General features: G+C 60.3%; 45 protein-coding genes. 17 read left to right on the top strand and 28 right to left on the bottom strand.

Annotated features, from left to right (window positions below; translation table 11 throughout):
• The first annotated feature begins 85 nt into the window (after nt 1-85).
• On the top strand, nt 86-3,235 hold the full coding sequence (gene cas3, locus O3675_RS00225) for a CRISPR-associated helicase Cas3' (protein ID WP_371570151.1): 3,150 nt from the start codon (nt 86-88) through the stop codon (nt 3,233-3,235).
• A 125-nt stretch (nt 3,236-3,360) separates the two neighbouring features.
• On the opposite strand, the gene zapE is transcribed toward cas3, so the two are convergent.
• On the bottom strand, nt 3,361-4,410 hold the full coding sequence (zapE, locus tag O3675_RS00220) for a cell division protein ZapE (protein WP_371570149.1): 1,050 nt from the start codon (nt 4,408-4,410) through the stop codon (nt 3,361-3,363).
• Nucleotides 4,411-5,106: 696 nt separating this feature from the next.
• Between zapE and O3675_RS00215 the strand changes: the two genes are divergently transcribed.
• The 9 genes from O3675_RS00215 to O3675_RS00175 all read left to right on the top strand — a co-directional run bounded on the left by O3675_RS00215 (nt 5,107) and on the right by O3675_RS00175 (nt 13,131).
• Nucleotides 5,107-5,847 (top strand): DUF6318 family protein, encoded by a 741-nt coding sequence (locus O3675_RS00215; protein ID WP_314074818.1) that lies wholly within the window; start codon nt 5,107-5,109, stop codon nt 5,845-5,847.
• Nucleotides 5,848-6,221: 374 nt separating this feature from the next.
• Nucleotides 6,222-7,019, top strand: a complete 798-nt coding sequence (locus O3675_RS00210; RefSeq protein ID WP_371570145.1) for a hypothetical protein — start codon at nt 6,222-6,224, stop codon at nt 7,017-7,019.
• A 180-nt stretch (nt 7,020-7,199) separates the two neighbouring features.
• Complete coding sequence (locus O3675_RS00205) at nt 7,200-7,943, top strand: DUF6318 family protein (protein ID WP_371570143.1); 744 nt, start codon at nt 7,200-7,202, stop codon at nt 7,941-7,943.
• A 50-nt stretch (nt 7,944-7,993) separates the two neighbouring features.
• A complete protein-coding gene (locus O3675_RS00200; RefSeq protein WP_314389611.1) occupies nt 7,994-8,470 on the top strand; it encodes a DUF6318 family protein in 477 nt (158 codons plus the stop codon).
• A 99-nt stretch (nt 8,471-8,569) separates the two neighbouring features.
• Nucleotides 8,570-9,583 carry a YeiH family protein gene (locus O3675_RS00195; RefSeq protein WP_371570141.1) on the top strand — a complete coding sequence of 338 codons (1,014 nt, stop codon included), beginning with the start codon at nt 8,570-8,572 and terminating at the stop codon, nt 9,581-9,583.
• Between the two features lie 249 nt (nt 9,584-9,832).
• Nucleotides 9,833-10,333: a Cys-tRNA(Pro) deacylase gene (gene ybaK, locus O3675_RS00190; protein ID WP_005506356.1), complete on the top strand. Its 501-nt coding sequence runs from the start codon at nt 9,833-9,835 to the stop codon at nt 10,331-10,333.
• Nucleotides 10,334-10,420: 87 nt separating this feature from the next.
• Entirely contained in the window at nt 10,421-10,897 is a 477-nt protein-coding gene (gene msrB, locus O3675_RS00185; RefSeq protein ID WP_049352947.1) for a peptide-methionine (R)-S-oxide reductase MsrB, read from the top strand.
• Between the two features lie 213 nt (nt 10,898-11,110).
• Complete coding sequence (locus O3675_RS00180) at nt 11,111-12,376, top strand: HRDC domain-containing protein (protein ID WP_371570138.1); 1,266 nt, start codon at nt 11,111-11,113, stop codon at nt 12,374-12,376.
• A gap of 203 nt (nt 12,377-12,579) precedes the next feature.
• On the top strand, nt 12,580-13,131 hold the full coding sequence (locus tag O3675_RS00175; protein ID WP_371570136.1) for a Rieske (2Fe-2S) protein: 552 nt from the start codon (nt 12,580-12,582) through the stop codon (nt 13,129-13,131).
• Between the two features lie 180 nt (nt 13,132-13,311).
• Here the strand turns inward: O3675_RS00175 and dxs are convergent, their stop codons facing one another.
• The 3 genes from dxs to O3675_RS00160 form a co-directional block, all read right to left on the bottom strand.
• Nucleotides 13,312-15,384, bottom strand: a complete 2,073-nt coding sequence (gene dxs, locus O3675_RS00170) for a 1-deoxy-D-xylulose-5-phosphate synthase (RefSeq protein ID WP_294458697.1) — start codon at nt 15,382-15,384, stop codon at nt 13,312-13,314.
• Between the two features lie 225 nt (nt 15,385-15,609).
• Nucleotides 15,610-17,274, bottom strand: coding sequence for a class I SAM-dependent RNA methyltransferase (locus tag O3675_RS00165; protein WP_371570133.1), 1,665 nt, complete (start codon nt 17,272-17,274; stop codon nt 15,610-15,612).
• 241 nt (nt 17,275-17,515) lie between these two features.
• Nucleotides 17,516-19,672 carry an APC family permease gene (locus tag O3675_RS00160; RefSeq protein ID WP_296547316.1) on the bottom strand — a complete coding sequence of 719 codons (2,157 nt, stop codon included), beginning with the start codon at nt 19,670-19,672 and terminating at the stop codon, nt 17,516-17,518.
• A 193-nt stretch (nt 19,673-19,865) separates the two neighbouring features.
• Between O3675_RS00160 and O3675_RS00155 the strand changes: the two genes are divergently transcribed.
• Nucleotides 19,866-20,732, top strand: a complete 867-nt coding sequence (locus O3675_RS00155; RefSeq protein ID WP_315285352.1) for an NAD-binding protein — start codon at nt 19,866-19,868, stop codon at nt 20,730-20,732.
• Complete coding sequence (locus tag O3675_RS00150; protein ID WP_070593496.1) at nt 20,733-21,386, top strand: TrkA family potassium uptake protein; 654 nt, start codon at nt 20,733-20,735, stop codon at nt 21,384-21,386.
• A 97-nt stretch (nt 21,387-21,483) separates the two neighbouring features.
• Here O3675_RS00150 and O3675_RS00145 read toward each other — a convergent pair whose 3' ends face one another.
• The 7 genes from O3675_RS00145 to O3675_RS00115 all read right to left on the bottom strand — a co-directional run bounded on the left by O3675_RS00145 (nt 21,484) and on the right by O3675_RS00115 (nt 26,159).
• Nucleotides 21,484-22,344, bottom strand: a complete 861-nt coding sequence (locus O3675_RS00145) for an IS3 family transposase (protein ID WP_371570130.1) — start codon at nt 22,342-22,344, stop codon at nt 21,484-21,486.
• A complete protein-coding gene (locus tag O3675_RS00140; RefSeq protein WP_371570129.1) occupies nt 22,344-22,856 on the bottom strand; it encodes a helix-turn-helix domain-containing protein in 513 nt (170 codons plus the stop codon). Before O3675_RS00140 ends, O3675_RS00145 begins: the two co-directional genes overlap by 1 nt.
• A gap of 119 nt (nt 22,857-22,975) precedes the next feature.
• A complete protein-coding gene (locus tag O3675_RS00135; RefSeq protein ID WP_070634404.1) occupies nt 22,976-23,770 on the bottom strand; it encodes a DUF3159 domain-containing protein in 795 nt (264 codons plus the stop codon).
• Nucleotides 23,760-24,299, bottom strand: coding sequence for a hypothetical protein (locus O3675_RS00130; protein WP_049340596.1), 540 nt, complete (start codon nt 24,297-24,299; stop codon nt 23,760-23,762). The genes O3675_RS00135 and O3675_RS00130 overlap by 11 nt, the downstream gene beginning before the upstream one ends.
• Nucleotides 24,299-25,090 carry a DUF3710 domain-containing protein gene (locus tag O3675_RS00125; RefSeq protein ID WP_070593494.1) on the bottom strand — a complete coding sequence of 264 codons (792 nt, stop codon included), beginning with the start codon at nt 25,088-25,090 and terminating at the stop codon, nt 24,299-24,301. Before O3675_RS00125 ends, O3675_RS00130 begins: the two co-directional genes overlap by 1 nt.
• A 78-nt stretch (nt 25,091-25,168) precedes the next feature.
• Nucleotides 25,169-25,615: a dUTP diphosphatase gene (gene dut / locus O3675_RS00120; protein WP_049354821.1), complete on the bottom strand. Its 447-nt coding sequence runs from the start codon at nt 25,613-25,615 to the stop codon at nt 25,169-25,171.
• Nucleotides 25,616-25,859: 244 nt separating this feature from the next.
• Nucleotides 25,860-26,159, bottom strand: coding sequence for a DUF4193 domain-containing protein (locus O3675_RS00115; RefSeq protein WP_005506382.1), 300 nt, complete (start codon nt 26,157-26,159; stop codon nt 25,860-25,862).
• Between the two features lie 326 nt (nt 26,160-26,485).
• On the opposite strand from O3675_RS00115, the gene sepH reads away from it, so the two are divergent.
• The gene (gene sepH / locus O3675_RS00110; RefSeq protein ID WP_294633500.1) at nt 26,486-27,709 is read left to right on the top strand and encodes a septation protein SepH; all 1,224 of its coding nucleotides are present in this window, start codon (nt 26,486-26,488) and stop codon (nt 27,707-27,709) included.
• Between the two features lie 119 nt (nt 27,710-27,828).
• On the opposite strand, the gene O3675_RS00105 is transcribed toward sepH, so the two are convergent.
• On the bottom strand, nt 27,829-29,094 hold the full coding sequence (locus O3675_RS00105; RefSeq protein ID WP_371570126.1) for an alkaline phosphatase family protein: 1,266 nt from the start codon (nt 29,092-29,094) through the stop codon (nt 27,829-27,831).
• Nucleotides 29,095-29,209: 115 nt separating this feature from the next.
• On the bottom strand, nt 29,210-29,803 hold the full coding sequence (locus tag O3675_RS00100; protein ID WP_005506389.1) for a DUF5998 family protein: 594 nt from the start codon (nt 29,801-29,803) through the stop codon (nt 29,210-29,212).
• A gap of 286 nt (nt 29,804-30,089) precedes the next feature.
• On the opposite strand from O3675_RS00100, the gene O3675_RS00095 reads away from it, so the two are divergent.
• A complete protein-coding gene (locus O3675_RS00095; protein ID WP_371570124.1) occupies nt 30,090-32,615 on the top strand; it encodes a DNA topoisomerase (ATP-hydrolyzing) subunit A in 2,526 nt (841 codons plus the stop codon).
• A 149-nt stretch (nt 32,616-32,764) separates the two neighbouring features.
• Nucleotides 32,765-33,550, top strand: a complete 786-nt coding sequence (locus tag O3675_RS00090) for a TSUP family transporter (RefSeq protein WP_049326951.1) — start codon at nt 32,765-32,767, stop codon at nt 33,548-33,550.
• 155 nt (nt 33,551-33,705) lie between these two features.
• On the opposite strand, the gene O3675_RS00085 is transcribed toward O3675_RS00090, so the two are convergent.
• The 15 genes from O3675_RS00085 to clpS form a co-directional block, all read right to left on the bottom strand.
• Nucleotides 33,706-37,701 (bottom strand): ATP-binding cassette domain-containing protein, encoded by a 3,996-nt coding sequence (locus O3675_RS00085; protein WP_371570122.1) that lies wholly within the window; start codon nt 37,699-37,701, stop codon nt 33,706-33,708.
• Between the two features lie 178 nt (nt 37,702-37,879).
• The gene (locus O3675_RS00080) at nt 37,880-40,129 is read right to left on the bottom strand and encodes an ATP-binding cassette domain-containing protein (protein WP_371570120.1); all 2,250 of its coding nucleotides are present in this window, start codon (nt 40,127-40,129) and stop codon (nt 37,880-37,882) included.
• On the bottom strand, nt 40,126-41,259 hold the full coding sequence (locus O3675_RS00075; RefSeq protein WP_371570118.1) for an efflux RND transporter periplasmic adaptor subunit: 1,134 nt from the start codon (nt 41,257-41,259) through the stop codon (nt 40,126-40,128). Before O3675_RS00075 ends, O3675_RS00080 begins: the two co-directional genes overlap by 4 nt.
• An 80-nt stretch (nt 41,260-41,339) precedes the next feature.
• The gene (locus O3675_RS00070) at nt 41,340-42,272 is read right to left on the bottom strand and encodes a multidrug transporter (RefSeq protein WP_371570116.1); all 933 of its coding nucleotides are present in this window, start codon (nt 42,270-42,272) and stop codon (nt 41,340-41,342) included.
• A 266-nt stretch (nt 42,273-42,538) separates the two neighbouring features.
• Nucleotides 42,539-43,483 carry a multidrug transporter gene (locus O3675_RS00065; protein ID WP_371570113.1) on the bottom strand — a complete coding sequence of 315 codons (945 nt, stop codon included), beginning with the start codon at nt 43,481-43,483 and terminating at the stop codon, nt 42,539-42,541.
• Nucleotides 43,484-43,748: 265 nt separating this feature from the next.
• Complete coding sequence (gene cydB / locus O3675_RS00060) at nt 43,749-44,819, bottom strand: cytochrome d ubiquinol oxidase subunit II (RefSeq protein WP_294645592.1); 1,071 nt, start codon at nt 44,817-44,819, stop codon at nt 43,749-43,751.
• A 21-nt stretch (nt 44,820-44,840) separates the two neighbouring features.
• Entirely contained in the window at nt 44,841-46,412 is a 1,572-nt protein-coding gene (locus O3675_RS00055; protein ID WP_371570110.1) for a cytochrome ubiquinol oxidase subunit I, read from the bottom strand.
• A gap of 490 nt (nt 46,413-46,902) precedes the next feature.
• A complete protein-coding gene (locus O3675_RS00050) occupies nt 46,903-49,005 on the bottom strand; it encodes a type IIA DNA topoisomerase subunit B (protein WP_371570107.1) in 2,103 nt (700 codons plus the stop codon).
• Nucleotides 49,006-49,228: 223 nt separating this feature from the next.
• Nucleotides 49,229-50,458, bottom strand: a complete 1,230-nt coding sequence (locus O3675_RS00045; protein WP_371570105.1) for a peptidase E — start codon at nt 50,456-50,458, stop codon at nt 49,229-49,231.
• A gap of 319 nt (nt 50,459-50,777) precedes the next feature.
• A complete protein-coding gene (locus O3675_RS00040; RefSeq protein ID WP_070847442.1) occupies nt 50,778-51,434 on the bottom strand; it encodes a non-canonical purine NTP pyrophosphatase in 657 nt (218 codons plus the stop codon).
• 38 nt (nt 51,435-51,472) lie between these two features.
• On the bottom strand, nt 51,473-52,204 hold the full coding sequence (gene rph, locus O3675_RS00035; protein WP_049359116.1) for a ribonuclease PH: 732 nt from the start codon (nt 52,202-52,204) through the stop codon (nt 51,473-51,475).
• Nucleotides 52,205-52,307: 103 nt separating this feature from the next.
• Nucleotides 52,308-53,201 (bottom strand): MBL fold metallo-hydrolase, encoded by an 894-nt coding sequence (locus O3675_RS00030; protein ID WP_005507828.1) that lies wholly within the window; start codon nt 53,199-53,201, stop codon nt 52,308-52,310.
• Nucleotides 53,192-54,244: a glutamate racemase gene (murI, locus tag O3675_RS00025; RefSeq protein ID WP_371570102.1), complete on the bottom strand. Its 1,053-nt coding sequence runs from the start codon at nt 54,242-54,244 to the stop codon at nt 53,192-53,194. The genes O3675_RS00030 and murI overlap by 10 nt, the downstream gene beginning before the upstream one ends.
• A gap of 154 nt (nt 54,245-54,398) precedes the next feature.
• Complete coding sequence (locus O3675_RS00020) at nt 54,399-55,031, bottom strand: DUF2017 domain-containing protein (RefSeq protein ID WP_371570100.1); 633 nt, start codon at nt 55,029-55,031, stop codon at nt 54,399-54,401.
• Nucleotides 55,031-55,351 carry an ATP-dependent Clp protease adapter ClpS gene (clpS, locus tag O3675_RS00015; RefSeq protein ID WP_005507825.1) on the bottom strand — a complete coding sequence of 107 codons (321 nt, stop codon included), beginning with the start codon at nt 55,349-55,351 and terminating at the stop codon, nt 55,031-55,033. Before clpS ends, O3675_RS00020 begins: the two co-directional genes overlap by 1 nt.
• 239 nt (nt 55,352-55,590) lie before the next feature.
• Here clpS and O3675_RS00010 point away from each other — a divergent pair, with 239 nt between their 5' ends.
• Nucleotides 55,591-56,889 (top strand): nicotinate phosphoribosyltransferase, encoded by a 1,299-nt coding sequence (locus tag O3675_RS00010; protein WP_371570098.1) that lies wholly within the window; start codon nt 55,591-55,593, stop codon nt 56,887-56,889.
• 87 nt (nt 56,890-56,976) lie between these two features.
• Nucleotides 56,977-57,603 (top strand): isochorismatase family protein, encoded by a 627-nt coding sequence (locus O3675_RS00005; protein WP_049340638.1) that lies wholly within the window; start codon nt 56,977-56,979, stop codon nt 57,601-57,603.
• Nucleotides 57,604-57,671: the final 68 nt, after the last annotated feature.

The following is a 57,671-nucleotide window of genomic DNA, read 5'->3' as shown; positions in this document are numbered from 1 at the left end:
GCATTGGCTCATCCCCGTCTGCTTCGGGGAACATACGCCTCGTACCGCAGCGAGGTACGCACTAGTCTACCGTCTAAGGAGAATCATGGCACCCGCCCCTGAGTACCTTTCAACACCTGAAACGGCATCGTTCTGGGCAAAAACAGGAGACAAGGGCTCCCCCACCCGCGGTCTCTCCCTCGTTCAGCATATGCTCGATGCCGGTTCTGTTGCCGCCCGACTCTGGGACACATGGCTCGCGCCCGGTCTACAGAAACGATTCAGTGAGCATCTCCATCTCTCCATGGAAGATACGCGCGCGCTCGTATGCTGGCTCGCCGCCACCCACGATATGGGTAAAGCAACCCCTGAGTTCTCTGGGCAGCTCGATGCACGGCGCGACGAAAACCTCGCCGTGTACCGTCAGCGTATCGAGCAGCAGGACTTTGAGTTTCCTGAAGACCTCGTAACCCCCGTTAGCGGCTTACGATGCCCCCACAGCAAATACAGCCAGAGCATCCTCATTCACCTGCTCACCAGCAACATTGAAGGCATGCCGAGTGAAGTTGCTGAAACTCTCGCAAGCATTTCCGGCGCGCACCACGGCACACCCGCAGAATATCTCGCTAATTCAGCAGACCTAAGCAACGTCATTTTGGAGCGTCTCTCCCCCAAATGGCATGCCGCCTGGCAAGAACTCTACGACATCACTCTGGAACGCTTTGGCGCATCCTCGGCATTGCATCAGTTGGCACAGCGCGGACAGACTATCCCCGTCTCCGTGCAGTTCTGCATCACCGGTTTCGTCATCATGTCAGACTGGATTGCCTCAAACCCTGATTTCTTCCCCATGGGCACCTTCGGCTCAGCCGAACAGGTACAGCGAGCGCGCGTCGGCTGGCAGGCTCTCGGGCTTGAACAGCGATGGACTGCTGCGTTGGATACTAACCCCGACACCCCTGCTGCTGATCTCTACGCATCCCGCTTTGGCTGGAACAACCCGACCCTACGCCCCATGCAGGAAGTCGTCGTCGAAGCAGCACGCTCTATGCAAAGCGGCGGCATGATGTGCATCGAAGCACCGATGGGTCAGGGTAAAACTGAAGCTGGCCTCATCGCTGCAGAGTTCCTTGCGCAGGCGACCGGTCGCACCGGAGTAGCCTTCGCAGCACCAACCCAGGCAACTTCTAATGCCCTCTTTGACCGTGTTATCGAATGGGTGAAATACCAGACAAACAATGTGGCACAAGAACAGGGCGGGCCTATTGAGCCGCACTCCATGTTCCTGGGCCACTCCAAAAACCGGTTCAACAAGTCCTACGAGGCGCTCTCCAAGGCAGATATTTTCGACGAATCCTCTACCCCCGGGCGAGAAAATAATCGAAAAACGCTGCGTCCCGGAACGTCTCTCGCCCGGCACAGCTGGCTCAGCGGTACGAAGAAGGGGCTTCTCTCCAGCTTCGTTGTGTGCACCATCGACCAGGTTCTCATGACCGCTCTGCAAGCACGGCATGTGATGCTCCGATACCTAGGGCTTGCATCTAAGGTCATCATCATTGATGAGGTTCACGCCTACGATGCGTATATGAGCCGGTATCTTTCTGCTGCGCTCTACTGGCTGGGTCAGATGAATGCGCCCGTCATTCTCATGTCGGCAACCCTGCCGTCAGCTACTCGTGATGATCTTATGGAGAGCTATGCCAAGGGTCTAAAGGTTGGAACAGAACCGAACAAGGTAACTGATTCTGTTTCTGCACCGCAGAATAATGACATTCTGGCTCGAATGATGGCGAATCTTGCAAAGGGCCAAGCGCCTTCAGCACCTGCCGTGACTGAAAATTCTTCTCTTGATTTGGATTACCCCGTCATTCACACGCTCACCACCGAAGACAACGGGAGCCCTAAGAAATGGAAGGTTGAACAGCCCGTAGACCAAACCGAAATCGAATTGAAGCTCATTGACGACAGTCCCGAAAGCGTCCTGAACGTACTCGAACCGCTCGCCAACGACCACGGATGCGCCGCAGTCATCTGCAACACCGTTGGACGAGCCCAGGAAATGCACGCATTCCTGGGTGAACGGTTCGGTGAAGAGCACGTAATCCTCACGCACTCTCGCTTTACCGCCACGCACCGCGCCGAGCAAGAGGAATTCCTTGTCTCAAAGCTCGGCAAGAAGGCGCACTACAGCAAAGCTGACGGGGAGGATTCTTCGCGCCCGCACCGCCTCATTGTGGTGGGTACGCAGGTCATCGAACAGTCGCTTGACCTGGACTTTGACGTAATGATTACCGACTTCGCGCCGGTTGACCTGGTGCTTCAGCGTATGGGACGTCTGCACCGTCACGATAGCCGCAGCAGCTCAGAACGCACCCCCGCATACCGTAAGCCGGTGTGCTACGTGCGAGGAGTTGAGACGTTCGGCTCGCACGTTGAGGCACCCGACTTCCCGCGTGGGTCCAAGGCAGTCTATGAGCCGATGATTCTGCTCAGCAGCTACGCGCAGCTACTCCCCCACTTCGACGGTGAACCTATTCGAATTCCTGCGGACATCAGTCCACTGGTGCAGAAGACCTACCAGGAAAATGCGTCTGCTGAGATTCCGGAAGCCTGGGCAGAAGTCTACGAGAGCGCCAAACAGGAGTGCGATAAGGGTAAGGAACTAGCCAAGGTCCGAGCTAAAGGCTATCTGCTCTGTGCACCTCATGGTGAACAGTACACCATGGCGGACTGCATGAATCGCCTTCTTAAGCCTGACGATTTGCGCTTCTCTGACGACCAAATCGGCGAGGCAAAGGTTCGCGACACCGACGCATCCTTGGAAGTTATCGCAATCGTTGTGGAACGGAACCATCCGGGTAACCCCAAGAGCGCGATTGTAAACTACCAACTCTTGCCTTCCATCAACAGCTCCGACGAAGCTGATTCTCTCCGCTTTGACGCTTCAGCCGATGATCCACTGACTTACTGGCAGAGCATGCAACTTGCAGCTTCATCGATTCGACTCCCCTACCAATACTCAGATGCACCCAACCACCGCATCAAGGGCAGAAAACTCCGATTCGACGCCGCACTCGACCAGCTGGAAAAGGAACGCATCGAAAACTGGCAGAAGTCATTCATGCTGGAGGGGCAGCTCATCTTGCCCTTCGAAGAGGTCGAAGCAGGCGTGTACTCGTACGAACTCTGCGATTACGAACTGGTGTACACCACCAAGCTAGGTCTGCAGAGCTTCAAGCTTGATAACGAAGACTAGCCAAGACGCACAAAGGCCTCCGCCGGATCCTCTCGTGGAGCATCCAGCGGGGGCCTTTTGCATATAAAACTTTTCGGCGCAGTTCACGCATTCACGCTGCGCGGTTTCGCAGCGTCAGGCGGCGGCTACTCAGATTCGCCGAGCATGCCCTCACGAGCCAACGCAGTCAAACGAGACACCGCACGGAAATACTTCTTCTGATAACCACCAGCCAGCATCTCCTCAGTAAACACCTTGTCAAAAGGCACACCCGAAGAAACAATCGGCAAGTCCTTGTCATACAGGCGGTCAGCCAACACCACAAAACGTAGCGCCACCGACTGCTCAGTAATCGGCTGAACATCACGCCACGCAATACCATCCAGGCCATCAATCAGCTGACGGTAACGCGACGGGTGCACCTTCGCCAAATGCTCCACCAGGTCAGCGAAGTTATCAACACCAACAGTCTGGCCGCCGAACACTTCCTCAACCTTCGCATCAAACGCGTCATCAGCAACAGGCTCCGGTGCGGCAGGCAGACCACGGTGACGGAAATCCTCACCATCCACACGGTGCACCTCAAACTGCGAAGCAAGCACCTGAATCTCACGCTTAAAATCCTCAGCCGCGAAACGGCCCTCACCCAGCGCACCAGGCAGCGTGTTCGAGGTCGCCACAAGCTTCACGCCAGCATCCGCCAGCTCACGCATCAGACGAGACATGAGCACAGTATCACCCGGATCATCCAGCTCAAACTCGTCAATACACACCAGCTTATAGCTGCTCAACGCCTCAACCGTCTTACGGAACGTCAACGCACCCACCAGGTTCGTGTACTCCACAAAAGTACCGAACGCCTTCGGGCCATCCACATAATGCCACAGCGACGCCAACAAGTGAGTCTTACCAACACCAAAACCGCCGTCAAGGTACAGGCCAGCCTTCGTCGAATCCTTCTTCTTGCCGCCAAACAGGCGACCAAAGAAACCGGCACCAGCGCCGCCACCATTAATCTTGTCGCCAAAATCCTTCAGCTTCTGCACAGCCTCAGCCTGCGACGGCTGATTCGGATCAGGAATGTAGCTATCAAAAGACACTTCACCAAAACGCTCAGAGGGGCGGAAACCCGCCAGCAACTCATCAGCAGAAACGCGAGGGATGCGGTCGGTCAAGTGTACGGTCGTGGTGGGCACAAAAACTCTTTTCTTCAGTGACGGCGATGTGACTTCCGCTTTAAGTGTAGTACTGTCTAACACCCCGCGTGAGCCGCATGAGTTGCCCGCCACATTACGGGCATGAGGAGGGAATGGGGTGGGGTGCGGGGCCGCTCTGTTTTGTTTAGGCCGCTCAGTGCCAGTGGAGGTGCTGCTCAGCACCGGTGGAGATTCGGTCATGACTTAGCAATTTCAGTCATGACTTAGCGTCTTTGGAGGTGGTTAAAACCCCAGCCTGAAGTCACTAACCTATTACCGAAAACACTAAGTCATTACCGACTCCCGCCCATATATCCGACGCAGACCCAAATTCGGTAATGGGTTACGGATTCGTGCCATAGGTTAGTGTCTTTGGTCGTAGTTAAAAACCATGGTCGAAGACGCTAAACCATGGCACAAATTCTGCAGGGGCGGCGCCTCCGCGAGTGTAGATTTATTTGATACATAAAGCATTGATATGTCCGAATAATGACGTTCAGATACTATTGCACTCAAAGCAACGCAAATAGACACAAAGATGCGGTAGGGTGGTAACTGTAGTGTTCCGCGGCGCATTGATGCGTTTGTTGGGAGCGCTACGGGGCTGTTTTCCTTCCGGTGGTCAGTTTGACCTGTAAAAAGCTACCCGACATGCACATATATCACACCGTCACCGATGATAGGAGCGTATCTTCTATGGATTCGACCATTTTTAACCGCCGTACCCTGCTGGGTAGCGGCGCACTTGTGGGCCTGGGGGCCCTGCTTGCGGCGTGTGGCCAGCAGGCTAACAATGAGGCGGTAGCCGTCGCCTCCGCAGCGCCGAGCGAGTCGGCTTCGGCGTCTGCGGCGGTATCTGAGTCGCCTTCGGCGAGCGCCACCCCTAAACCAAAGGTTACTCGCGGATACTCAGGGCAATCCAAAGCACCCGACGGCGAGTACCGTAAGGCCGACGGCTACGGCCCTGCACAGAACGTCCCCAAGCCCCGTAATGAGCCTGCTCAGTATCCTGAGACCGAAGAAGGAATGCAGAGCATGATGGAGGATTGGCTGAAGTCTCATAACTACGGAATCCAGACCGGTGATTGTAGTTATGCACGAATGTATATGGGAAAAAATACACAAGAGTATAAATTCTATGACTATCTTGAGGGGCTATACCAGCGCGGTGGATGGGTTATCGAAGGAACCGACGGCTACCAGCAGGAAGGGGCCTTTACTTTCAACTCAGATACTAAAGAGTACATGCTGATAACACGCCACCTATGGACTTACATCACATATGTTGAGACTAATGGGCAAACAACCACTAATAAAAATACAGCGGATGATGATGATATTTGTGCATTTATTCTTAATTTTAACGATGGATACTGGAAAATTGTAAACACTCTTTCTCAGAGCGATCTGGTCAATAAAGGGATTCTGAAGAAATGATTTTCAAGCTTATCAAACCTGCTAATCTCTTATTGTGTACCGCGTTGTTTTGTCTAAGCTCTTTTACTATAGCTAACGCGGCAGAGTGTCAGAACCCTGACGGGCATTGTGTACGGTTTCCTGGCGAAACTTCAACACCGGCTCCTCCTCCCAGACCTTCAGGCGAAGGCGAGAGAGATACCAGCACAAGCAATTCACAGACTGACAATGCGACTCTTGTAGCTGACACGAAAAATGCAGAAGAAGAATTTAGAGAGAGAACCGTTGAGATGCGAGATGGCAGCGGTCAAAAAATGTACTTCCCAAAAAGCGGCGCACAGGCCAATGGAGGTATTGAATGTTATACGCAAGATAAGCGTCCTGGCCACTACGTCATGGGATCTCTACCTCAGGGAGATAACGCCTACAAAATCCCCAACCATGTTGGCGGCCACTACTGCGTACCCAACGACACCAAAACGCTGACCTCGAATAACCCCGAACAACCCAAGGGCCCTTCTCCTGAAGAAATGCTCCAAGAAGTTGAGGACCAATTCGCTAAAACCGATATCCAAGCTCCTGTTTTGAAGCAGTCCTATAACCTTGGCTCTGGTCAGGGCGAAGACAACCCCAACGTCTACAAGAACCAGGCCGTCAACTTCTACGTCGACGCACCCACCGCACGATGGGAAGGCGACCTCATGATCGGCCACGTGGAAATGGAATCCTACCCCACCCAGATGACCATCCAGTACGGCAACGGTGACGAGGGCAGCTTCTACACGATGGGTAAGCCGGTTAGCAGGGCACGTGGTGAAGAGTCACGCAAGACCGCGACCAGTTATGTCTATAAGCGTTCAGGCAATTTCCATGCCTATGCGACGGTGTCTTACTCTGGTCGTTTCCGTGTGAACGGTGGCGATTGGCAGGCTCTGGATGTCGTGTTGACGAAGGAAACTGTCGATCCGCTGCTGATTCGTGTGTGGTGGGTTGATGTGGGACGCGTCGGTGGCACCTGCGATGAAGACGATACTCGTTGGGGCTGCAAGAATGACCCCACGATGGGTAAGAAGGATAACCCGAACCCGCGCCTGCGTAAGGCCGATATTCGTACCGGTCAGCGTTGGCACCTGAACGACAGCGGTGACGGGGATACGGAGTATTCGTTGCACCGTGACTGGCCCGACATGTAGAGCCCCCGCGGGTCTTACGCTGAGAAGCCACATGTTCGCCGAGAAGCCACTTCTTTCGTGGCTTTTCGAAACACATGTGGCTTCTCAGCTATCGGGGTTCTTCCCTTCAGCTGGTTAGTCTTCCGGTTTCTAACCAGCTCTCTTATTCACACTTCACGCCGATACGAGGAATACAATTCCATGACTTCCACCATTTTTACCCGACGCGCAATGCTGAGCGGCAGTGCACTACTGGGTCTTGGCACCCTGCTTGCGGCCTGCGGCCAGCAGGCAAATAGCGAGGCGGCAGCCGCCTCGGCATCATCGACCACTGCTCCGAGCGAGACCGCTTCGGCGTCTGCAGTGGCATCTGAGTCTGCATCTGCTTCGGTCTCAACCACCCCGAAGCCTGTTGTGACTCGTGGATATTCGGGCAATTCCAAAGCCCCGGATGGCGAGTATCGCAAAGCTGATGGTTACGGCCCTGCGCAGAATGTTCCTCTTCCGAAAGCCGAGCCGCAACAGTACCCTGAGACCGAACAAGGCCTCTACCGCATGATGAAGGACTGGCTTGTCTCCCATAACTACGCCATCCAGACCGGTGACTGCTCCTACGCGTTCAAGTACATCACGAAAGACGCTGAAGAATACGAGTTCTACCAGTACATCGAGAGTCTTTACCAGCGCGGCGGATGGACCGTTGACGGGCTGGACAGCTACCAACCTCAAGGCCCGCTCATCTACGATGAGGCGAAGAAAAAGTACCGCATGTTGCATCGCCGGTTCTGGAGCACCGTTATGTATGTAGAACCCGACGGTACATTGAATATGGAAGCTAACACTGACACCAGTGACGATACTTTCTACTTCCTCTTCACCTATTCTGATGGTTATTGGAAGATTGTTGGAAGTAAATCAGACGAAGAATTGCAAAACGATAAATAGCCTTTTCTTTTGATTCACATACCACGCCGATACGAGGAATGTATTTTTCCATGACTTCCGTTTTTCTTACCCGCCGTACTCTGCTGGGTAGCGGCGCACTTATGGGCCTTGGTGCCCTGCTTGCGGCGTGCGGTCAGCAAGCTAATAACGAGGCGACTGCTACCGCATCTGCAGCGCCGAGCGAAACCGCTTCGGATTCTGCGGCAGCTTCTGAATCACCCTCGGCGAGTGCTACTCCGCGAGTCACTCGCGGGTATTCAGGTAATTCTAAAGCTCCTGACGGAGAGTACCGCAAGGCCGACGAGTACGGTCCTGCGCAGAACGTCCAGGAACCCCGCAAGGAACCCGCACAGTACCCTGAGACTGAACAAGGCCTCTACCGCATGATGAAGGATTGGCTTGCCTCCCATAACTACGCCATTCAGACCGGTGACATGCAGTATGTATGGCCCTATATGCTGGATACCTACGAGAAGGATATTAAGTTCCTCAAGGATATCGAGGGCCTTTATCAGCGCGGAGGGTGAGGTGGTGCGCTCCCCGGGCTGGGTCTGTATTCCTACTTTCTAATTTACTTTTCTGACAGAAAAGATTATAATAAGAAGTATTTATTTTCGGAGGTTTTTATGTCATTTCTATCAAAAAATTGGGCAGGACTGTCAGTCTGTCTGATCATTTCTATCATCTCTTGGGTTTTAGGAGGATTTCTGCCTGTTGTGGGAGCACCTGTTTTCGCCATTTTTATCGGAATGATTCTCCATCCCTTTCTCACTTCCTATACACAACTGGATGCCGGTTTGACTTATAGCTCTAAAAAACTGCTTCAGTATGCTGTTATTTTGCTTGGGTTTGGACTCAATATCTCACAAGTTTTCGAAGTTGGAAAATCTTCCCTTCCTGTTATCCTTTCAACTATTTCAATTGCTTTGATTATAGCTTTCTTTTTCCAACGCTTTTTTAAGCTTGATACAAAGCTAGCTACCTTGATTGGAGTTGGATCTTCTATCTGTGGCGGTTCTGCCATTGCAGCGACTGCTCCTGTTATTCGCGCCAAGGAAAAAGAAGTAGCCCAAGCCATTTCTGTTATCTTTTTCTTCAATGTCTTGGCAGCTCTTATCTTTCCAACTCTAGGTTCTTGGCTCCATCTTTCCAACGAAGGTTTTGCTCTCTTTGCGGGTACTGCGGTCAACGATACTTCCTCTGTGACAGCTACTGCTAGTGCCTGGGATAGTCTTTACAATGCAAACACTCTTGAGCCTGCAACTATTGTCAAGCTGACACGTACTCTAGCTATTATCCCTATCGTTCTCTTCCTCTCCTATTATTGGCAAAGCCGTCAACAAGGCGACAACCAAGGAGTGAAGCTTAAAAAAATCTTCCCCGTTTTCATTCTCTACTTTATCCTAGCTTCTCTGCTAACTACTCTTCTCACATCTTTCGGTGTCAGCACTAGCTTCTTTTCACCTCTCAAACAACTCTCCATATTCCTCATCATCATGGCTATGAGTGCTATTGGTCTCAAAACCAACCTCATTGCTATGATCAAATCCAGTGGAAAATCCATTCTTCTTGGAGCCCTTTGCTGGATTGCTATCATCCTGACTAGTCTTGGCATGCAATTACTCATCGGTATTTACTAAGAAAAAAGGGAGCCTAAAGGCTACCTCAGAACGTAGACAAATCAGATGGATTTTGGACTGTCGTTGGCTCGCTTTCTCAAGAGCAGCTGAAGGAAAAAGGGTTACTGAAATAACCCCATAACCATTGAGAAGCCACATGTGTTTCGAAAAGCCACCAAAGAAGTGGCTTTTCGAAACACATGTGGCTTCTCGGCGCATAGGTATCAGCGCATAGGTATCGGCGTATGGCGACTTCCGTAAAATGGTTGTATGGCTAAGAAAACTAAAGGTAAGAAGAGCGGCGCAGCAACCGCCGCCGTAGCACTGCTGACCGAGACGAACACCCCCTTCCAGATGCGTGAATACGAGCACGTTGAGGGCGTCACCTCCTTCGGTGAAGAAGCCGCGAAGAACCTCGGTGCCTCCGAGGAGCAGGTGTTCAAGACCCTGCTGATCGTGCACGAGAAGGATTTCGCGGTCGCAATCGTGCCGGTCTCTGGCAAGCTGAACATTAAGGCTGCCGCGGCGGCCCTGGGTTGGAAGAGCGCCTCCATGTGCGACCCGAAGGTCGCTGAGCGCCGCACCGGCTACGTAGTGGGCGGTATTTCTCCGCTGGGCCAGAAGACCCCCTCCCCCACCCTGCTCGATGAGTCTGCGCAGCTTTTTGACACGATCATGGTCTCTGGCGGTAAGCGCGGCCTGGACGTTGAGCTCGCCCCGGACGACCTGCTGAAGCTCACCAACGGCAAGTACGCTGACATCCGCGCTTAGTCCGCGCTCAGCGGGAATAATCCGCCCGGCCGCGGCGTTACATATACCGTAAGAGCCTGGGCATGAGAGCAAACTGAAGGAGTCATGATGGGCAATTCGCTACCTGGCGTGGGTGCTATCGCCAAGAACTGGCGTGAAGTCCTCAAGCCTGAAGAGTACGCTGTTCTGCGTGAGGGCGGCACCGAGCGCGCGTTCACGGGCGAGTACTGGAACACCCACACGGAGGGTGTGTATTCTTGCCGTGCTTGCGGTACGGAGCTGTTCCGTTCCGATCAGAAGTTCGATTCGCATTGTGGTTGGCCGTCGTTTTTCGCGCCGCTGGCTGAGGACCGTGTGCGTTACCTGGAGGATACGACGTTCGGTATGCGCCGCGTGGAGGTGCGTTGCGCCGCCTGCGATTCGCACCTGGGTCACGTGTTTGAGGGTGAGGGCTACCCGACTCCCACGGATTTGCGGTATTGCATTAATTCGGTGTGTCTGACGCTGGCCCCGGCTGGTGAAGCACAGCCTGGTGATACTCCGGTTGACGAGGCGCCAGCTGACGAGGCGGAAGCCGCCGAATAAAGCCCGGCGAGAGCCCTATCGGGCACGCCGGTGAACCCCTTATTGTGAGTCTCTCTAAATTCGAGGCTTTACGCTCGGGCGGGTAGAATGGCGTAGTGCCTTCGCGGGCACGCCACCCCGCCCGGGCTCATGTTTGCTCGGGCGTGCGCCTACCCGGGCATCTGGCGCATCGTATGGGCGCGTCGAATCAGACAGAGGAAAAGGATTGAGTGCATGAGTACCGCAGCTGAACAGAATGCCGCAGGCACCCCTCAGCTGACCCTTAACGGTATCGAAGTTCCGGACGTTGTTCCTCTGGAGACCCCTTCCGCACCGATTCCGACCCTTATCAATACGGAAAGCGGGTTGCGTCGTGCCGCTGAGCGGTTGGCGGCGGCGTCCGGCCCGGTGGCTGTTGATACTGAGCGTGCCCAGGGCATCCGCTACGGTTCGCGTGCTTTTTTGGTGCAGCTCAAGCGTGAAGATCAGCTGTACCTGATTGACCCTGAGGCGTTCAAGGATCTGCGCATTATTAACGATGCTCTGGCGGATGCTGAGTGGGTTATTCACGCCGCGATTCAGGACTTCCCGAGCCTGGACATGCTCGGTATGCGCCCGAACCGTCTGTTTGATACGGAGCTTGGTGCGCGTCTTGCCGGTCTGGAGCGCGTGAACCTGGGTGCGACCGTTGAGGAGCTGCTCGGCTATAAGCTGGCGAAGAAGCACTCGAAGGAAGACTGGTCGCGCCGTCCCCTGCCGGAGTCCTGGCTGAACTATGCGCTGCTGGACGTTGACGTGCTCATTGATTTGCGTGACGCAATGGAGGATTTGCTCCGCCAGCAGGGTAAGCTGCAGTACGCTCTGGAGGAGTTCGAGTACCTGTGCAAGACCCCGGTGAAGGATCCGACGGATCAGCCGGAGCGTTGGCGTAAGACGAAGGGCCGCACGATGCTACGTTCGGTCAAGCAGCTGACGGCGCTGCGTAACCTGTGGCTTGAGCGTGACTCGCTGGCGCGTAAGAAGGACGTAGACGCGAAGCGTCTGCTGCCCGACTCTGCGATTGTGGAGGCGGCACGCACCATGCCGCGTAACGTGCCCGCTATCATGGCGATTCCCGGTTTTCAGACGCGTGGTTTGCGTCGTGAGGGCCCGCGCTGGGTGCGTGCTATTGCCGCGGCGGCACGTGGTGAGAACGCCGTACCGTTCACTTTGCCGTCAACTGCCCCGCCGCCGTTGAAGGCCTGGGAGTCTAAGCGCCCCGAGAACTTGGCGCTGTTCACCGAGGTTCGTCAGGCAATTGATGAGCTCTCGGAGGAGCTGACCATTCCGGCGCAGAACCTGATCACGACCGATTATGTTCGCCGCCTCTGCTGGGAGCCGCCGGATCGTTTTGACGAGCAGACCCTGCGGGATGCGCTCACCGAGTACGGTGCGCGTTCGTGGCAGACGGGTCTGGTTGCCCCCGTGATTGCGCCGATTTTTGCCCGCCACCTGGGGTAGATTTCTCTAACGTTGAATAGATGCGTGTGCCGGTTGGGTGTGTTGCTGATGCAACCACCCGACCGGCATTTTCTTCGCCCCCGGGAACGTTTGCTTCGGGAGTATTTACCTCGGGAGCAAGCGCGAACCAAGCTTAGCCTGCTCTCATTCGATTTTTGTCCCAAACCGGCATAGGGTGGAGAGAGTACACGAAAGGAACCACCATGCCCGCACCCAACGGATGCTGCCGCTCTCAGAAGGCATGCGCCTCCCCCGCCGCATCTGGCGCTACTGCATCTGCCGCAGTTGAGTCTAATGCCGTCGATGCCGCAGCAGCTACCGCCGAGATTGAGTCTTCTGCTCGCGTCTTCTCCCGCCGTACAACCCTCGTCACCGGTGCCGTCGCATCCGGTGCGCTGCTCGCCTCCTGCGCTGAAGGTGACTCCAACGTTACCGCCCCCGAAGGCACCGTTGAGGTGGGTTCTGCCTCCGCAGTGGGCGTGGGCAAGGCGGCACGACTGACCCACGGCTCCACGACCGTGATCGTCTCCCAGCCGTCTTCGGGTGAGTATAAGGCGTTCAGCACCGTCTGTACCCACCAGGGCTGCCAGGTGCAGGTGCAAGATTCCAACCGCATCGTGTGCCCCTGCCACGGCTCCGAGTTCGCTGTATCTGACGGCTCAGTCGTGCACGGCCCTGCAAAGGAGGCGCTGACCAGCTACCCGGTGCAGGTGAAGGGCGGCAAAATTTTCGTCAGCGGGACCGGGAATTCCTAAACCGGCGGCTCAGAACCTACGCACAGCAAAACCTCCATACAGCGAGACCTGCGCACAGCAAAGCCCCGCCCATCAGTCGTGATGGGCGGGGCTTTGTGCTGTCTTATGGTACCCGCTACTGATGCCTGCTATTGCGGCGCGCTACTAAGAGAAGCTCAGGCGGCACTCAGGTACGACCGCTTAGCGGGTGTGGCGCGGCTTCTGACCCTCTTCACGGGCGAACGGAACCTTATCGCCAGCCAGCTGCGCACGCAGATCCGCGATAATGGTTTCCGCGGTCAGGCCGACCTCCTCCAGAATCTGCTCGCGAGAAGCGTGCGGAATGAACTCCGCCGGAAGACCCAGCTCGCTCAGCGCAGTGTCCACGCCAGCCGCACGCATTTCCTGGCGGATGCGCGAACCCACACCACCGGAACGCACGCCGTCCTCAATGGTCACCACAATGCGGTGATCACGAGCCAGTTCAACGACCGAAGACGGCACCGGCATCACCCAGCGCGGGTCAACCACGGTGGACTGGATGCCCTCGGCGGCAAGCACCTTGGAGGCTTCCAGAGCCACGCGAGCCATAGCGCCCACGGCAACGAACAGCACGTCACGCTGACCGGTCTCCGGGTGGGGTTCACCGGTGCGTGCCAGCACGTCCACGCCATCGCTGCGGCGCTCCAGGGCGGGAATATCCTCGCCCACGGAGCCCTTCGGGTAGCGAATCACGGTCGGTGCGTCGTTGATAGCTACAGCCTCACGCAGCTCTTCGCGCAGGGTCGCGCCATCACGCGGAGCCGCCAGGTGCAGGCCGGGAATGAACTGCAGCATCGCCAAATCCCACATGCCGTGGTGGCTTGCACCATCCGGGCCGGTAATGCCGGAGCGGTCCAGCACCACGGTCACGCCCGCCTTGTGCAGGGCAACGTCCATGAGCAGCTGGTCAAAGCCGCGGTTCAGGAAGGTTGCGTAGAGGGCAACCACCGGGTGCATGCCGCCGTACGCCAGACCGGCGCTCATCGCCACGGCGTGCTGCTCAGCGATACCTACGTCAATAACGCGCTCGGGGTGGCGCTTCTGGAATTCGCGCAGACCCACGGGAATGAGCATCGCGCCGGTAATACCGACGACGTTCTCCTGCTCATCCGCAATATCTGCGATTTCGCTGCCAAAGACACCGGTCCACGACTCGGAGGTGCTGGTCGAAACATCCTCACCGGTCAGCGGGTCAATCTGGCCCACCGCGTGGAACTGGTCGTCCTCATTAGCGCGGGCGGGCGCGTAGCCGTGGCCCTTCTCGGTAATGGCGTGCACAATCACCGGGCCGGCATAGTTCTTCGCCGCGGTCAGTGCGTTCTCCACAGCCTGCTGGTCGTGGCCGTCAATCGGGCCCACGTACTTCATGCCCAGGTCTTCAAAAATGCCCTTGGGTACGACGACGTCCTTAATGCCCGCCTTCATACCGTGCAGGCCGCGGTACACCATCTGACCGACGGGGCCGCCACGTTGCAGACCGATGCGCACCGCATCCAGTGCGTGGTCGTAGCGGTGATCGAGGCGCACGCGATCCACCTGCTGCTGCACACCGTGCTTGAGCTCAGAGAGCTGGTTCGCGAAACCGCCAATGGTCGGCGCGTAGGAGCGGCCGTTATCGTTGACCACAATCACGACCTTGCGGGTGCGGTCGGCAGCAATATTGTTCACAGCCTCCCACGCCATGCCACCGGTCAGCGCGCCGTCACCAATGAGGACCACGGTGTAGCGGTCATCTTCACCGTTGAGCTTGTGCGCGCGAGAAATACCGTCAGCCCACGAAATCGAGCTGGAGGCGTGCGAAGACGCAATAATGTCGTGCTCAGACTCGCCACGATCCGGGTAACCCGACAGGCCACCCTTCTGACGCAGAGTCTTAAACGCGTGACGACCAGTCACCAACTTATGCACATAGGACTGGTGGCCGGTGTCGAAAAGAATATTGTCCTTGGGAGATTCAAAAACGCGGTGAATACCGAGGGTCAGCTCCACAACGCCCAGGTTCGGGCCCAGGTGACCGCCGGTCGCCGACACGTTCGTCACGATGAACTGACGGATTTCCTTAGAGAGCTCCTCCAGCTGCTCGTAGCTGAGGTTCTGCAGGTCCGCCGGGGACTGAATACCCGGGAGCAACTTGGCAGTGGCACCATTACCAATGCTGTAGTCGGCGGTGGGTGCGCCACCGGCGGCGCTATTCGGGGTCTCCTCCTGCGGCAATGCGTTTTCAGCGGACATACACCCACACTCCTCAAGGTCGGGGCACGGCTCATTCCGTGCGTTGGTTCTTCAATGATTCTACCGTTTACGGTGTCAAAAAGCAGATTTATGCGCCCGCAGAGCAAGACGCACCGGGTTGAGCGAAAACGGCCTGAAATAACCCCTAGTGGGCAGGCTGGTCAACAGCCCAACCCGCCCAACACGGCGATTATTTGCTTCTTTGTTACGGCTACTAGCTGCGCGCTACTTGGTGCGGCGGCGGCGCGGACGAGGCTTCGCCGGGGCACGCTCAAAAAGCGCCACCGACTCCACGTGATGCGTATTCGGGTACATATCGAACGCCCGAAGCTGCACCATATCCCAACCCAGCTCACGCAAAATACCGGTGTCACGGCCCAGGGATGCCGGGTCGCACGCCACGTACAGAATACGCTTGGGGTCCAGCGCATCCAGGCGTTCCAAGGTGGTTCGGTTCGCGCCCTCACGGGACGGGTCAAGGACCACCGCATCAATAGCGGGGATTTCACCAAACTCAAGGGCGGTCTTCAAGTCCACCAGGTGGCGCGCCACATCACCGCGAATCACCTCAATGCGGGTGTCCGCAGAGTTCTCGGTGCGGGAGCAACCATCCGGCGCGAAGTTCGAGCGGGCATCCTTATGGGTCACCGGGGAGCCCTCAATACTGACGACGGTACCGGTTGCGCCCACGGCGTCCGCGAGCGCGGCGGTGAACAGGCCCGCGCCGGCGTACAGGTCGAGGGCGCATTCGCCTTCCTCCGGGCGGAGCATGGTGAGCATGGTTCCAACCATGGTGGAGGGGGCGGCGCGGTGAATCTGCCAGAAGCCGCCGGCGGACACCTGGTAGCTGAATCGGCGGGAGCCGAAGGTGACTTCTTCGGTGACGGAGCGCAGGCCCGCGCCGAGTAGCTGGTCGCCTTCGGGTACGCGGCGGTAGGGGGTATGGGAGGAGCCGGGGCGGCGGCGCTTGGGCTTGCCGTTGGAGGTGGACTGCGGGGTGAAGAAGAGGGAGATTTTGCGCTTGGCGAGCAGTCCCCAGGCGTCGGCTGCCTGCTGTTCGATGTCCTTGGCGACTTCTTCGATGGAGAAGCGCGGGTCAACGATGAACTGCAGTAGGACCCTGCCGCGGGAGGAGACGGTTGCCTCGACTTCGCGTACGCCGCGCAGGTTGAGTTTCTCAAGCTCTAGGTTGCGCAGTTCGGGTGCGGCGAGGGGGAAATCTACGACCGGTACGGGCTGGGAGGCGCGGTACGGGTGCATGCCGATGCGCCAGGTGACGGCGGGGCTCTTCTTGCCGCTGTTCTTCTGGTCGCTGGGCTCGTTGCCGTCCTTATCGTTGCCGGGCTGGGTGCGGACCTTGGTCACGTTGTAGCGCACGCGGGTACGCCAGGACAGGCCCTCGTTGTTATCGCGCAGGGGAAGCTCTTCAACAATGAGGTTGGTCAGCAGGGGCGATTCGAGGGGCAGGCCACCCAGTCGGTTGATTTGGGTGCGGACAATATCGGTCTTGTAGCGTCGCTGCTCAGCCAGGCTGATGTGGCCGTATTCCATGCCGCCGAGTAGTTCGGGTACGCCGGTTGCTGCGGCGCGTTCCTCGTCGGTTGCGAGCGCATCCGCCTGGATCCAGGGGTGGGGGCGGCGTGCCAGGGAGGGTACGGGTACGGAGACAACATCTGCGAAGTAGAAGCGGCGCTTGGGGCCGATTGCGGTGATGCGCACTTCTGCCTGTTCGCCGACGATGCCGTGACGCACGAAGATGACGCCCTGTTCGGTGCGCGCTACGAAGGCGCCGCCGTGTGCGGGTGCCTCACAGGTGACGGTGAGGGTCTGCCCGACGCTGTATCCGTCTACGTTGTTGGAGGCGGCAGGCGTGGTAGCAGTGTGGGTCACAGCATTGTCTCCTAAAGAATCACTTAATGTGAACTATTTTACACCGATTTGTACCTTTACTCCGATTCCGACGCCCCGCAGGGGGCACCAAATAGGCTGCAAAGGGCAAAGTCCAGGCGCTATGCGGGGTGTTCAAGCAAAGTTACGGGGCAATTGACCGGGCTCGGCACTGGGCAATCATACTGGGCACCAGGCAAATATTTCTGGGCGCTGGGCAATCATGCTGAGCGCTGGGCGATTATTACGGCTGGCGTTTCTTCTCGCGGGCCACAGCGTCCGCCTCGTGCAGGCGACCGCGGTACACCGCGTGGCGGTTGCTCTGAATCAGCTCGCGGCCGCCACCGGCTGAACGAGTAATCTTCGGAGCGATTGCAGCCGCAGAGCCATCGATATCAGCCTCTGCGATCGGATCATTGGTAGCCGAGTCCTTACCCTGCAGACGCTGATCAAAAATCTCATCATACACCTCATCCTCGTGCATCGCCCAGGGCACGGTCGCGGTCATGACGCCAGGCTCGTGCAGAAGCGCCTGCTTGAGGCGGCGCACCGTGCGGCGGTGCAGAATACGCTGCCACCAATGCTCCACCACAAACTCCGGCAGGTACACCACCAAAATATCGCGCGGCGACTTCTTGCGGCGGCGGCGAATATACGAGACGACAGCCTCCACCGTGTCACGGTACGGCGAATCAATCACCGACAGCGGCACCGGAATACCCAGGGCGTACCAGCGTTTCTTCACAACGTCCAGGGCGGCGCGGTCGTTGTTGACCGTCAGCGCCTCAATCGTGGAGGGGCGGCCGGCACGCGCATACGAGAGGGCACGAACCGCCGGGCGGCGCACACGCTCCACGTACACGATGGCGTGCACACGCGAAGGCAGGGCCGCCACATCCGCGACGGATTCGGCGTTCAGGGGGATGTCCAGGGCGGCATCCACCGCATCGTAGTGGCGGCGAGTCACAACCATACCTCCAACCATCAGGGCAATCATTCCAAGGGAGAGCCACGCACCGGCGGCGAACTTCGTCACCACGATGGTGACCAGCACCGCGGTGGTCACGACTACACCCACCGTAGAGACCGCAATATCGCGTAGCAGGGCACGGCGCGGCATCTGCGCCAGGGTAATACGCAGCAGGCGCATGCGGTAGCGCACCACCGCCAGCTGCACCAGCATCATGGACAGGCACATGCCCACAATGTACAGCTGAATCAGCGAGTACACGTCCGAACCGAAAATGCAGGTGAGGAAAATTGAGAATGCCGACAGCGCCAGCACGCCGTTCGCGTACAGGCCGCGTGAATCCACGCTGCGGAAGAACACCGGCAGGTACTGGTAATCAGCCAGCGACGAGGCAATCACCGGGAAGCCCGTAAACGCCGTCAGCGAGGCAATAATCAGCACGCCCACCGTCGCAAACACCAGCAGCTGCGCGAAGAACGGCACACCCTGATAAATCGCCAAAGCCACCTGGTACAGCGCCGGCTTCTGGTGGAAGTACTCCCCCGGCGTGTGCCCGTCAATGAACAAGAAACGGGTCGTATCATGCACCATGTGCACGCGGGTTGCCGCCGCAAAACCGAGCAGGCTCACCAGCAGGACCGAGGTAATCAGGCCCATCAGCATCATGGTGACCGCCGCATTATATTTCTTCGGGCGGCGGAAATACTTCACCGAATTAGAGATCGTGGAAACACCCGAGAACGCCACCAAGCCGGCAGAGAACGAACGCGCCAGAAGTAGCACCAGCGCCAGGCCCTCCAGCGAATGGGTCTCCAGCTCAGGGGCAATCACGTAGGTCGCAGACTCAGCCAGCGGCAGAGTACCCGTGGCGGCACGAACCCAACCCACAATGAGAGTGACCCCCAACAGCGCCAAGAAAACGTACAGCGGCCAGTACGCAATCTTTCCCAGCAGCTGCACGCCACGCAACGCAAACAGCGTCAGGGCGACAATGAGCAGCACCGCAATGAGGGTGCGCCAATCCTGAATCTGCGGGTACAGCGCCACCAAAAACGAGGACGCCGAAGACATAGACACCGCCACCGTGAGCATATAGTCCATCAGCGAAGATGCACCCATCACGATCGAGGGCAACGCACCCAGTTTGCGATGCACCAGCTGAATATCGCCCTCGGAAGCAATCTGGTTGATGTTGTACCGATACGTGCCAATCACCAGCAGACCCACCATCGCCACACCCAAACCAATCCAGGGTGAAAAAGCGAGCGCAGAGGCACCAGCAGCGGCAAGGGTCAGGATCATCTGGTCGGCTGCGTAGGCGACCGAAGAGATACCGTCGGCACCGAAAAGAGGCAGGGCATAGCGCTTCGGCAGCGCGACTGCCGAAAGATTTCGCGTGCTGACCGGCTGACCGATCAGGGCGATGCGCATTTTATCCCAACGATTCCTCACGCTGTTAAGGCTATCGGTCGCGGCTTCAAAGCTCAATTTTATTCAGCCGAATAGTGGGCATTGCGAGCGGAATATCACGGAGCATCGGCGTGGAGGCTCACCCGCCCATTACACTGGTAGAGGTAGGCGGTAACGCCTTATCACCGTAAAACATCAACACTCGGAGGGTTGTATGCCTCACTTCGTCATTATGGGTGCCGGACGCGTGGGCGTCATGCTGGCGCGCACTCTGGAAGCTTCAGGGCATACGGTCGCCGTCATTGACCAGGACGAACGTGCTTTCCAGCCGCTGCGTAAAGGCTTTGAGGGTCGCCTGGTGACCGGTGTCGGTTTTGATGAGGACACCCTCAAGCGTGCCGGCATTACCGAGGCGTACGCTTTTGCCGCCGTCTCTTCGGGCGATAACTCGAATATTATTGCCGCCCGTGTGGCACGCGAAATGTTCAAGGTGAAGAACGTTGTGGCGCGTGTGTACGACCCGAACCGCGCCGAGTTCTTCCAGCGCATGGGCATCCCCACGGTCGCTTCGGTGCGTTGGTCCACCGACCAGGTGCTGCGCCGCCTGCTACCTGAGCAGGCGCTCAAGGGTGATTTCCGTGAACCCTCGGGCCGCCTCATGCTCACCGAGATTCCGCTCGACGACGGCTGGGCGGGTCACGCCCTGACCAGTATCGAACGTGCCGCCGGGGTGCGCATCGCCTACATCACCCGCTTTGGTGAGGGCATGCTCCCCCGCCCAGACAGCGCCTACCAGCAGGGCGATAGCGTGCACGTCATGATGCGCACCGACGACGTTGCGGACGTAACCCGTATTCTCTCCCGCCCGCCGCGCGTTGAAGACGAAGAAGTGGAGGTGGACTATGCCCCCGCCTCGGGCCACCGCAAGTACCCCCACGCCCCGAAGAAACCCGCCGAGCAGAAGCACAACGACGGCCCCGTTATCGAGCATGAGTTCCACCTCGGTGACACTCCCCCGGAGCTGCCCGACCCCCTCGAACTCATCGGCCGCCATCGTGATTCCTCGAAAGGTGAGAAGTAAGTGAAGGTCCTCATTGTTGGTGCCGGTTCCGTGGGCGCCTCCATTGCTAAAGAGCTCATGATGAACGGCCACGACGTGACCATCATCGACTCCAAGCCGGAAGCTAAGAAGCGCGCCGACCTGCCCGGTGTGCGCTGGCATATTGGTGATGCCTGCGAACTGTCCGTACTGCGCCAGGTGCACCCGAACAAGGCGGACGTGGTCGTTGCTGCAACCGGTGACGATAAGGCAAACCTGATGGTCTCGCTACTGGTGCGCAGTGAGTTTGGTGTGCCGCGCACCGTGGCGCGCGTGAACAACCCGCGTAATGAGTGGCTCTTTGACGACTCCTGGGGCGTGGACGTTGCCGTGTCCACCCCGCGTCTGATGACCGCTCTCGTCGAGGAAGCCGTGGAAGTCGGCGACGTGGTGCGCCTGCTGACTCTGCAGGCTGGCGGCGCGACCCTCGCCGAGTACACCGTGCCGGATGACCACCCCGTCATCGGTTACCGCGTGGACCACGTGCAGTGGCCCGTTGATACGGTGCTCACCGCGATTCTGCGTGACGGCGCGCCGATCCCGCCCAGTGCCGACGTGGCGATTGAGGGCGGCGACGAGCTGTTCTTCATCACGACCATTGCCGGTGAGGATCAGATTCGCGCGCTGTTCGCATAGCACTGTTCGCATAGCGTTTATACGTAAGTTTTTGAGGAGGCGAAAGCCCCGGTCACTGAACTGCGCCCCGAAACTTGGACGCATTAAATAGTAGCCGCTATACGGCTTCCTGCAGGGCCTGATCCCGGTACTCTACCGGGGTCAGGCCCCTAAGCTTCACCTGACGCCTTACCGTGTTCCAGTGCGTAATATAGGCGTCAAGGTCAGCTTTGAAACTCTCAAAGGTCTGCCAGTCCTGGCCACGAAAAAACTCGTCCTTCAGGTGTCCAAAGACCTGCTCAGTGGCACCGTTATCAATGCAGTTACCCTTACGTGACATGCTCTGGATAAAACCATTATCGGCCAGCGTGCTGATGTAGGTCTCGTGCTGGTACTGCCATCCCATATCCGAGTGCAAAATCGGCTTAGCTCCCTCGGGTTTGGCATCCATGAGTACCTGAAGCATCTCTTGCTGCTGGGCAAGATTAGGGCACATCGAGATGGAGTGGGCAACAATCTCCTTGCTAGCAAAGTCATAAACCGGAGCGAGATAGGCCTTACCAAAGGAAAGCTTGAACTCAGTGACGTCGGTACCCAACTTCTGCCAGGGGCCATCGGCCTTGAAGTTGCGACCGATGATATTGGCGAAACTTTGCCCCACATCCCCCTTGTAGGAGTTGTACCTGTGGTAGGCCCTCTCGCGGCGTATACCGCAGCGCAGCCCCATCTGACGCATCATCTTCAAGACCGTCTTATCGGCGATACGTTCCCCTTCCTCCGCACGCAGGCACATAGCTACCTGCCTGTGACCGCACCCGTTGGGGGTACGCGAAAAGATCTGGGCGACCTTGGAACGTAGCTGCACTCTGGTTGGCTGCTGGGGGTGAGCCAGCGCGTAGTAGTAGCTCGACCTGGCAAGGCCTGCCGCCTCAAGGAGATCGTACAGCTTGTGACCGCGCCCTGAAAGCTCAGCGACCACTAGGGCTTTGTCCCGGTTTGGGAGCGCTTCTGCGCCTTCAGGGCAATCGATTTTTTGAGGTACGCCACCTGCGCCTCAAGCTTGCGCACACGCTCGGCAAGTTCCTCCTCACGCGTTGGCGGCACCGCCCGCACCGACCCCTTCGGCCTGCCCTTAGGTTTAGGCTTAAGCGCCTGCGCACCGCCCTGCCGGTATAGCCTGCACCACTGCTTCAACGGTGTCGTGCTTGCAATACCGAAGCGCACCATCGCTTCAGGCTTACTCATCCCACCATCAACCACAGCCTTCGCTGCGGCAACCTTGGTCTCATAGTCGTATTTGGTTCGCTTTACTCCCATGGTAAGAAGCCCGCCCTTCCCGATGACGTGGTACATTTTCTGCCACTCTCTCACAGTCGCGGCGGACACACCAAGCTTCCTGGCGGTCAGACCATAGCCGAATCCTCTCTCGAACATTTGCGCTGCTTGCTCCCGGAGCAAACGATCATGTCTTAATCCCAGATTGATAGACATGAAAAGCCTCCTGTTTCTTGGACTTTAGTTTTGATGTCCAAGAAACGGGAGGCAGTTCACACGGGTACCGGGGCTTTCGCATACTTCTATGAAGTTCTTCCACGTATGAAGTTGTGGGGTTAGCGGCTTTCTGAACCGTCAGCTTCGGTAGCGACAGATACGTCAGATTCTTCAGCATCTTCAGATTCCTCGCTCACCAGCGCCTCCTCCGGTGCCGACACACGCCACGCCAGCCACACGCCCAAAGCGTACAGCGGCAGACCCATCACCAAACGGGTAGCGCCCAGCGCCTCCACATTATTCGCAAAATACAGGGGCACCTGCACGGCAAGGCGCAGCATCATCAGCACGGTAATAATCCAGGTGGCCAGCATGTACTGGCGCAGACGCACCGGGTTCTGACGCCAGCTCAACGCCTCGCCACGAATGACCGCGAAAATCAGACCCATCAGCGGCCATCGCACCAGCATCGACAGCAGATACGCCAGAATGTACACGCCGTTCGTCCAGAAACCGACCACAAAGTAGTCACTCGCGTTACCGGTACGGTACGCCGCAAACGCACAGATTGCCACGCCCACCAGACCGGTCAGCGCGCTCACCAACTTAGAGCCCTGCACCAGACGGACCAGCGTGAACACACCCGCCGCAGCCAGCGCCGCAATCAGGGACAGGTTCAGTTCCTTCGTCACGGTGAACAGCACCAGGAACGCCACCGCCGGCAGCGAAGACTCCACCAGGCCGCGCCAGCCGCCGATAGCGTGCAGAATATCCACATCACCGTTGGCGGTGCGGCGCATATTCGCGCCCATGGAGGCGCTCAGGCTCTGCGCAAACTGGTTCCCCTCCCGCGCAGGGTCAGTTGCGGGGTTAGCGTTCGGGTCGGGCTGGGTCGAAGACTGCTCAGCGCTCATATTTTCCCTTCTCAGCAAAGAATTGCGGCACAATCTCATAGCGCGGGTTGTAAATCACCGGCTGATGCGCCCTCACCGACACCACGCCGGAACAGCGCAACAGCGCACCGGCAAGCACGCCGGGCACCATCCGCTGCCCCTGCCACTTCAGCAGAATCCGGTCCCCCGGGTTGAACGGCGCATAGGGCGGGAACGACACCTCGTGCTGATCCTGCACCGCCACGGTCGCCAAAGACGCCGTGTTCAGGTGGTGTTGCTTCTCGGAATCCTCGGACTCCTCGTCGAAATCCTCACCGGGCGGCTCCACAATCGGCATGCCAATCAGCGCCAACGGGCTCGACCACTGCAGAGGCTTCGACTTCGCCACCACCAGCTCGGCACGGTACATCGGCTTATCCTGCAGCGCAGGCAACCACACCTGCTCCACGCGTCCGGCAAGGCGTACGCGAAAGCGCTCGGGGTACCCGGGAGCAAGAATCTGCTCCTCCGGCACCGCGAGCGCACTCGGGTAGTTCGAGAACTCAGGCATTAGCCAATCTCGGTAATCTCAGGGCCGCGGCGAGGCATCGGGCGCAGCTTGCTGTGCTCGTTCTCGGTCTCTTCTTCCACGGCGGGCTCTTCCTCAGCCACAACCAGGTCGGCGGGCAGAGTCATGGGCAGCAGTTCGCGCGGCGGGCGCGGGTCGTCGCCACGGTCCACCACGACGGTGCGGAAAACTTCCTCCACGGATGCGGCAGCCTTGTCGTCACCGAGCACAGCCGCGCCGGAAATCACACCGCGCAGGAACCAACGGGGGCCGTCCACGCCCACGAAGCGGGCGATGCGCTCGCCGGGCTGACCGTCCGGGGTGAAGGCGGGCAGGCGGGTCAGCATCTCGGCACCGAACACGCCGGCGTAGATTTCGACGTTGCCGCCCTGGGAGGCGACGGACTCGGTCAGGTCGTGACGGATGTCGTCCCAGATGCCGGTGGTGCGCGGTGCGGCGAATGCCTGCACCTGCAGGGTTGCGCCGTCGCGGGTGATGGTTGCGGCGATGACGGCACCGGTTGCGTCGTCGGTTTCGAGGCGCAGGTTCATGCCGTCGAGCAACTTGATGCGCAACGCGCCCAGGTCGACGTAGTCTTCGAGGTCTTCGGCGGTGACTTCTTCAATGTCGTGGGGGCCGTTGACGCGGTCGTACTTAATGACCTCGGGAGAGTTCTCCTCTTCCTTCAGCTCCTCAACCTCGACGTTGGTCTCTTCGACCTCTTCGGCGACAGCCTTGTCGATGGCGGCCTTTTCAGCCTCCTCGGCGCGCTTCTTCTTACCAAATCCGAACATGGTATTCCTACTTTCACCGCACGCAGGGTGCGGGGGGGGTTCTTCTCTTCTCTCGTGCCGTTTCGCGGTGAGAGCAGACTAGTGGATTCCGCTGGAGCCGAAGCCGCTGGAGCCGCGTTCGGTCTGATCCAGTTCGTCCACCACGGTAAAGGTTGCGTGCTCGTACTTCTGAATGATCAGCTGGGCGATGCGGTCGCCGCGCTGCACGTGGAAGGACTTGGTCTTGTCAGTGTTGAGCAGGGTGACCATCAGCTCGCCGCGGTAGCCGGAATCAACGGTGCCGGGCGCGTTCACAATGGTGATACCGTTCTTGGTCGCCAGGCCGGAGCGCGGGTGCACCAGGCCAACGTAGCCTTCGGGCAGGGCGATTGCCACGCCGGTGGGTACCAGGGCGCGTTCGCCCGGCTCCAGTTCGAAGTCGATGCGGGAGCGCAGGTCAGCGCCAGCGTCGCCGGGCTTTGCGTAAGCGGGTGCGGGCAGCTCGGGGTCGAGCAGCTTAATGTGGACGTTTACGGGGGTCATCATGGTCAATACTCTAACCTTTCGCGGGTGTCTGTGCCATTACCTCGCGCTGTGTTGAGGCTCTACTGCGGGGTGTTTGGGGTGCGTGTTCGCGTTCAGCACGTGCCGCGGCGTGCCGTGCTGGGTACGACGCGGCGCTGTTTGTGTGTGTGCGCGCGGCTTTCACATACTCAACGGGGCGGGTGCACTCGGCACTCGCCCCGTCATGAGGTGTATGTCGGGTGGGTGTTATCCCTTCCCTAAAGTTTTAGCCCTCGCACTCGATGCAGTAGGACAGGCCGCCCTCTTCGCGCGCAATCTGCGAGCGGTGGCGCACCAGGAAGCAGGATGCGCAGGTGAACTCGTCGTCCTGAGCGGGCAGAACAACAACGTTCAGCTCCTCGTTGGAGAGGTCAGCACCGGGCAGCTCGAAGCTTTCTGCTGCGCTGTTTTCGTCTTCGTCCACCGCACCGGACTGCATCTCGGAACGGCGGGCGTTCAGCTCCTCGTAGGACTCTTCGTTCTGCTCTTCGTCCTGCTTGCGAGGTGCATCGTAATCAGTTGCCAAACTTTCACGCTCCGTTGGTTCTGTGGCTGTGTGTTGGACTAGGCCACGCTGGTTTAATGAGTGCTCTAGGTGCCGCTGGTGTGTATTTAACCCCGACGGCATGCCAGGTATTGTTCACCATTGGCACCCTATTTGTCTAATCCTGGGTAGGCTTTGGACTGTTTAGGCGTCACATTCTAGCTTTTTCGGTGCGAAAAGTACATCTTTTTTTGGTGAAAATCCCGCCTCCGCTACTGATTTACCGCGCTTTCACGGTACCCTGGTAGGTAGTTTGCGTTCCGTGCAACACATTCACGAACGCGTCCGGTTCACCTATGGAGGTTCTCATGCTTGAACTGCGTCTGATTGGCGTTCACGATGACGGCGAAAATCTGGTGCTTGAGTCTGCTGACGGCACCCGCTTCTTGCTGCCGATTGACGCGAACCTGCGCACGAGCATCACCAAGGCTCGCCGTATTCAGCCCGCCCGCGGTCTGGGCGCTAAGGGCACCTACGGTCCGCGCGATATTCAGACCCGTTTCCGTCAGGGTGCCTCCGTTGAGGAAATCGCTGAAGAGTCCGGTTGGGAGCCGGAGCGCGTGCGCCGCTACGAGTGGCCGATCGTTGCTGAGCGTGCCCACATTATTCGTGCCGCTCAGAGCGTGAAGATTGGTCGCCGTAGCTCCGCTTCGGGTACCGCACAGATTCCCGTGACTCTGAGCGCCCGCATTGAGGAAGTCTCCGAGCGTTACGGTTTTGAGGACGCAACCCAGGACTGGACCACCCGCCAACAGGAGAACGGCCAGTGGCGCGTTGAGGTTGATATTGCACTGAAGGATTCGGTGCGTCAGAACCTGCCCGCGCAAGTCGTCTTCCCCGCACGTTGGGTGTACAACCCAGCGAACCAGGGCCTGTACGCGTCGAATGAGGCGGCGTACTTCCTGATGGGCAATAGTGAGGATGCTGTTGCCGCCGCCGCGAAGAAGGCTCCCGTGGAGGTTCCTCCCGCCCGCCTGCCGAAGGCACCCGAGCCCGCACCGGCACCCCTTACTTCCTCTGAGAGCGCTGATGAGCGTAAGCTCAAGGAGCTTCTGGAACGCGCCCGCTCGGTGCGCCCGGCGCAGGTTGAAGAGCCCGAGGTGTTCGTACACCGCGAGTCTGCTCAGCCCGCTGAGCCTGTAGCACCGGCTGCGCCCGCAGAGGCTCCGAAGGATGAAGAGCCCGCAGTTGAGGCTCCCGTAGCGCCCATTGCAGAGCCTGCAGCACCCGCAGAGGCTCCGAAGGCTGAGGCTCCCGTAGCTCCGGTACCCGCCGAGTCTGCATCTGCTCGAGGCCCGCTGACCGGCGCACCCGCCGCACACACCCCCGCGGCGCATCCGGCACCGGAAGACTACAGCGAACACGCACCCGCCGCAGAGCCTGCTGAGGCTACTGAGGCACCGGCTGAGGCACCCGCTACTGAAGCACAGACTGAGCCCGCCTCCGAAGAGAAGCCCAAGCCTTCCTCCTCGAAGAAGCAGCGCGTGAGCGTTCCGGCATGGGATGACATCATCTTCGGTAGCCGCAAGTAGCGACCGCCCGCCCGCGCAAGGGCACCTAGACAAAAGCTTCTAGACAAAAAACCGCTGGTTATTCACCCGAATAACCAGCGGCTTTCGTTTATCCTCCAGCGTTTTAGAAGACTAGTACTTTAGAAAGTCTTGAGCATACGCAACGGCACCAGACGCTCAGCGTCCGTCAGCGAACCGTGCTGACCAACCATGTGCAGGGCACGCTCCTGATAGTGGCGCATATCGTACAGCGCCCAATCGTCGCGAGCGCACACCATCAGGTCACCAATGCGGCCGCGCGCCGCATCCGTGATGACCGGGCCGAAGTAGCCGGCACGCATCAGCTCGCGAGAGTCAATCACCCAGGCGCGCTCGCCCCAGTACTGCGCCCAACGCTGAGCGGTGGCGGTACGTGCCGCCTCCGAGGTGTCTTCCAGGTACAGGTGCACGGCGCGCGGTTCACCGGCGGTCATGGCGATATTGCGGGTCAGTTCCTCCACGCCCGAGTAGTCGATGCGCTGGTGCTCGGGCACGTTCACCATGCCGTGATCGGCGGTGACGAAGAGTGCCGCCCACGCGGGGGCGCGCTCCGCCAGACGCTTCAGCGCCGAGTTCAGTTCCTCCAGCTGCTGCAGCCATTCGTCGCTGCCCACGCCGTAGCGGTGGCCCGCCGCGTCAATCTCGCCCCAGTACAGGTACACGGTGGTCGGGGTGCGGCTGGAGAGCGCCTCCAGGGCGTAGGTGACGCGGGCGTTATAGCCGACGGCATCCACGAAGTCGCCGCCGCGCAGCGCCGCCTCCGTCAGGCCGGTACCGCGGTACTTACCCAGCGAAATGGTGAGCACGCGGCGGTTCGTATGGTGGCGTTCCAGCACGGTCGGCAGCGGCTGCCAGGCGTGCGGGTCCACCGACTGATCCCAGCCGGACAGGTGGTTCATGACCGAGCCCGCTCCCCCATTACCTGCCGGGTTACGCACCTCGTAGCCGGCAATGCCGTGCGCTCCGGGTGCCGTACCGGTACCCAACGAGGTCAGGGAGGCGGCGGTCGTGGTGGGGAACGCGGCGTCCAGCGGGCCCAGGTTCAGGGTCTTACGCAGGGCGGGCGCGTAGCCGCCGTAGCTGTTGAGCAGCTGCTCGCCCAGGCCGTCCACCATGATCACACAGACGTGACGGAAAGACGCCGGATCAACATCCTGCTCCGCGAGGCGGCCGGCAAGGTTCAGCGGGTCGGCAACAGCGTGGAACGCCGGGTCGGAATCCAGGGCGTGCGCGGGGCGCGCCAGGCTTCGCTGAGCCACCAGAGAGGAGGCGGACTCCAACACATCGGCGATGCTATTGCTGCCGTAGGCGGGCGCGGGAGGCAACGGCTCGCCCAGAACATCGTGCAGGGTGGTCTGTACCGTCATAAGGTCCTCTCAGGGGTGTGGCGGGTGTGTGAAAGTACGGGGCACCACGCGGGATTTATACTGTGCGGGCTGTTATTGTGCGGCGAGCGCTACCACCGGTGCTTATCGGTGGTGATTATCGGCGGGTTGCGTACATGCGGGCACGGTGCAGCGCACGCGCAAAATGCTGCGCACGCTGAACCGACTCCGGGCCGTCAGCGGTCGCAGAAACACGCACTGCAATGTCCTCACGGCGCGCATCGCCGGTGAAGCCGTGGTCGGCGTTGCACTGCGGATCCTGACAGCCGGCAGGAGCCAGCTCCATGTGTAGCGAACCGGTCCAGGCAATCTGGAAGGAAATCTCAGTCGGGGCGGTGCTACCGGCGTTGTACGCCTGCGGCTGGCTGAAACCGTAGCTGATGGTGACCGCGTTCAGGGCGCTCAGGTGCACCGCCTCCACGCTCACATGTGCCACGGTGCCCTGCGCGTCACCCTCAAGGTGCTGGTCGTCCAGGTGCGCAAAGATGACGTGCTCACCGCAGAGCACCATCACGGTGATGTGGCGGTGAAAATCATCGCGTGAGAAGTGGGTTTCATGCTGTACGAAGTGCGCGTCCGGGTTCATGCCCGCTAGCGCGTCATCCACCACTTCCAGCACGAGGTCGGGGTAGAAACCGGCATGCTTAATGTCTGCGACCAGTTGCTCGCGTTCGGGGGTGGTGGCGTACATCGTACCTCTTTCGTGCGGTGCCCTCATGAGGCGACGTCGGTCGGCGCACACGATGAGGGCGGTTAGGTATTACTCCCCTCTACCTTAGAGGGTTCCAGCCGGGCTGTGCTACTTGACCACGCTAATACAGGCTCATATGACGGTGTGCAATCCCCCGGTACGCTTCGGTCACTGCCCCGCAACCGCCTTGGCGCACCCCACAGATGACGCCGACCAACCAACCCGTCTCATCCGCTGCCACCCGCTAAAATAGGAGGAGCGAAAACACACCGACACGAGGAGATATATGGCTCGCCGATCCAAATCCACCGTCAGCGACTACCCGGTGGATGTGGTAGAGAATATCGTCGACATCGACGTATCCGCCGAGATGGAAACCAGCTTCCTGGAATACTCCTACTCGGTGATTTATTCGCGCGCCCTCCCCGACGCCCGCGACGGCCTCAAGCCCGTGCAGCGCCGCATCCTCTACATGATGCAGCAAATGGGTCTGCGCCCCGACAAGGGCCACGTCAAGAGCGCCCGCGTGACCGGCGAGGTCATGGGTAAGCTCCACCCGCACGGCGACGCCGCCATCTACGACGCGATGGTGCGCCTCGCCCAGCCCTTCGCGCTGCGCCTGCCCCTCGTTGACGGTCACGGTAACTTCGGCTCCCTCGACGACGGCCCGGCAGCCGCCCGATACACCGAAGCACGCATGGCGCCCGCCGCGCAGGCACTCACCGCGGACCTCGAAGAAGACGTGGTTGACTTCGTACCGAACTACGACAACCAGTTCATGCAGCCCTCCGTGCTGCCCGCAGCGTTCCCGAACCTGCTCGTCAACGGCACCACCGGCATCGCGGTCGGCATGGCAACCAACATGGCGCCGCACAACCTGCGCGAGGTCATCGCCGGTACCCGCCACCTCATCGCCCACCCCGAGGCGACCCTCAAAGACATCATGAAGTTCATCCCCGGCCCCGACCTGCCCACCGGCGGCACCATCGTGGGTCTGGGAGGCATCCGTGACGCTTACGAAACCGGCCGCGGCACCTTCAAGACCCGTGCGAAGGTCTCCATCGAGCAGGTCAGCCCCCGCAAGCAGGGCATTGTCGTCACCGAACTGCCGTACATGGTCGGCCCCGAAAAGGTCATCGAAAAGATCAAGGACGGCGTCAACTCCAAGAAGCTCACCGGCATCTCCGACGTGGTCGACCTGACCGACCGCACCAACGGTCTGCGCCTCGTCATCGAAATCAAGAACGGCTTCAACCCGGAGGCGGTGCTCGCCGCCCTCTACAAGCACACCCCGCTTGAGGATTCCTTCGGTATCAACAACGTGGCGCTCGTGGACGGTCAGCCGCAGACCCTCGGCCTGCTCGACCTGATGCGCGTGTACATTGACCACCGCCTGAACGTGGTCCGCCGCCGCACCGAATTCCGTCTGGGCAAGCGCACCGACCGCCTGCACCTGGTGGAGGGCCTGCTCGTGGCAATCCTCGACATTGACGAGGTCATCCAGATCATTCGTGAGTCTGATGAGACCGCTCAGGCACGCGAAAAGCTGAAGGTCGTCTTCGACCTGACCGACACCCAGGCGAACCACATTCTGGAGCTGCGCCTGCGCCAGCTCACCAAGTACTCCCGCCTGGAACTCGAAGCAGAACGCGACACCTTGCAGCAGGAAATCGCAGAACTGCAGCGTATCCTCGGCTCCGATGCGGCGCTGCGCGAACTGGTTTCTGACGAGCTCGCCGAGGTCGCCGAACGCTACGGCACCGACCGCCGCACCCAGCTCAAAACCAAGGACGACATGCAGGTTGCCATTGAGGCAGTCACCGCGCAGTCCAAGGCGAAGAAGAGCCTAGGCCTCGCCCTCGAAATCGCGGACGATCCCTGCTGGGTGCTACTTTCGGCATCCGGCATGATGGGACGCACCCCCGGCAAGCCCATCCGCGAGGCGCTCGTGGATCCCGGCAAGCGTTTCAAGCACGACGTGTTCACCTCGATTGTGCCGACCACCGCGCGCGGCGAGATCGGTGCCGTGACCTCCGCAGGACGCATGGTGCGCCTGTCCGTCATGGACATTGTGGTGCTGGACGAGAACGGCGGCACCCCCTCCATGGCGTCGGCGGTGAAGGCCGCCGAGCTGGTTCAGCTCGCCAAGGGTGAGAAGCTGGTCGCCCTCGTACCGCTGAACACGGTGCTGGCGCTGGCAACCGCGGGCGGCGTGATTAAGCGCCTCAACCCGGATTACCCGCTGAACCAGACCGAGTGGGACATCATGAAGCTCAAGGACGGCGACGAAATCGTAGCCGCCGCCCCCTGCCCCACCGACGATGCGGTACTCACCTTCGTCACTCGCGACGCGAAGCTGCTGACCTTCGACGCAGCAAAGGTCCGCCCGCAGGGACGCACCGGCGGCGGTATCGCAGGCATCAAGCTTGCCGACGGCGACCGCCTCATCGCCCTGAGCGTGACCGCGCCCGGCGACGCGGCGGAGGTCGTGACCGTCACCAACGGCAAGGATGGCCTGGCGAGCGCCAAGGTCACCGCCCTGAGCGAGTACCCGCAGAAGGGCCGCGCGACCGGCGGCGTGCGTGCGCACCGATTCCTCACCGGTGAGAGCCAGCTGGCTCTGGCGTGGGTTGGCGTGGGCCCGGCGAAGGCGGCGTCCTCCGGCGGTGTGGCTCGTTCCCTGCCGACTGAGCACGGTGCCCGTGACGGTTCCGGTGTGATGCTTACTCAGAGCATCGGCATTGTGGGCCCGAACTATGCGGCTGTTTCTGCTGAGCTGGCGGTTAGCCCGGAGGGTGAAAAGCTCTTCTAGGCGCGCCGTTCACGGCCTTTCGACCTCATGTTGCTAACGAAGCCGGGGGTGAAGACACGTTGTGTGTGTCTTCACCCCCGGCTTTTATGTGGTGTACCTTAAGTAACACAGCACACATTTATTGACGCATTGTTCTTAGAGGATTTGTCGTGCTTGATTTACTGTCCGTCACACCAGAGTTATTTATCGTGCTCCTGCTCGCTGCCTTCTGCGCGGGATGCATTGACTCTGTCGTGGGCGGAGGCGGCATGATCCAGCTCCCCGCCCTACTCATGGCGCCCGGATTCTCCCCCGTCGCCGCCCTGAGCACCAATAAAGTTGCCAGTTCCATGGGCACTTTGACGAGCGCCTCAACCTATATTCGCTCGCTCAAAATCCCGTGGAAAATCCTGCTCCCCGTAGCGTTCGTGGCGTTCTGCGCCTCCGCCGCCGGCGCGTACTGCGCCACGATCCTGCCAGCACATATTTTCCGCCCTGCCATTGTGGTGGTTCTAGCCGCTATCCTCGTCTTCTCAGTGCTACAACCGCGCATACCTCGCGGGCAGCCTCGCGTGCTCGCAACCTCATCGTTCCTAGTGCGCGGCTTTGCGCTGGGTCTGATTCTGGGCGGCTACGACGGCATCCTCGGGGCTGGCACCGGCGCGATGATGCTCGTCGCCCTGCAGATAGCTATGGGCTACGATATGCTCCACGCTACCGCCGCCGCCAAGGTTCTCAACACCGCCACCAACCTCGGCGCGCTCCTCTACTTCATTCCGCTGGGCTCGATTCACTGGCTCCTCGGAATCGCCATGGGATGCGCCAACATGGCGGGAAGCTGGGTTGGTGCCCGCACCGCAATTCACCTGGGCGAGCGATTCATTCGCCGCGTGCTCGTTATCGTTATGACCCTCATGCTGCTGCGGTTGAGCGCGCAGATACTCGGTTGGGTCTAATGCCACGAGCCTATCCGCACAGATATATATCCATGAAGAGGAATGCCCCGGTACTTTCACGAAGTACCGGGGCATTCCCATGCACACTATGTTTTCTGAGGCGTCCTTTCGGGGCGCATCATCAGCGCGCCCCGCCGCCTGATAGAGCACAACTGCTAGAGGCGAACCACTTCATCGCAGCGGGCAATATCCTCAGGACGGTGCGACACCAGAACCGTAGCCACGGAGCTGGAGCGGGTCGCCGAATCCAAGTCAGCCATCAGCGCGCGGGCAGACTCAGCATCCAGGTGCGCGGTCGGCTCATCCAGCAGCAGCACCGGCGAGTTCACCAGCAGGGCACGAGCCACCGCCAGACGCTGACGCTGACCACCCGACAGGAAGGAACCGCCAGCACCCACCGGGGTGCGCAGGCCCTGAGGCAGAGCGTCAAACCACTCGCCCAGACCCACACGGCGCAGAACCTCAATCAGCTCTTCCTCGCTCGGGCGATCCGAACGGTCACGAGCCAGCATCAGGTTACCCTCAAGGGTCGACTCGAAAATATGAGCCGCCTGCGGACACCATGCCGCGTAGCCGCGCAGCTGCTCGCCTTCCAGGACCTCACCGGAAGCCAGCACACGGCCGGACTCCAGCGGCAAAAAGCCCAGAACGGTTGCAAGCACCGTAGACTTACCGGAACCGGAGGGGCCGGTCACCGCAGTCCAGGAGCCCGCACGGGCGTTCATGTTCAGGTCGGTGAAGACCGGGTGATCCATGCCGGGCCAGCGGGCGGCAGCGTCCTGCAGACTCAGGGCGGGATCAGTCTCAGCGACCTTCACGCCAAGCTCCTGCGGGGTACCGCAGCTGACCAGGGTGGGTTCGCCGGGCTTCGGCGGGCGCACAGCCTTAGAATCCGCCTTAGCACCAGATTCGGGGCGGTCAAAGCGGTGAGCACGCTGACGGTCAGCCTCCAGTAGCTCCTCCATCTCGGCCTCCGCGCGGGCACGCAAACGCTCAACACGACGCGGCAGAACGTGGGTGTCTACCTCAGCCTCAGTCGGCACGGAACGCTTCAGGGTCGAAGTCGCAACAACACCCTCCAGGGATACGTCACGCACACTCGGGGCAATCGTCGCGAGCAGGCGGCTGAACGCGGGCCAGGAGCGGACCGCCTCAACATGGCCCAGGGAGCTTTCCAGCATGCCGGTGCACAGCAACACCACAATCGCCGCTTCGGGGGCACGCACGGTGCCGTCAACAGCCAGCGGGTACGCAATGACTGCGCTCGCCAGAGCCGCACCGAACCAGCTCAGGGTCACGAGGGTACGGCCCACACCCTGAGCGGTTGAGCCCTTCTGCAGGGCGGACAGGTTCTCGGCATCCAGGGCGCCGTTAGCCTTCTCAGCGGTGGTTGCCACGCCGTTAGCGCGCAGGTCCTCAGCCGCCGAGAGCATGCCGGTACCCAGGCGTAGCATCTGCGCGGTGGAGCGGCGAGCCAGCGCCTCCGCACGGGCATCGGCGCGGAGCACAATCCACGGAGCCACAAAAGTGCTAACCAGCACGGCAAGCAGAACCGGAATCAGAGCCTGCGGCAGAATGCACGCGGTCGTAATCAGCGCCGCGATCATGACCAGCAGGTGCGCAGCCGGCGGAATAATAACGCGCGGCACGCCGTCCCGCAGCTCATCAATACCGCCCACGAGGCGTTCGAGCAGCGCGTCACCACGCAGCAGGGCACGAACGCTGCTCACGCTCTGCCATGCGCCAACCCAGGCGCGCAGACGCAGAATATTTGCGGCGGCAAGAACCTTCGAATGGGTCATCAGACGCTCAGCGTAGCGGGCGCAGGCACGACCCAGGCCGAAGAAACGCACGCCCACAATGGCGACCATCAGGTACATCATTGCCGGGCCCTCGGCGGCGCGAACAATCAGCCAGCCGGACAGCGCGGTCAGTGCCGCAGCCATCAGGGAAGTAATCGCAGCCATGATGACCGGGCCGGTTGCGGCGCGAACACCAATACCGGTCAGTTCCTTCAGGGTGCGCAGGCTTGCGAACAGGCCGGCAGGCTCGGCTTCCTCGGTCTCGGCAGCTACGGAGGCGCCCGCCGGGGCGGTGCTTTCAGCCTCGTACTCTTCCCTGTCCTTGAGCAGGTGCGCGGGGGCTTGCGCGGGAACCGCAACGCGGGCGGTGTTCGCCTCGGCGGTCCAGGTGTAGCCCTGGGCGGTCTGCACGGCACGAACGAGAGTATCGCAACCAGCGGCGAGCTCCTGCTCGTGGGTCACGATCAGCACGGTTGCGCCCAGTTCCGCCAGGCGGTGCAGGGCGCGGGTCACCAGGTATGCCGAGTAGGCGTCCAGGTGCGCGGTCGGCTCATCCACCAGGACGGTCAGCACGGTCTGCTCACCGCCGGCACGGTAGATAGCCTCGGCACGAGCCAGGGTACGTGCCACGGCGAGGCGGCGCGCCTGACCAGCACTGAGGGCACCGGGCTCAAGATTGGTGAGCTTCTCCATGCCCAGCTGAGCCAGCGGGCCAACCAGCAGCGCGGACTCGGCATCAGTGACGGACAGCTTCTTGGAGTCCATCGCTTCACCGAGCAGAGCGGCTGCACGCTCACGCTCCGCCTCGGTAGCGCTGAGCGCATAGAGAGCCATTTCGGTCTGCACAGTCGGCGCGGTGAAGACCGGCGACTGCGGAATAACCGGGGTGGTTCCCAGACCGGTCACGCTACCGGTCAGGTGCACGGGCTCCTCCGAGCCGGTGGGCACCAGACCCTCGCGTACTGCACCGGAGAACACGTTCAGCAGGGTGGACTTACCGCAGCCGGACTCACCCATCACGCCGATAACCGCGCCGCGTGCGTCCTGGGCGGTTTCAGTCTGGGCGGTTTCAGTCTGGGTGTTGCCAACGCGACGGTCCAGGTTCAACGATAGGTTAGTCAGCACGGCAGGACGCGCCGGGTAGCTCACCGACAGGTCCTCAACGGCGATGGTGGAAGGCTGAGCCTTCTGCGCTGCCGAATCCTGCGCATTCGAGTCCGCAGCGGCGGCGGGCAGGGGCGCATCAATAATCTTCTGGGCGCTACGCAGGGCGGCAACGCCGTCCTCCGACTGGTGGTAGGCGGCACCCACATCACGCAGCGGCTGGTAGCATTCGGGAGCCAGCAGCAGCACGAGAATTGCGGTGTCCAGGCCCAGGGTGCCGTTGACCAGGCGCACACCAATCAGCACAGCGATCAGCGCCACCGAAATGGTGGTGATGAGCTCCAGCGCAAGCGAAGACATGAAGGCGCTACGCAAAGTCTGCATGGTGCGTTCACGGTAACGCTGGCCGAGGGCGTTCATGGAGCGGGTCTGTGCACGTTCACGGCCCAGACCGATAATGACGGGCAGGCCGCGCACCAGCTCCAGAATATGGTCGGAGAGGCGGTGCAGTTCAGCCTGAGCTTCTGCGGTTTCGTCGCGGGTGTTCTTACCAATCAGGATCATGAACACCGGAATAAGCGGCAGGGTACACGCCAGGACCATGGCGCTCATCCAGTCTAGGGCCGCCACAACAACCCAGAGGATAAACGGCACAATCGCGGTGGACACGAACGCGGTCAGGGTCTTCGTGTAGTAGTCATCCAGGGCGTTCAGGCCGCGGGACAGCAACACAGCGGTCGCGCCGGTACCTTCGGGGGTGTCTGCGCCACCGGTGGCGAGCACGCGCTTGAGCAGGGCGGAACGAATCTGAGACTTCGCTCCGGAGGCGGCACGCTGCGCGCTCACAGCCAGCAGGTAGTCGGTACCCGAGCGGACAAGCAGGGCAGCCACGGCGACCGCAATCAGGCCGGGGGTAATGGTGTCTGCGTCACCGAAGAGCCCACCGAGGCCGAGCAGCCAGCCGCCGTGCGCCTCCAGCTGCGCCTGCGCGGAGCCCGAGAACTCAATGTAGGCGCGGTACACGTCCGGGGCGCTGGTCTCTTTGAGGCGCGCGTGCTCGGCGGCAACAGCGGCGAAACCGGCGTGTGCCGCGCGGGCAATAATCACAGCCAGGGCGGCGCTGAAAAGCACCGTCGCGAGGGTGTGCACGGCGGTGATGACACCGAACGTGCTGAGGGTTTTACGGGCGTCAGGGCCCAGGGGCGGGCGGCGGTCAGCGCGGTCATTGCGCTTTCCGTCGGTCACCTCTGGTGCCTCAGTGTTCTGATGTTTGTCAGCATGACGCGGTGTGTGCGTTCGACTCACGTGTTGTCCTTAGTCTTCTGCAGTTTTTACCTCCCATCAGTTTAAGGGTTGGGCTATCCAATACCTATTTGACCAGTCAAGTTTCGGATAATTGGCTGGTCCTCACCCAGCCCTAGTTCTAGCCGCGCATCGCGTCGGCGGGGCTCTTGCGGGATGCCACCCACGCCGGGTACGCCGAAGACACCAGACCAGTGAGGGCACCAACGCCCACGCCGAGCACCACGAATCCGGGTGAGAGAACCGCCTGCCAGCCCTGCACGAGCGAAAGAATAATCGTCGCAATCATGCCGGAGCAGGCACCGATGGAACCACCGAGCACGCCGAGCATGACGCCCTCCATGAGGAAGATGCGAGCAATCAGCCATTTACTCGATCCGATGGCGCGGCGCAGCGCAATCTCTGCGGTGCGCGATTGCACGGACAGGTACATGGCGGTTGCCGCCGAGAGGGAGGCGAGCACCAGCAGAATACCGGAGAGCACACCCACGTACAGGCCCAGATCCGAGGCGATGGACGCGCGTAGGCTCTGCAGGTCGGAGGGGGTTTCCACGTTGATCTGGCTGGGTTCAGCGGGCTTGAGGGCCAGCGGAATGGCCTTGGCGACCGCTTTGCCGTAGCCTCGTTCGGTTTCAGCAATGTAGGTCACCTGGCCGCGTCCGGTGCGCTGAAGTGTGCCCGGCGAGACAATGACCGTGTTCCTAAATTCGTAGCCGCTATTGCCGGGGTCGAAGAGGCCGATGACCGGCATCAGCTGACCTTCCACCCAGATGCTCACACCGGGTGCCACCTGCGGCAGCCCGCCGAGCTTAATGCCGTAGTCGACGGCGGGTAGCTCGCCGGGCCTGGGCTCGGTTGTGGCGTTATCTGCAGCCTTATCTTCGGGGAGAATGCCGAGGGCGCGGGCAGCGGAGACCGAGACGATAGCGCCGGAGAGCTGCTCGGAGCGTTCACGGTCGGCAACGTTCTGCTGGGTGAGGGTCGAGTTCATCTGTTCGAGCGCACGCAGGGTTTCGGGGTTCATGCGGGCACCGATTTGCTCGAGCCGGGTCTTCGAGGTGGAGCTGAGGCCAATCGCCGTTTTGGGTTCGTCCTCGTAGGGGCTGAACCGGGTGATTCGCACGTCGGCGGGTGCCACGCTGCTGACGAATCCGGTGTTCTTCACGTAGTCCAGCGCGCTAATGCGGTCGGCAACATTCTGCGCGGATTCACCCTGCCGGTAGGTTCCGAGCATGTTCTGGTCATTGTCCCTGTCGCTGATGTAGAGCGTGGATTGTTCGGATCCGAGCAGGCGCTGGTTCACCTGGTAGCTGGCGGATTCGCTCATGCCGGAGGCGCTGATGAGTCCGCCCACGCCCAGCGCGAAGGACAGGCCCAGCAGCAGGGTGCGTAGCGGTCGTGAGGTGAGCGCCGAGATTGCCTCGATGCTGTCGTCGGTGAGGAAGCTTCCGCGGCGGTGCGTAGCGGGCTTCTCCCCCGGTGCGAGGCTGGCGGAGGCGTCTACCGGGGCACCTACCGTGGCTTCTGCCGGGGTATCCGTTGCAACCGGTGCAACCTCAGTACTCAGCACCTCAGCGACCGGCACCGTAGCCGAGTCGGCGCGGCTCTGCTCGTGTAGCCGCCCATCCTCAATGCGGATCACGCGGCGGGCAGCGGCGGCAACCTCCGGGTCGTGGGTAATCACCAGCACGGTACAGCCGGTCGCGTTAATGCGCTGAAGAATCTCAATGACCTTGGCGCTATTGTGGCTGTCCAGGTTGCCGGTAGGCTCGTCGGCAAGAATCAGAGGCGGGCGCGTGGCGAGGGCACGAGCAATGGCGCAGCGCTGCTTCTCGCCGCCGGAAAGGTAGCGGGTACGGATGCTTGCGCGGTCGCTCAACCCCAGAAATTCTAGGGTTTCTTCGGTGCGTTGCAGGCGCTCGCTGTAGGGTACGCCCTGCACGCGCAGACCCATGGAGGCGTTGGTCGTGCTGGTTTCGTCCAGCAGCATGTTTGAGGATTGGAAGATGAAGCCGAGGTGGTCTCGGCGCATTTCGTCGCGTTCTCTGTCGCTGAGTCCTTCCGTGTTTTTGCCGAAGAGGCTGTAGGTTCCGCTGGTGGGAGTGTCGAGCAGGCCAATGGCGTTGAGCAGGGTGGATTTACCGGAGCCCGACGGACCAATAATGGCGAGGAATTCGCCGCGTTCGACCACCAGGTCGAGGTGGTCGAGGACTGCTCGTTCGCTCCCCTCGAAGATGCGGGTAATGCCGTGCATTTCGATAGCGGGCGCGGTACCGAGCCCGGCGGCAGGTGTAGCGGCGGACGCTACGTTGGGCGCAATTGTAGGCGCACGTCCTGGGCTTGTGTCTGGGGTTATCTTACGGCGGCTCATGAGACAAGCACCTTCTGTCCCGTGCTGAGGTTCGCGTTGATAGCGGCGTATCCGCCGGCGGTGCGCAGAACCTCAACGTTGACTCGTTCGGTGGCGGGCGCATCCTTGCTGGTCGAGGTGGAGCTTCCGCCCTTTTCAACAAGCACGTAGGTGCCCTGGGAGTCCTGACGTACCGCGGTAGTCGGCACGGCGAGGGTGGTTGAGGTGTTGCCCTTACTGGTGATGGAGGCGCTCTGCCCCGGAGTGAGCTTGCTCGGGTCGTCGGCGCTGAATCGCACGCTCTTCGCCGCACCCTTGGAGGGGTCGTTCTGCAGCTCACCAATGCTGGTGATGGTGCCCTCCACGCTGCCGGTAGAAGTGCGCAGGCTAACGCGGTCGCCGGCCTTGAGCTTATTGGCAACGGAGAGCTCAACGCTGGATTCCACGTAGGGTTCGCTGGTTTCTACACTCGCGATGGGGTTGCCGTCGTTAATGAGCTGGCCGACTGCCGCAACTGCGGTGACGGTGTGGCTTCCGCCGGGCAGAATCGCGTAGTTGTTACGGGCAATGCTGGTGACCCCTTCGCTGGGCACGCCGGTCAGGTGAGCGCGGTGCAGGCGCGTGACGGCGTCGAGGGTGTCTTCGGTGACGGTGCCGCTCTGAGCGGTGGCGTACCCGGCGGAGTTCAGTGCCTTCTGGAAGGCGAGCACGTCGTCGCCGTTATCGCCCAGGTTGAGGTCGCGGTACAGCGGCAGCGGCCCTTCCAGCACGAAGACGGGGTCGGCGCCAATAATGCCGATGAAGTCACCGGCCTTGAGCACGTTACCGGGCTTCTGGTTCTGGTAGACGAGCACCGGCTCACCGTTGGTGCGCGCGCTAATCGGGGCGGTCTCTCCCGCCTTGGTGGTTCCGGCGATGGCGAGGCCCTCGCTGACGGTTCGTTCTTCAATCTTCGCCCAGACCGGGATCACGGTTTTCGCTTGCACGGTCGGGTCGGGGCCCGTGGCGGCGTAGCGGGTACCAAGGTAGAAGGACAGCATGAGCGAACCGATGGCGAGGATTGCCAGCAGCAGGAGCACGCGGGGTCGGGCGATGCGCTCGCTGAAGCGGTGCCCGCTGTTTTGGCTTTGGTTTTTCGTGTGAGTGGTCATGGCGGTGTCTTTCTGAACTGTGTCAGCGCTGTCTATTTCTTAGCGCCGTCTTTCGGTGCGCTGTCTTTTAGCGCCCCGGTTTACTGGTGCTCCAGAACGTACTGCTTGAACTTCTCGTCGCGGTCGCGGTCGGCTTGGCGCTCCTGTTCAAGCTGTGACTGGTGCTTGCGGATGAGCGGCATCTGGTACTGGGCTTCCAGGTCGTAGAGCTGCTGGGTCATGCCGACCTGCTGGTTACATTCAGCCTGGATGGTGGCGATGCGAATCTCTTCTTCGGAGGCGGGCTTGTTGAATCCGTCGTTCTTGCTCAGCTGCTCAGCCAGCGGGGTTTCCTCGGCGACGGAGCCTGCCGAGCGAGGGGTGAGGCCACGGTTTGAGACGCATTGCTTCCACTTCTCTTCGAGCTCGCGGTGCAGTTTGCTACCGTAAACGGCATTGCCCGCCTCGGTGGAGATACGACTGGATGTGGACTGCCCTCCATTCTCGGGCCTCTTACCTTCGGGCACCGCGGCCTCCAGGGTCTCGCGGGCCTTGGGGTAGCATTCGGTGCGAAGCTTGTCCTCGGGGCTCATGCTCTCCCCCGAGTTATAGGAGATGGGGGCGGCTGCGTTGTTGGGGTCTCGCTTCTGAAAGCCGTACTTCTGGGCGTACTCGACGTTCCAGGGACCGTACTTTCGTCCCAAATCACCGCGGGGTGCGCCCTCAGAGTAGGGAGCCTGGATGGTGTAGTTCTGCCCGTGTTCGGCAAAGCACTGCTTCATGGCAATCTGAAAGGCCGTGTACTCGTAGTTGGTGCGCTCGTAGTAGAGGTAATCGTCCAGAGGCATCTTCACGATGTCCTGTTCCGCATCAAAGACGGCGTGGACGCTTTCGTCGCGTTCCAGCGGCGGGTTGAAGAGCGAGCATGCGCTCAGCGGGAGCACGCCGATGGCCAGCAGGGCGCCCGTGGCGAGCAGGCGGCGGCGCGTGCCGGTACGAGGGGCAGTTCCGGTGCGGCGGTTGGGGGACTTCATCGTTGAACGCCTTTCATAAGAGTGAGTTGTACACCACATTACACGTTCTATGCCCTGTCGCGCTCGAATTTCGGGGGGGGTGTGCACCAAAAATTTTTGCGCACCCACTCATCTGCCGAGAACTGCAGCCTCTGCGGGAATATCCTCGCGGGTGCGGGCTACCCGCCGAGCCTGCGTCTCGGGTGGCCCGCACCATTACCGGTCTTTCCCCGGCATCAAAATTCGGTTTTAAAATCCGACGTCAAACCCGGTCGTGGACGCTCGGGTTACTGGTGCTCCAGAACGTACTGTTTGAACTTCTCGTCACGCTCACGTTCTGCCTTGCGTTCCTGCTCAAGCTGCGACTGGTACTTGCGGATGAGCGGCATCTGATACTGTGCCTCCAGGTCGTAGAGCTGCTGACTCATGCCGACCTGCTGGTTACATTCTGCCATGATGGTGGCGATACGAATCTCTTCTTCGGAGGCGGGCTCGTTGTAACCACCGTTCTTGCTCAGCTGCTCATTCAGCGGGCTTTCCTCGGCGACATAGCCTGCCTTATTGGGGGTGAGCCCCCGGTTTGAGACGCATTGCTTCCACTTCTCTTCGAGCTCGCGGTGCAGTTTGCTACCGTACACAGCGTTACCCGCCTCGGTAGAGATACGACTGTATGTGGACTGCACGTCATTCTCGGGCCTCTTACCTTCGGGCACCGCGGCCTCCAGGGTCTCGCGGGCCTTGTCATGACATTCGGTGCGAAGCTGCTCCTCGGGGCTCAAGCTCTCCGGTGAGCTAAAGGAGATGGGGGCGGCGTTGGGGTCTCGCTTCTGGAATCCGTACTTCTTGGCGTATTCGACGTTCCAGGGACCGTACTTTCGGCCAAAATCGCCACGCGGCGCACTCTCAGAGTCGGGAGCCGGGATGGTGTAGTTCTGCCCGTGTTCGGCGAAGCACTGCTTCATGGCAATCTGAAAGGCCGTGTATTCGTAATGAGTGCCCCCCTCGTAGTAGAGGTAATCGTCCAGGGGCATCTTCACGATGTCCTGTTCCGCATCAAAGATGGCGTGGACGCTTTCGTCGCGTTCCAGCGGCGGGTTGAAGAGCGAGCATGCGCTCAGGGGCATGATGCCGATACAGAACAGGGCACCCGTGGTGAGCAGGTGGCGGCTCATGCTGGCGCGAGGGCTAGTTCCGGTGCGAGGGTCGGCGGTGCGGCGGTTGGGGGACTTCATCGTTGAACGCCTTTCATAAGAGTGAGTTGTACACCACATTACACCTTTTACTCCCTGTCGCGCCCGAATTTCGGGGGGGGTGTGCACCAAAAATTTTTGCGCGCCCACCCGCCTGCCGCGAGCTGCATCCTCTGCGGGAATAGTCCCCTGCAGGAATAGTCCTCTGTGCGCCTACTCCTCTGTGTACCTGGTCCTCAGCGGGCATAGAAAAATCCCCCGAACTTCTCGAAAGAGAAATTCGGGGGATCCTTCAATCAGCTACATGCTACTTGGTCGGCAGTTCAGCCAGTTCGGTAGCGTCGTGAGCGTCGGGGATGTGATCCACGTGCAGACGCTTACGGAAGACCCAGTAGGTCCATGCCTGGTAGACGAAGACGACCGGCAGACCAAGGCAGGTCACGAAGGTCATAACGCCCAGGGTGTACTCGGAGCTGGATGCGTTCGCAATGGTGAGCGAGTATGCCGGGTCCAGGGTGGAGGGCAGAACGTTCGGGTACATTGCGGTGAAGATTGCCAGCGCGCCGAATGCGAGGAACACGGACAGACCAGCGAAAGCGCGACCCTCACGGCCACCCTTTGCGGAGATCCAAGCAATCAGAACGGCAACAACAGCCAGGATGGTGCACAGCCAGGAGACGCCGTTACCGGTGGTGAAGTCCAGTGCCAGAACCCATGCAACGATCGGCAGCAGCAGGACGGGAGACCAGCGTACCAGGGTGTTGCGGGCACGGTCACGGATGTCACCGTCGGTCTTCAGAGCGATGAAGGCAAGACCCTGAACCAGGGAGAAGCCAACGAAGCCCAGACCGCCGAGCAGAACCGGTAGGGAGACCCATGCGAAGGCGCCGCCGACGCGGTCACCATTGTCGTTGATGGGCAGGCCCATGGAGGTCAGGCCCAGCAGAGCACCGACGAGCAACGCGATGAAGAAGGAAGAAACAGACAGAGCGATGTTCCAGTTACGGATCCACTTCTCGTCGTTCTTCTTACCGCGGTATTCAATTGCGACCACGCGCAGAATCAGGAAGACCAGCGCGAGGGTCAGAGGAATGTACAGAGCCGAGAAGAGGGCTGCGTACCAGATGGGGAATGCTGCGAAGATAGCAGCACCGCCGGACACAATCCACACCTCGTTACCGTCCCAGACGGGGCCGATGATGTTCAGCAGCAGACGACGTTCCTTCTCGTTCTTGGTGAACTTGGAACCCATCAGCATACCGACGCCCAGGTCGAAGCCGTCGAGAATCAGGTACATGATGAGGAAGACGCCAATGGCGACAAACCAGAGGGTGGGCAGGCCAGGCTGACCGGCAAAGATATTGAAATCAAAGTTCATGGTGAATCAATCCTTACCCGCCTAGTAGGCGAACTCCAGCACATCGCGCTTGGACTTGTCGTTGGACTCGTCCTCGTGGTGCGACTGAACCAGCTCGGGCATTGCTGCCACAACACCGGCCTTGACGTACTTAATGAGCAGGTAAACCTCAACCACCATCAGCACACCGTAGAGCAGGCCCAGGGTGAGCAGGGAGAAGAGGATTTCTTCACCGGAAACACCCGGGGAGATAGCTGCTGCGGTGAACAGGTGGATCGAGGGATCACCCTGGAGGTTCGGAGCCACAACGAAGGGCTGGCGGCCCATTTCGGTGAAGATCCAGCCCAGTGCGATGCCAAAGAAGGGAGCCAGGATAGACCAGACAGCAACGTTCTTGAGCAGCTTGGACTCGGGGACGGTGCCTACGCCCTTCTTACGGGTTACCCACAGTGCGTAGATGTAGAAGGGCAGTACGATGCCGCCGAGGCCCATCATGCCGCGGAAGCCCCAGTAGGAGACCTCGAGGGAGGGCAGGTAGTCAATCTTCTGACCTGCGCGCTCACCGTAGAGCGGGTTGTTGGGCAGGTTGGTGCCGAACTTAGCTTCGTACTCGGGCAGCAGGGTCTGGATGCCCTTCACCGGGGTGTCGAAGTTGTCGTGTGCCAGGAAGGACAGCACGCCGGGAACCTCGATGACGGGGGTGATCTTGTCACAGCTCTGAGCGCCGAGCTCACCGACGGTCAGAACGGAGAAGGAGGTGCCGTCGTGGCACGCAGCTTCTGCAGCAGCCATCTTCATGGGCTGCTCGTGGATCATCATCTGTGCCTGAATGTGACCGGATGCGCCGATACCTGCGAAGGCGAGCAGGCCCACAACAGCGCCCAGGCGCAGGGACTTGAACCAGACCTGGAAGTCGGCCTTGTCGCGTGCGCCCTTGTCGGACTCACCAACAACAACCTTGCCGTCAACGACCTTGTCGATGCCGTCCTTGCGGCGACGCCACAGCTTGTACCAGGCAATACCGACCAGGAAGCCACCTGCAACCTGGATAGCGGAGGTGATGACGTGAGTGAAGGTCACCCATGCGAGGGGGTTCATCAGCACTGCGCCGATGTCGGTCATGCGGGGACGACCGTCAATCATTTCTGCACCGACGGGGTGCTGCATCCAGGAGTTTGCAACCAGAATGAAGAATGCAGAAATCCAGGAGCCGAGGACTGCCATGAACAGCGAGAATGCGTGTACAGCAGGCTTGAGGCGGTCCCAACCGAAGATCCACAGACCCAGGAAGGTCGACTCAACGAAGAAGGCGAAGAGGCCTTCCATTGCCAGCGGAGCGCCGAAGACGTCGCCGACGAAGCGGGAGTATTCACTCCACGCCATGCCGAACTGGAATTCCTGAACCAGACCGGTGGCCACACCCATTGCGAAGTTAATGAGGTACAGCTTGCCCCAGAACTTCGTCATGCGCTTGTATTCGTCCTTCTTGGTACGAACATAGCGAATGTACAGGTAGGTCACAACAAGGCCCAGACCCAGAGTCAGCGGAACCATGAAGAAGTGGTAGACGGTGGTAATACCGAACTGCCACCTACCAAAATCAAGGGGATCCATTGATAGGTCCTTACTATGTGTGTACTTAATGTGTGTTTGTGCCAGATTTCGGGTAGTCCGCCATCGATGGAGGGCATACGAGAGTTACTGACACACTGTCTCTCATGCTTCTAAGGTACAGGGTTTTCCTGAGGAGCTGTGAGTAGGCTGTGCATAGTATGGACGTTTATTGTTTGACGTTTCGCTAAAGGTACGTTGAACGTTATCCCCCACTGTGCGAGTGGATTGAGGGGCGAAACGCTGTGGTGCATTGCAGGGTTGCGAGGCAGTTTCGGAACCACGGTGAAACTTTGCATTTTTATATTATTTCTGCAAAATTTTGGTGACAGATTCCCGGAATATGACAGGTAGTTCAAGTAGTGCTCAAAGCTTAAATTTGCCTAAATTATACCGATTTTACTGAGATTTCCAAGAAATAGTGTGACTATTATCACGAAAAAATCATGAATTGTGACACGCCAGGCACCGCTCCCCCGCAAAGTGCCGCAAGCTACATATCGATGCTCTCAGTATCCAACTGATGAGCACCCGCAATGATGAACTCCTTACGCGGAGCCACCTCAGAACCCATCAACAGGGAGAACGCACGCTCGGCAGCCTCCGCATCCTCAATGCGAATACGGCGCAACATGCGATGACGCGGATCCATAGTGGTCTCAGCCAACTGGTCGGCGTCCATCTCACCCAGACCCTTATAACGCTGAATGGGTTCCTTATAGGACACGCCCTGCTCCTGCAAAGAATCCAGAAGCTCGTGCAGCTGCTTCTCCGAGTAGGTGTACACCATCTCGTTCGGCTTGCCGCGGCGCACCACCTCCACGCGGTGCAGGGGCGGGACCGCGGCGTACACGCGACCCGCCTCAATCAGCGGACGCATGTAACGGTAGAACAGGGTCAGCAGCAGGGTACGAATGTGGGCGCCATCCACGTCCGCATCGGTCATCATAATGACCTTACCGTAGCGAGCAGAGTCCAGATCAAAAGTACGGCCCGAGCCTGCACCGATGACCTGAATCAGCGCCGCACACTCAGCATTCGCGAGCACATCAGTCACCGAAGCACGCTGAGTGTTCAGGATCTTACCGCGAATCGGCAACAGAGCCTGATACGAAGAAGAACGCGCCAGACGCGCAGTACCCAGCGCCGAGTCACCCTCCACAATGAACAGCTCAGAATGCTCAACATTGGTCGAACGGCAATCCACCAGCTTAGTGGGCATGGACGAAGACTCCAGCGCGGTCTTACGGCGCTGAGTTTCCTTATGGATGCGCGCCGAGACGCGGGTCTTCATCTCAGAGACAACCTTCTCGCACAGAGCGGCCGCCTGAGCCTTCTCCGCACGGGCGGTCGACTCCAGGCGAGCCTTCAGCGCATCACCCACAACCTTCGACACAATCTGGCGAACCGCCGGGGTACCCAGAATCTCCTTGGTCTGACCCTCAAACTGCGGCTCGGCAAGACGCACGGTCAGCACGGCGGTCAAGCCGGCGAGCACGTCGTCCTTCTCAATCTTGTCGTTACCCACCTTGTACTTGCGGGCATTATCGGCAAGGTGCTTGCGCATCACGCGCAGCAGGCCCTGCTCAAAACCGGTCGTGTGAGTACCGCCCTTGGGGGTGGCAATAATATTCACGAAGCTGCGGACCGTCGTCTCATAGCCAATACCCCAGCGCAGCGCAACGTCCACTTCACAATCGCGCTCCACGTCGGTCAGCTGCGAGCGGCCGTCCTCACCCAGCACCGGCACGGTCTCGGTGAAAGAGCCGCTGCCGCTAAAACGCCAGGTGTCGGTAATACGCTCATCATGCGCCAGAAACTCGACGAACTCGCTAATGCCGCCGTCGTACTGGAAAACTTCCTCGTGGGGCTCCAATTCGCCGGGGGTGCCGGGCAGGCGGCGCTCATCGCGGATGCAAATACGCAGACCCGGAATGAGGAACGCGGTCTGGCGCGCACGAGCAGCCAAGTCCTCATAGCTGAACTTAGCGTCGGGGGTGAAAATCTGCGGGTCAGCCCAATAGCGCACACGGGTGCCGGTCACGCCGCGCTTAGCGCGACCCACAACCTGCAGAGCATCAGTGCCCTCGGTTGCGGGAGTGAACGGATCTTCGGGCTTGGGGGTGCGGCCGGACTCGAAGAATCCGGGAATGCCGTGACGGAAGGACATCTGGTAGGTCTTCGAGCCACGGTCCACCTGCACATCCAGACGGGAAGACAGCGCGTTCACCACGGAAGCACCCACACCGTGCAAACCACCGGACGCATTATAGGAGCCGCCGCCAAACTTACCGCCGGCGTGCAGCTTAGTGAACACGACCTCCACACCGGACAGGCCGGTACGCGGCTCAATGTCGGTGGGGATACCACGGCCATCATCGCGCACCTCAACCGAACCGTCACGGTACAGAATAACCTGAATGGACTGGCCGAAACCGGCGAGCGCCTCATCCACCGAGTTGTCGATAATCTCCCAGAGGCAGTGCATCAGGCCGCGCGAGTCGGTGGAGCCAATGTACATGCCCGGGCGTTTGCGTACAGCTTCCAGACCTTCCAGCACGGAGAGGTGACGGGCGGTGTAGTTCGAAGACGCCACGGGAATCCTTTCGGGTGAATATGTCTGCGGTGGTGAACGCGTGCCACCGGGCGGAGTGCGAGTCCGGCTCAAGTGCTACGGGGGCAGAACGACTGCGGGGCACGACGCGTGTCGTGCCCCGCAGAGCGTTCAACGTTCGGAACTCTATTCTAGCGTGGCTTGGGGAAAAGAGTGATTATGACAGTCACCGCTAATGCGCTGCTCTGCTCCCACGTTCCTTCCCCTAGTGCGCCTCACCCGAGGCACGCGAGGAGCTCTCGTGACGGTTCGTGACCATGATATTGGACTTGAAGTAGAACTCTTCGGGAAGCTCATTCGTAACCGGGCCGTGAGGGAATTCGCTGAGCTTCGGCACGAAGTACCAGTCCATCAGCTCGCCGCTGCTCTGTTTGAGGACGCGGCGTTCCCTCATGGCGTGGCGTACCTTGCGGCGCAGGCGCGGGCTGTCTTTTAGGGTGCTGGTGAAGACCCACGGAGTCTCGTAACCCTCGGTGATCATGCCGAAGGTGATGCGCAGGTTGCCGTTCTCGTCGGCGTCCATCGTGAAGTCGCCGTCTGCGATATCGGTGAAGGCGAGCATCCAGCTGTGTCGGCGTTCGTAGCTTTCGCGGGTGGTCTGCAGCGCCGCAATGATGCGGTGGTCGATCAGCAGCTCCACCTTGCGTTCGGTGATTTCGCCCAGACGAGCGTAGGAGCCGAAGGCGCGGTTGGCGCCGCTGCGGCGAGGCCACTTCGTCACCGCACCGTGCGGCACCTCCCCCGCAAAGGTAAAGGGGCCCGTCATGGTGCCGGGCAGACGCAGACGCTCAAACGGAGCAGTCGGCAGGAAGGTCGTCAGCAGCTGATCGGAGCTGACCGACTTACCCCAGCGCGCCATCTCAAAAATGGTCGGTTCAGGGCCTACAGGGTAGATATGCGGCATCTTGCGACCGAACTCGTCAAAGCCCTCAATAAACTCACCGTTGGAGCTGTACCCGGGCATGGTCGCACCGAGCGGGCGAGTCCACGACCCCGAATACGGCTTGGTCAGATGCGGGTTCTCCACCGGCAGGATGCTGGTGCGAGCACCCAGGTAGGCGGGCATGCGCGAGAGGTTACGCCAGGCGAACTTCGCGGCAACCGCCTCGCGCCACCACATCGGGCGTTTGCCCGGGGTCTGCCCGCCCAGGCAGTGCATGAGCAACCAGAATCCAGCCCAGCCGAGGCACCCTACGGCAACCACGCAGAAAATAATCGTCAGCACAGTGTGCAGGGTTCCGGTCGCCCAGATATTCGTGGCGATCAGAGCCATGAACGCCACCCACGCCGCCATGACGTACGGGCCGAGCGTAATCATCGGATCGACCACCTTCACGGCGGCAATGACGCGGCGGTTCAGTCCGTGCCACACGTAGGAGTACGCCCAGCAGCCGGCGGCAAGGGCGAGTGCCATCAGCAGAAGAAGGATGAGCATCGGTGTGTCTCTTTCGCTGCAGGTTTTTCTACCGCGGTCGGTGACAGCAAGCGTCGGACAGATGCCCCGCTGAAAGGCTCTTCAATAGCAAAACTCGTCTGCCGAAGGTACCTTCAGCAGACGAGTTTCTTTGGTGTCACTAACCTTGAGGTAAAGCTTCTCTACCTATTGTGCCTTTAATTGGTATCCCTGTGGGGGATTTTAGGGGGATGCACGAAAAAATCGTACCCAACCCCGCCTTTTCACCCATCAGACAGGCACCGTAAGTATGCTCTGGCGCCTCAGCGACGGTTTTAGACAGAGGTTTTAGACAGCGGTTTTAGGAGGTCAGCGCAGCAGCAATCTGAGGAATCAGCGCTTCAAAAGCACGCGCACGGTGGCTAATCGAGTTCTTAATATCGGCGGGAATCTCAGCGCAAGACTTGCCAGCGTACTGACCCTCGTACAGGGCGTTCTCACCGTTCAACTCCATGGGGCGCAGAATCGGGTCGTAACCGAAGCCGCCCTCCCCCGCCGGTGCGGTCAGCAGCTCACCGGGCAGCTCGCCGTACTCGACCGCCTCAAAACCGCTCGGGGCGGCAACCGAGGCCGCGCAGCAGAACTTCGCGCCGCGGTGCTCGGCAGAAATATCGCTCAGCTGAGCCAGCAGCAGGTTCAGGTTCGCGGTGTCATCGCCGTGGCTACCCGCCCAGCGCGCCGAGAAAATGCCGGGAGCGCCGTTGAGCACATCCACCGACAGGCCGGAATCGTCAGCAATAGCGATCAGCCCGGTTGCCTCGGCAACAGCGCGCGCCTTCAGCAGGGAGTTCTCAGCGAAGGTCACGCCGGTCTCGGGAACGTCGGGTGCGTTCACGCTGGAGGCGTCAACCACCTGGGTGTCAACGTCCAGGCCGTCAATGCGTCCGCGCAGAATTTCGCGCAGTTCCTTGAGCTTGCCCTTATTGTGGCTTGCCAGAACAATCTTTGCGTCTGCCATAGTTTCTCCTTGTCGACGGAACTAGTTACTGGGACGGGTTAGTGTGCCAGTGCTTCACGCTGAATCTGAGCCAGCTCTGCGGTGCCTTCCAGCGCCAGGTCGAGCAGGCTGTTGAGCTCATCGCGGTCGAAAGGCGCGCCCTCGGCGGTGCCCTGAACCTCAACGAACTTGCCGCTGCCGGTGACGACCACGTTCATGTCGGTCTCGGCGCGAACGTCCTCGGTGTAGGGCAGGTCCAGCATGGGGGTGCCATCAATAATGCCCACCGAAATTGCGGACACCGAATCGATCAGCGGGTTCGCCTTAGCGGGCAGAATCTTCTGCTCCTTCGCCCAGGTAATAGCGTCAGCCAGCGCCACGTACGCACCGGTAATGGAGGCGGTGCGGGTGCCGCCGTCAGCCTGCAGAACGTCGCAGTCGAGCACGATGGTGTTCTCGCCCAGCTCGTCCATGTTGATGACCGCGCGCAGGGAGCGACCAATCAGACGGGAAATCTCGTGGGTGCGACCGCCCACGCGACCCTTCAGCGACTCACGAGAAGAACGGGTATTGGTGGCGCGCGGCAGCATCGCGTACTCGGCGGTCACCCAGCCCTTACCTTCGCCCTTGAGCCAGCGCGGCACGCCCTCGGTGAAGGATGCGGTGCACAGCACGCGGGTGTTGCCGAACTCGATGAGGGCGGAACCCTCAGCGTTGCGGGACCAGCCGCGGGTAATGGTGATGGGGCGCAGCTCGTTGAGTGCGCGGCCGTCTTCGCGGGTTGCAGTCATGGGTTCTCCTTAGGTCTGTCTGTTGGTTCTGTGTTAGTAGTCTTAGTGCTGGTGTGAAAAGGCGTGTACGGGGTTCTTACACCTAGTCCAGCTCGGGTTTAGCCTAGTCCAACTCAGGCTTGGGCAGGGCAATCGCGGTGTTCAGCGGCGGGTCGAGCACCTCCACCACGTTCAGGGTGGACGTGACCGGGTGAGCCTCCGTCGGGCGCGGGTAGATGCGGTAGCTTGCCGCCATTTCGGCAATGCCGACCGGGCCAGAGAAAGCACTGCGCGCCTCCGCGCGGGCGATGTCCGGGTCGTTCCACACGGGCAGGTGGGTTAGTAGCAGGTTACGCACGCCCGCCTCCGTGGCGGCTTCGCCGGCGCGCTTGCCGGTCAGGTGAATACCGCGCAGGGCGTCGTCGCGACCCTCCTGGTAGGCTGCCTCGCAGAGGAACAGGTCAGCACCGCGCGCAGCCTTGACCAGGCCCTCGCACAGGTCGGTATCGCCCGAGTACGAGAACACGGTGTGGCCCTCGCGGTCATTGCAGGTGATGCGCAGCGCGTACGGGTCCTTCGAGGGGTGAACCACACGGAACGGCTCCACGCGGAAGGGACCAATCTGCACGGGCTCACCCTCAGTCCAGGTGTGGTACTCAAACTCGGTGCTCATGCCCGGATCCGGGTCCAGGCCGTGAGTCGCCGAAAGGTACTCGTTAATCGCGGCGGGACCGTACAGCGGAATGCGGCCCTTGGGCCAGCCGCGCGGATCCCACTTGACCGCCACGTGCAGACCGGACAGGTCGATGCAGTGGTCCGGGTGCAGGTGCGAAATCAGAATCGCGTCGATATCGCTCAGATCGATATGGCGCTGGAGCATGCCGAGGGAGCCGTTGCCCATGTCCATGATGATGCGCCAGGTTCGACCCGCGAAGTCCGTGGCGGTGAGCATGTAGCAACTAGCCGGTGAGACGGGGCCGGGAAAAGAGCCCGTGCAACCGATAACGGTTAGACGCATGAGGTGTCGTCCTTAGGGGTGGTGCCGGAAAATTCGGTGCCCGCGACAGTGTGTGCTGCCTCTGCAGGATCTGCCGATTCGTTGATGGTGATGTTGCGGTGTGCCGCAAGCATTTCGGGGGTGAGTGCCGCCAGCGAGCCAGTCGGATAGCGTTCCGCCACGGAACTGGTGTGGCGCACGTTGGTGACCTCGGGGCCGAGGAAGCGGCGTGCCAGCTGCGAGAACGTCTCAGATTCGCCGGTGGCGAGGAATTCGTGGTGCGGGTTTTCCGTGGGGACCGGGCTTTCAATGGCGTGGTTGAGCAGTTCGCGGTACACGTCCTTCGCGGTCTCATCCGCGGAGGAAACCAGGGTGACGTCCTCACCCATAATGTAGGAAATCACGCCGGCCAGCAGCGGGTAGTGGGTACAGCCGAGCACGAGGGTGTCCACGCCGGCATCCTTGAGCGGCTGCAGGTACTCGCGGGCGGTCTCCAGCAGCTCGGGGCCGGAGGTAATGCCCTTCTCCACGAACTCCACGAAGCGCGGGCACGCCACCGAGTGCACCTCAAGGTTCGGGGTAATCGCGAAAGTGTCCTCGTAGGCGCGGGAGGTGACGGTCGCCTCGGTCGCAATCACGCCGATCTTGCGGTTGCGGGTTGCGGCGAGCGCACGGCGGGCGGCGGGCTGAATCACCTCGATGACGGGGATGCCGTACTGGCGGGTGTAGCGTTCGCGGGCGTCGCGGAGCACCGCTGCGGAGGCGGTGTTGCAGGCAATGACGAGCATTTTCACGCCGGAGTCGACGAGTTCGTCCATGATGCGCAGGGCGTTGGCGCGTACTTCTGCGATTTTGAGGGGGCCGTAGGGGCCGTGGGCGGTGTCGCCGACGTAAATGATGCGTTCGTGAGGCAGCTGGTCCATGATGGCGCGTGCCACGGTGAGTCCGCCAACGCCGGAGTCGAAGACGCCGATGGGTGCCGCGGCGGTGGGGCCTACGGGCGCGGGGCTTCCCCAGGGGGTGCGGGCACGGTAGGGATTTGTTGCGTCGATGCTGTCACTCATGTGTCACCTACACTTCGTTATCGGTCGGGTACCACGTTCTATGCTAACTCGCTAAGGTTACCCTTTTAGTCCGTTGAGCGGTTAGATGAGTCGAGAACCACCATTATGTGGTTGTATATGACGATAGTTTGAAGGGGAATTTGAAAAATTCGTTCTATTCTTGCTCGTTTGCCCCGCCATTTGCCCCGCCAAATACTCCGCCGGACTTTTCCTCTTCTTCGTCGTCCAGCCCGTCGAGCATGGCGAGCATGAGCGAGTCCTGAACCCAGGAGACAAAGTTGTACACCACAGCCATGTATTCTTCTTGGGTCTCGATCTCGGAAGGGTCGGTGAACGCCGCAATATCTTCTGCGGTGTCTTCGTCCACGATGTAGAGGCGGTCGGCGAGCACCAGGCGGATATCGCCGAGCGCGGCGGCCCAGGCGCGGGCGTGCTCCTCGTTCAGGCGCAGGTCGCTGGACTCAATGTCGAAGGCGAGCATAGCGAGGTTCGCGCGTTTGGTTTCGCGCAGGTCGCGTTCGGTGTAGCGGCGGTATTCGGCGGCGGCCTCGTCGTCGCTGCTTGCGGCGGGGAGCAGGCGTGCTACGGCACTGTCGGCGGGAATGGTGGGGTTTTCGGTGATGCCGACCAGCGCCTCCAGCGGGTCGACGGTGCCGCCGTCAGCGGTGGTATCTGCCGGGCGCAGTAGCGCGCGCACGTCTTCGGCAAGTTCACGGATCAGATCGCGTTCGGCGGGTTCGAAGGAGGCGGTGTAGCCTCCGGGGGTGCGGCGGAAGGGTCGCGCCATTAGTTTTCTACTTTCTCGAAGGTTGCCAGCAGACCCCAGGCGTGCATTGCCTGGGTGTGTTTTTCGGCGTCTTCGCGCGAGCCGGTGAAGACGATTGCCTTGCCGTTGTTGTGTACCTGCAGCATGAGCTCTTCTGCGCGGGCGCGGGAGTAGCCAAAGTGGCTACGGAAGACGTAGGACACGTAGGTCATGAGGTTGACGGGGTCGTTCCAGACAATGACTTTCCAGGGGGTGTCTGTGGCGAGGATGTTCTCCAGGGCGGTGTCGAGGTCGGTGTCCTCGAGGGTTCCGGTGGAGAGAGTCACGGCGGTAGTGTTCATTGGTTTCCTTTGCGGCCGGTTCCCTTTGATTATACGGGCGGGTATGTGTTGCCCCTGTGTAGCTCCAGTGTTGCTCCGGTGTTCATCCTGCGCTACTGCGGTGTTTGTCCTGCGTTGCTCCCGCACAGAGTGCTGGTAATTTGTCATACTACAGCACTTAGAGTCAAGAATACTTTATGTAGTGATTGACACGCCGACTCAAGAGGAAAAATACCCTAATCCCCCACTACAATAAACACATGGCTACTACTTCCCTTCTCACCGACCACTACGAACTGACCATGCTCCAGGCGGCACTCGCCTCCGGCGCAGCCAACCGTAAGTGCACCTTCGAAGTCTTCACCCGCCGCCTGCCCGCAGGCCGCCGCTACGGCGTCCTCGCAGGCACCGGCCGATTCCTCGAAGGCCTCGCAAACTTCCGCTTCAACGACGAAGAACTCTCCTTCCTCTCCTCCCGCAACATCGTCAACAAAGAAACCCTCTCCTACCTCGAATCCTTCACCTTCAGCGGCAACATCCGCGGCTACGCAGAAGGTGAAGCATTCTTCCCCCACTCCCCCGTCATGCAGGTCGAAGGCACCTTCGCCGAAGCATGCGTCCTCGAAACCTACCTGCTGTCCATCCTGAACTTTGACTCCGCCGTGGCGAGCGCCGCCTCCCGCATGAGCGCAGCCGCTGGCAACCGCCCCTGCCTCGAAATGGGTTCGCGCCGCGCCCACGAACGCGCCGCCGTCTCCGCCGCACGCGCCGCCGTGATTGCCGGCTTCGCGGGCACCTCCAACCTGGAGGCTGGCCTGCGCTACGGCCTGCACACCATCGGCACCAGCGCCCACGCGTTCACCCTGCTGCACGACAGCGAGCGTGAAGCGTTCGAGGCGCAGCTACGTTCCCTCGGTGCCCGCACCACCCTGCTCGTCGACACCTACAACGTGGACGACGCGGTCCGCCTCGGCGTGGAACTCGCGGGCGAAGAGCTTGGCGGCGTGCGCCTGGACTCCGGCGACCTGGTCGCCACCGCGGCACGTGTGCGTGAACTGCTCGACTCGCTCGGCAACACCCACACCAAGATCACCGTCACCAGCGACCTGGACGAGTACGCCATCGCATCCCTGGCGGCAGCACCCGTGGACTCCTACGGCGTGGGCACCAAGCTTGTCACCGGTTCCGGCGCGCCGACTTCCTCCATGGTGTACAAGGTTGTTGAGCGTGAGAACTCTGCCGGTGAAATGCAGCCGGTCGCTAAGGCGTCTGCTGGCAAGGCGTCCATCGGTGGCGCCAAGCGTGCGGCCCGCCGCCTCAACGGCATGGGCATTGCGACCGCCGAGGTTCTGGGCACCCACGAGGATCCGAACCTGCTCGAAGACACCCGCCCGCTCATGGTGGACTTCGTCCGCAACGGCGAGCTACTCCCCGGCTTCACCGGTGAGGAAGGCGTGCGCCGCGCAACCGCCCGCCACGCAGCATCCCTGGCTGAGCTTCCCGAAGCTGCCCACCGCCTCTCGGAGGGTGAGCCGATCATTCCGACCGAATTCATCTAAACCACCCTTCTGAGATACTGTTTTCACTCGGCGAATTTCACTCGGCGAATCAGAGTGAAAACTCATTCCTATTTGTAAAGGACAGACATGTCTAAGGCACTGATTATTGTTGACGTGCAGAACGATTTCTGCGCCGGCGGCGCCCTCGCCACCGAGCGCGGTGCGGACGTTGCCGCGCTGATTAGCGAATACGTGGAGAACAACCACCACCGCTACGACGCGATTGTCGCCACCCAGGACTGGCACATTGAGCCGGGTTCGCACTTCTCTGAGACCCCCGACTACGTTGACTCCTGGCCGGTGCACTGCGTGGCGAAGAGCGAAGGCGCGCAGATTCACGAGAACCTGGACACCGACTACATTGAGGCGTACTTCCGTAAGGGCCGCTTCGAGGCAGCGTACTCGGGTTTTGAGGGTCTTCTCGCTCCCGAGGATGAGGTCGCAACCGGCGAGCACGAGCCTGGTGCGGATGCGTCTGAGGACGGCCCGCAGACTCCCCTGTCGGAGTGGCTGGATGAGCGCGGTATCGAGTTCGTCGATGTTGTCGGTATCGCCACCGATTACTGTGTGGCGGCTACCGCTCGCGATGCGGTCGATGCAGGCTACGAGACTCGCGTTCTGGTTGACCTGACCGCGCCCGTGCACGAGGACAAGCTCGACGACGTGGTTGCCGAGCTTGAAGATGAGGGCGTCGAAGTGGTTGAGGTTCTCTAACCTCCACTATCACTGTAGATAACTCGCCATTTCAAGCGGGCGTTGAATATACAGAGACGTTGAATACA

The sequence above is a fragment of the Rothia sp. 27098_8_27 genome, assembly GCF_041432805.1.
Taxonomy (GTDB): Bacteria; Actinomycetota; Actinomycetes; order Actinomycetales; family Micrococcaceae; genus Rothia; species Rothia mucilaginosa.
The sequence above is the reverse complement of the archived record's forward strand: the minus strand, read 5'-3'. Positions and strand labels throughout refer to the sequence as shown.

Excerpts from the sequence above, each read along its gene's own strand:
- O3675_RS00020 (WP_371570100.1), bottom strand. The coding sequence starts at position 55,031 with ATGGCGCGACCCTTCCGCCGCACCCCCGGAGGCTACACCGCCTCCTTC.
- O3675_RS00160 (WP_296547316.1), bottom strand. The coding sequence starts at position 19,672 with ATGCGCATCGCCCTGATCGGTCAGCCGGTCAGCACGCGAAATCTTTCG.
- O3675_RS00045 (WP_371570105.1), bottom strand. The coding sequence starts at position 50,458 with ATGCTCATCCTTCTTCTGCTGATGGCACTCGCCCTTGCCGCCGGCTGC.
- ybaK (WP_005506356.1), top strand. The coding sequence starts at position 9,833 with ATGGCTAAGAAAACTAAAGGTAAGAAGAGCGGCGCAGCAACCGCCGCC.
- murI (WP_371570102.1), bottom strand. The coding sequence starts at position 54,244 with ATGAGTGACAGCATCGACGCAACAAATCCCTACCGTGCCCGCACCCCC.
- O3675_RS00210 (WP_371570145.1), top strand. The coding sequence starts at position 6,222 with ATGGGATCTCTACCTCAGGGAGATAACGCCTACAAAATCCCCAACCAT.
- O3675_RS00055 (WP_371570110.1), bottom strand. The coding sequence starts at position 46,412 with ATGGATCCCCTTGATTTTGGTAGGTGGCAGTTCGGTATTACCACCGTC.
- O3675_RS00070 (WP_371570116.1), bottom strand. The coding sequence starts at position 42,272 with ATGAAGTCCCCCAACCGCCGCACCGGAACTGCCCCTCGTACCGGCACG.
- O3675_RS00200 (WP_314389611.1), top strand. The coding sequence starts at position 7,994 with ATGACTTCCGTTTTTCTTACCCGCCGTACTCTGCTGGGTAGCGGCGCA.
- O3675_RS00135 (WP_070634404.1), bottom strand. The coding sequence starts at position 23,770 with ATGAGCGCTGAGCAGTCTTCGACCCAGCCCGACCCGAACGCTAACCCC.
- O3675_RS00095 (WP_371570124.1), top strand. The coding sequence starts at position 30,090 with ATGGCTCGCCGATCCAAATCCACCGTCAGCGACTACCCGGTGGATGTG.
- O3675_RS00205 (WP_371570143.1), top strand. The coding sequence starts at position 7,200 with ATGACTTCCACCATTTTTACCCGACGCGCAATGCTGAGCGGCAGTGCA.
- O3675_RS00180 (WP_371570138.1), top strand. The coding sequence starts at position 11,111 with ATGAGTACCGCAGCTGAACAGAATGCCGCAGGCACCCCTCAGCTGACC.
- O3675_RS00105 (WP_371570126.1), bottom strand. The coding sequence starts at position 29,094 with ATGACGGTACAGACCACCCTGCACGATGTTCTGGGCGAGCCGTTGCCT.
- msrB (WP_049352947.1), top strand. The coding sequence starts at position 10,421 with ATGGGCAATTCGCTACCTGGCGTGGGTGCTATCGCCAAGAACTGGCGT.
- O3675_RS00065 (WP_371570113.1), bottom strand. The coding sequence starts at position 43,483 with ATGAAGTCCCCCAACCGCCGCACCGCCGACCCTCGCACCGGAACTAGC.
- O3675_RS00010 (WP_371570098.1), top strand. The coding sequence starts at position 55,591 with ATGGCTACTACTTCCCTTCTCACCGACCACTACGAACTGACCATGCTC.
- O3675_RS00155 (WP_315285352.1), top strand. The coding sequence starts at position 19,866 with ATGCCTCACTTCGTCATTATGGGTGCCGGACGCGTGGGCGTCATGCTG.
- O3675_RS00215 (WP_314074818.1), top strand. The coding sequence starts at position 5,107 with ATGGATTCGACCATTTTTAACCGCCGTACCCTGCTGGGTAGCGGCGCA.
- clpS (WP_005507825.1), bottom strand. The coding sequence starts at position 55,351 with ATGAACACTACCGCCGTGACTCTCTCCACCGGAACCCTCGAGGACACC.
- dxs (WP_294458697.1), bottom strand. The coding sequence starts at position 15,384 with ATGTCCGCTGAAAACGCATTGCCGCAGGAGGAGACCCCGAATAGCGCC.
- O3675_RS00005 (WP_049340638.1), top strand. The coding sequence starts at position 56,977 with ATGTCTAAGGCACTGATTATTGTTGACGTGCAGAACGATTTCTGCGCC.
- sepH (WP_294633500.1), top strand. The coding sequence starts at position 26,486 with ATGCTTGAACTGCGTCTGATTGGCGTTCACGATGACGGCGAAAATCTG.
- O3675_RS00030 (WP_005507828.1), bottom strand. The coding sequence starts at position 53,201 with ATGCGTCTAACCGTTATCGGTTGCACGGGCTCTTTTCCCGGCCCCGTC.
- O3675_RS00195 (WP_371570141.1), top strand. The coding sequence starts at position 8,570 with ATGTCATTTCTATCAAAAAATTGGGCAGGACTGTCAGTCTGTCTGATC.
- O3675_RS00140 (WP_371570129.1), bottom strand. The coding sequence starts at position 22,856 with ATGTCTATCAATCTGGGATTAAGACATGATCGTTTGCTCCGGGAGCAA.
- cydB (WP_294645592.1), bottom strand. The coding sequence starts at position 44,819 with ATGAACTTTGATTTCAATATCTTTGCCGGTCAGCCTGGCCTGCCCACC.
- O3675_RS00100 (WP_005506389.1), bottom strand. The coding sequence starts at position 29,803 with ATGTACGCCACCACCCCCGAACGCGAGCAACTGGTCGCAGACATTAAG.
- O3675_RS00130 (WP_049340596.1), bottom strand. The coding sequence starts at position 24,299 with ATGCCTGAGTTCTCGAACTACCCGAGTGCGCTCGCGGTGCCGGAGGAG.
- rph (WP_049359116.1), bottom strand. The coding sequence starts at position 52,204 with ATGACTGCAACCCGCGAAGACGGCCGCGCACTCAACGAGCTGCGCCCC.
- O3675_RS00125 (WP_070593494.1), bottom strand. The coding sequence starts at position 25,090 with ATGTTCGGATTTGGTAAGAAGAAGCGCGCCGAGGAGGCTGAAAAGGCC.
- dut (WP_049354821.1), bottom strand. The coding sequence starts at position 25,615 with ATGATGACCCCCGTAAACGTCCACATTAAGCTGCTCGACCCCGAGCTG.
- O3675_RS00080 (WP_371570120.1), bottom strand. The coding sequence starts at position 40,129 with ATGAGCCGCCGTAAGATAACCCCAGACACAAGCCCAGGACGTGCGCCT.
- O3675_RS00175 (WP_371570136.1), top strand. The coding sequence starts at position 12,580 with ATGCCCGCACCCAACGGATGCTGCCGCTCTCAGAAGGCATGCGCCTCC.
- cas3 (WP_371570151.1), top strand. The coding sequence starts at position 86 with ATGGCACCCGCCCCTGAGTACCTTTCAACACCTGAAACGGCATCGTTC.
- O3675_RS00040 (WP_070847442.1), bottom strand. The coding sequence starts at position 51,434 with ATGGCAGACGCAAAGATTGTTCTGGCAAGCCACAATAAGGGCAAGCTC.
- O3675_RS00075 (WP_371570118.1), bottom strand. The coding sequence starts at position 41,259 with ATGACCACTCACACGAAAAACCAAAGCCAAAACAGCGGGCACCGCTTC.